Annotated in this window: 37 protein-coding genes and 5 pseudogenes; 29 read left to right on the forward strand and 13 right to left on the reverse strand. The window is 70.3% G+C overall.

The window, feature by feature from the left end:
• The 14 genes and pseudogenes from AOJ26_RS07220 to AOJ26_RS41595 all read left to right on the forward strand — a co-directional run.
• Positions 1 to 5,698 (forward strand): hypothetical protein (locus AOJ26_RS07220; protein ID WP_053847349.1); only part of this gene is annotated, 5,698 nt, incomplete at its 5' end.
• A pseudogene (locus AOJ26_RS44210) lies at positions 5,695 to 7,284 on the forward strand (right-handed parallel beta-helix repeat-containing protein); the annotation flags it as partial. The gene AOJ26_RS07220 and the pseudogene AOJ26_RS44210, both read left to right, overlap by 4 nt.
• A 307-nt stretch (positions 7,285 to 7,591) precedes the next feature.
• Entirely contained in the window at positions 7,592 to 8,305 is a 714-nt protein-coding gene (locus AOJ26_RS44215; RefSeq protein ID WP_234358483.1) for an AAA family ATPase, read from the forward strand.
• Positions 8,306 to 8,328: 23 nt separating this feature from the next.
• A complete protein-coding gene (locus AOJ26_RS07230; RefSeq protein WP_086724247.1) occupies positions 8,329 to 9,117 on the forward strand; it encodes a hypothetical protein in 789 nt (262 codons plus the stop codon).
• Positions 9,118 to 10,922: 1,805 nt separating this feature from the next.
• Positions 10,923 to 11,351, forward strand: coding sequence for an ATP-binding protein (locus AOJ26_RS07235; protein ID WP_078959783.1), 429 nt, complete (start codon positions 10,923 to 10,925; stop codon positions 11,349 to 11,351).
• 102 nt (positions 11,352 to 11,453) lie between these two features.
• Positions 11,454 to 11,735, forward strand: a complete 282-nt coding sequence (locus AOJ26_RS07240; RefSeq protein WP_053847352.1) for a hypothetical protein — start codon at positions 11,454 to 11,456, stop codon at positions 11,733 to 11,735.
• A 226-nt stretch (positions 11,736 to 11,961) separates the two neighbouring features.
• Positions 11,962 to 12,135 (forward strand): hypothetical protein, encoded by a 174-nt coding sequence (locus tag AOJ26_RS43360; RefSeq protein ID WP_159044225.1) that lies wholly within the window; start codon positions 11,962 to 11,964, stop codon positions 12,133 to 12,135.
• 978 nt (positions 12,136 to 13,113) lie between these two features.
• The gene (locus tag AOJ26_RS07245) at positions 13,114 to 14,082 is read left to right on the forward strand and encodes an SGNH/GDSL hydrolase family protein (RefSeq protein WP_234358484.1); all 969 of its coding nucleotides are present in this window, start codon (positions 13,114 to 13,116) and stop codon (positions 14,080 to 14,082) included.
• 154 nt (positions 14,083 to 14,236) lie between these two features.
• A complete protein-coding gene (locus AOJ26_RS07250; protein ID WP_234358485.1) occupies positions 14,237 to 15,352 on the forward strand; it encodes an acyltransferase family protein in 1,116 nt (371 codons plus the stop codon).
• 77 nt (positions 15,353 to 15,429) lie between these two features.
• On the forward strand, positions 15,430 to 16,128 hold the full coding sequence (locus tag AOJ26_RS07255) for a response regulator transcription factor (protein WP_053847354.1): 699 nt from the start codon (positions 15,430 to 15,432) through the stop codon (positions 16,126 to 16,128).
• Positions 16,125 to 17,576, forward strand: a complete 1,452-nt coding sequence (locus AOJ26_RS07260; protein ID WP_053847355.1) for a sensor histidine kinase — start codon at positions 16,125 to 16,127, stop codon at positions 17,574 to 17,576. The genes AOJ26_RS07255 and AOJ26_RS07260 overlap by 4 nt, the downstream gene beginning before the upstream one ends.
• Positions 17,573 to 18,109: a GerMN domain-containing protein gene (locus tag AOJ26_RS07265; protein ID WP_053847356.1), complete on the forward strand. Its 537-nt coding sequence runs from the start codon at positions 17,573 to 17,575 to the stop codon at positions 18,107 to 18,109. The genes AOJ26_RS07260 and AOJ26_RS07265 overlap by 4 nt, the downstream gene beginning before the upstream one ends.
• 60 nt (positions 18,110 to 18,169) lie before the next feature.
• Positions 18,170 to 18,536, forward strand: a pseudogene (locus AOJ26_RS42710) (transposase); the annotation flags it as partial.
• A gap of 43 nt (positions 18,537 to 18,579) precedes the next feature.
• Positions 18,580 to 19,805, forward strand: a pseudogene (locus tag AOJ26_RS41595) (DNA polymerase III subunit alpha); the annotation flags it as partial.
• 363 nt (positions 19,806 to 20,168) lie between these two features.
• On the opposite strand, the gene AOJ26_RS07280 reads toward AOJ26_RS41595, so the two are convergent.
• From AOJ26_RS07280 to AOJ26_RS07290, 3 genes are read right to left on the reverse strand one after another with little or no spacing between them, the layout of a single operon-like run.
• A complete protein-coding gene (locus AOJ26_RS07280) occupies positions 20,169 to 21,122 on the reverse strand; it encodes an MBL fold metallo-hydrolase (RefSeq protein WP_078959785.1) in 954 nt (317 codons plus the stop codon).
• Complete coding sequence (locus tag AOJ26_RS07285; protein ID WP_053847359.1) at positions 21,119 to 22,117, reverse strand: fumarylacetoacetate hydrolase family protein; 999 nt, start codon at positions 22,115 to 22,117, stop codon at positions 21,119 to 21,121. Before AOJ26_RS07285 ends, AOJ26_RS07280 begins: the two co-directional genes overlap by 4 nt.
• A gap of 2 nt (positions 22,118 to 22,119) precedes the next feature.
• The gene (locus AOJ26_RS07290; RefSeq protein ID WP_078959786.1) at positions 22,120 to 23,565 is read right to left on the reverse strand and encodes an amidohydrolase family protein; all 1,446 of its coding nucleotides are present in this window, start codon (positions 23,563 to 23,565) and stop codon (positions 22,120 to 22,122) included.
• 200 nt (positions 23,566 to 23,765) lie between these two features.
• On the opposite strand from AOJ26_RS07290, the gene AOJ26_RS07295 reads away from it, so the two are divergent.
• The gene (locus AOJ26_RS07295) at positions 23,766 to 24,629 is read left to right on the forward strand and encodes a LysR family transcriptional regulator (RefSeq protein ID WP_053847361.1); all 864 of its coding nucleotides are present in this window, start codon (positions 23,766 to 23,768) and stop codon (positions 24,627 to 24,629) included.
• Between the two features lie 271 nt (positions 24,630 to 24,900).
• Here AOJ26_RS07295 and AOJ26_RS43780 read toward each other — a convergent pair.
• The 4 genes and pseudogenes from AOJ26_RS43780 to AOJ26_RS07310 form a co-directional block, all read right to left on the reverse strand.
• Positions 24,901 to 25,376 (reverse strand): annotated as a pseudogene (locus tag AOJ26_RS43780) (transposase); the annotation flags it as partial.
• A 211-nt stretch (positions 25,377 to 25,587) separates the two neighbouring features.
• Positions 25,588 to 26,229, reverse strand: a complete 642-nt coding sequence (gene folE, locus AOJ26_RS07300; protein WP_053847362.1) for a GTP cyclohydrolase I FolE — start codon at positions 26,227 to 26,229, stop codon at positions 25,588 to 25,590.
• A gap of 1 nt (position 26,230) precedes the next feature.
• Complete coding sequence (locus AOJ26_RS07305; RefSeq protein ID WP_053847363.1) at positions 26,231 to 26,665, reverse strand: hypothetical protein; 435 nt, start codon at positions 26,663 to 26,665, stop codon at positions 26,231 to 26,233.
• Between the two features lie 78 nt (positions 26,666 to 26,743).
• A complete protein-coding gene (locus tag AOJ26_RS07310) occupies positions 26,744 to 27,283 on the reverse strand; it encodes a DUF2231 domain-containing protein (RefSeq protein WP_053847364.1) in 540 nt (179 codons plus the stop codon).
• Between the two features lie 133 nt (positions 27,284 to 27,416).
• Between AOJ26_RS07310 and AOJ26_RS07315 the strand changes: the two genes are divergently transcribed.
• Complete coding sequence (locus AOJ26_RS07315; RefSeq protein WP_053847381.1) at positions 27,417 to 28,124, forward strand: helix-turn-helix transcriptional regulator; 708 nt, start codon at positions 27,417 to 27,419, stop codon at positions 28,122 to 28,124.
• 184 nt (positions 28,125 to 28,308) lie between these two features.
• On the opposite strand, the gene AOJ26_RS07320 is transcribed toward AOJ26_RS07315, so the two are convergent.
• Together AOJ26_RS07320 and AOJ26_RS07325 are read right to left on the reverse strand one after the other, a co-directional pair.
• Positions 28,309 to 28,956, reverse strand: a complete 648-nt coding sequence (locus tag AOJ26_RS07320) for a maleylpyruvate isomerase family mycothiol-dependent enzyme (RefSeq protein ID WP_053847365.1) — start codon at positions 28,954 to 28,956, stop codon at positions 28,309 to 28,311.
• Between the two features lie 42 nt (positions 28,957 to 28,998).
• Positions 28,999 to 29,340 carry a VOC family protein gene (locus AOJ26_RS07325; RefSeq protein WP_053847366.1) on the reverse strand — a complete coding sequence of 114 codons (342 nt, stop codon included), beginning with the start codon at positions 29,338 to 29,340 and terminating at the stop codon, positions 28,999 to 29,001.
• A gap of 72 nt (positions 29,341 to 29,412) precedes the next feature.
• Here AOJ26_RS07325 and AOJ26_RS07330 point away from each other — a divergent pair, with 72 nt between their 5' ends.
• From AOJ26_RS07330 to AOJ26_RS07365, 9 genes and pseudogenes are all read left to right on the forward strand, one after another.
• Positions 29,413 to 30,444, forward strand: coding sequence for a sigma-70 family RNA polymerase sigma factor (locus tag AOJ26_RS07330; RefSeq protein ID WP_053847367.1), 1,032 nt, complete (start codon positions 29,413 to 29,415; stop codon positions 30,442 to 30,444).
• Positions 30,445 to 31,134: 690 nt separating this feature from the next.
• On the forward strand, positions 31,135 to 31,530 hold the full coding sequence (locus AOJ26_RS44225; protein ID WP_234358487.1) for a hypothetical protein: 396 nt from the start codon (positions 31,135 to 31,137) through the stop codon (positions 31,528 to 31,530).
• 102 nt (positions 31,531 to 31,632) lie between these two features.
• Positions 31,633 to 31,845: a hypothetical protein gene (locus tag AOJ26_RS07340; RefSeq protein WP_053847368.1), complete on the forward strand. Its 213-nt coding sequence runs from the start codon at positions 31,633 to 31,635 to the stop codon at positions 31,843 to 31,845.
• Between the two features lie 17 nt (positions 31,846 to 31,862).
• Positions 31,863 to 34,484 carry a LuxR C-terminal-related transcriptional regulator gene (locus tag AOJ26_RS45045; RefSeq protein ID WP_053847369.1) on the forward strand — a complete coding sequence of 874 codons (2,622 nt, stop codon included), beginning with the start codon at positions 31,863 to 31,865 and terminating at the stop codon, positions 34,482 to 34,484.
• 156 nt (positions 34,485 to 34,640) lie between these two features.
• Entirely contained in the window at positions 34,641 to 34,916 is a 276-nt protein-coding gene (locus tag AOJ26_RS07350; protein ID WP_053847370.1) for a hypothetical protein, read from the forward strand.
• A 465-nt stretch (positions 34,917 to 35,381) separates the two neighbouring features.
• A pseudogene (locus AOJ26_RS45185) lies at positions 35,382 to 35,585 on the forward strand (LGFP repeat-containing protein); the annotation flags it as partial.
• Between the two features lie 85 nt (positions 35,586 to 35,670).
• Positions 35,671 to 36,105 (forward strand): LGFP repeat-containing protein, encoded by a 435-nt coding sequence (locus tag AOJ26_RS07355; protein WP_053847371.1) that lies wholly within the window; start codon positions 35,671 to 35,673, stop codon positions 36,103 to 36,105.
• A gap of 17 nt (positions 36,106 to 36,122) precedes the next feature.
• Positions 36,123 to 36,485, forward strand: coding sequence for a hypothetical protein (locus AOJ26_RS07360; protein WP_053847372.1), 363 nt, complete (start codon positions 36,123 to 36,125; stop codon positions 36,483 to 36,485).
• 720 nt (positions 36,486 to 37,205) lie between these two features.
• Positions 37,206 to 37,847, forward strand: coding sequence for a carbonic anhydrase (locus tag AOJ26_RS07365; protein WP_053847373.1), 642 nt, complete (start codon positions 37,206 to 37,208; stop codon positions 37,845 to 37,847).
• A gap of 44 nt (positions 37,848 to 37,891) precedes the next feature.
• Here AOJ26_RS07365 and AOJ26_RS07370 read toward each other — a convergent pair whose 3' ends face one another.
• The 3 genes from AOJ26_RS07370 to AOJ26_RS07380 form a co-directional block, all read right to left on the reverse strand.
• On the reverse strand, positions 37,892 to 38,287 hold the full coding sequence (locus tag AOJ26_RS07370; protein WP_053847382.1) for a hypothetical protein: 396 nt from the start codon (positions 38,285 to 38,287) through the stop codon (positions 37,892 to 37,894).
• A gap of 69 nt (positions 38,288 to 38,356) precedes the next feature.
• On the reverse strand, positions 38,357 to 39,331 hold the full coding sequence (locus tag AOJ26_RS07375; RefSeq protein ID WP_053847374.1) for an L-threonylcarbamoyladenylate synthase: 975 nt from the start codon (positions 39,329 to 39,331) through the stop codon (positions 38,357 to 38,359).
• A gap of 288 nt (positions 39,332 to 39,619) precedes the next feature.
• Positions 39,620 to 40,567, reverse strand: a complete 948-nt coding sequence (locus tag AOJ26_RS07380; RefSeq protein ID WP_086724243.1) for a helix-turn-helix domain-containing protein — start codon at positions 40,565 to 40,567, stop codon at positions 39,620 to 39,622.
• A 65-nt stretch (positions 40,568 to 40,632) separates the two neighbouring features.
• Between AOJ26_RS07380 and AOJ26_RS43365 the strand changes: the two genes are divergently transcribed.
• From AOJ26_RS43365 to AOJ26_RS07390, 3 genes are all read left to right on the forward strand, one after another.
• Positions 40,633 to 40,869 (forward strand): hypothetical protein, encoded by a 237-nt coding sequence (locus AOJ26_RS43365; protein WP_159044227.1) that lies wholly within the window; start codon positions 40,633 to 40,635, stop codon positions 40,867 to 40,869.
• A 168-nt stretch (positions 40,870 to 41,037) separates the two neighbouring features.
• Positions 41,038 to 41,373, forward strand: coding sequence for an ArsR/SmtB family transcription factor (locus AOJ26_RS07385; protein WP_053847376.1), 336 nt, complete (start codon positions 41,038 to 41,040; stop codon positions 41,371 to 41,373).
• 2 nt (positions 41,374 to 41,375) lie between these two features.
• Positions 41,376 to 42,086, forward strand: coding sequence for a cation transporter (locus AOJ26_RS07390; RefSeq protein ID WP_053847377.1), 711 nt, complete (start codon positions 41,376 to 41,378; stop codon positions 42,084 to 42,086).
• 72 nt (positions 42,087 to 42,158) lie between these two features.
• Here AOJ26_RS07390 and AOJ26_RS07395 read toward each other — a convergent pair whose 3' ends face one another.
• The gene (locus AOJ26_RS07395; RefSeq protein ID WP_234358488.1) at positions 42,159 to 42,386 is read right to left on the reverse strand and encodes a hypothetical protein; all 228 of its coding nucleotides are present in this window, start codon (positions 42,384 to 42,386) and stop codon (positions 42,159 to 42,161) included.
• A 225-nt stretch (positions 42,387 to 42,611) separates the two neighbouring features.
• Between AOJ26_RS07395 and AOJ26_RS07400 the strand changes: the two genes are divergently transcribed.
• On the forward strand, positions 42,612 to 42,941 hold a 330-nt coding region (locus tag AOJ26_RS07400; RefSeq protein WP_159044234.1), incomplete at its 3' end, for an STAS domain-containing protein.

Here is a 42,941-nt window from a genome sequence, read left to right on the forward strand (position 1 = left end):
CACCCCCACCGCCGGCGTCACCCATGTCGCACCGACCCCGGCACCGACCCCCGCCAACACCGGCGGCCTCAGCGCGCCGACGCCCGGCTCCTACGCCGTGGACCTGCCGAAGCTCGGCCGGGTGGACCTGTCGGTGCTGGCCTCCCGGACCATCGAGATCCGGATGATGACCGGTCAGCAGTTCAACTTCCTGCACACGTTCACGAACATCGACTCCTCGCTGCCGGGCGTCAGCGTCCGTGTCACCCCGGGCACGGGCCCCCACGGCACGAACGTCCACGTCGACACGGGCGGTGTGCAGGGCGTCACCGCCTGGCACGCCGTCCAGAACAGCCAGGACGTCCTCGTCGTCCAGCGCGCCCTGCCGAACAACGGCGGTACCGACCAGTGGACGTACCACCTGAGCGCGGCGGACAACTGGGCGCCGGCCGGCGGCATGCAGCACTTCCCGCCGGGCACCCTGGCCAACTCCCACGTCCTCGGGGCGATGCCGCCCCCCGCCCAAGGTCAGGCCGGCCTGGTCGCCTCGCCGCCAGTCAACCAGCCGGTCCAGGGTCCGCTCAACGCCCCCACCACCGTGAACGTCCCCGGTGTCACCAACGCCCAGCTCCAGGTCCAGTTCGGCGCCGCCCCCGGTCGGATCACCGACGCCACCCCCGTCCATGCGGCGGGCGCGCCGCCGATCACCGTGCAGCACCTGCCCGGAGCGGGCCCGGACAACACCGACCTCGTCCGCGTCGACCACACCGTGAGCGCCGTCGAGATCCGCCAAATCGACCTCGCCCCGGGCGCCAGGGGCAACCTCACCCCGGTCCGCGACGAACGCCTCATCACCCTCGCGGGCGGCCCCCACCAGGGCACACGGATCGCCGTCGACCTGATCAACGCCAACGCCGTACGGCAGGTGTCCGGGCCCCCGCTTCCACCCGGCCAGGCGCTTTACTCGGGCGGCGAGCTCAACCTCCCGACCCCCGGCGGCTTCCAGCTGTACGACCCGGCGACCGGCCTCCCGGGTCGCACCGGCACCCAACTGACCGGCGGCGCCGCCGGCAACAACCTGTACGTGCTCACCGGTGGCGGCCGCCCGCAGCTCACCGACGCGCTCGCCGTCCCGCATCCCGGCGCCGCGGTCACCCCGGTGCAGGGCGTGTTCCACGTCCGCACACCGCAGACTCCGGCCGGAGTCGTTGCCGTCCACACCGCTGACGGCGCCTTCTCCCACGAGGCGATCAGGATCGAGGGCGGTGGCTACCTCCGCGGCCAACACCTGGTCGACGCCGCCGGACACCGGATCGCCGGCGCCACCGTCACCCCCCAGCACCCGGCGGTACCGCCCACCCCGCAGCCGCCGACCGCGTTCCGCATCGAGGACGGCAACCGGCACCTCGTGGTCGGCCTCGACGGCGTCCGGACGCATGACGTGCTCACTCTCCGGGGCACGAACGACTTCGTGCACATTCCGGCCGGTCACGGGCTCCCGGTGCGGGTGGACGCGGCCGGAGTGAACCAAGGTGCGATCACATCGGTCGGGGGAGAGTTCCACGTCCCCGCCCCCGGCAACCGCACCACCGTCTTCGACGCGGCCAACGGCAACCACACCCACGACCTGCTCACCGTCCAGGGCGGTCCACTCGCCGGCAGCCGCCTCCACGTCGACCTGGGCGGCACCCCCGGCCACGTCGTCGACGGCTCCGGAATCCGGACCCACACCGTGGTCCCGCTCCAGGGCACCGGCCACGTGGCCCTCGTACCGGTCACGCCGGGCGGCGCTTTGGCACGCACCGATCTGGCGGGTGTCGACCAGGGAGCGATCGCGCAGGTCGGCAACGACTTCCATGTACCGGCCCCGAACCACCGGACCACGGTGTACGGCCTCGACGGCACCCACACCCACGACCTGCTCACCCTCCAGGGCGGCCCCCTCGCCGGCAGCGAGATCCGGATCGGCCTCGGCGGCACCCCGCCCCGCCTGGACGGTGCCGTCGTCGCCCCGCAGCAGGGCGGCGGCTTCCGGATCCAGCACGGCGACACCCACATCGCCGTCGACGCCCAGGGCGTGCACACCGACGACATCGCCACCCTCACCCCGGCCCAGGGGAGCGGCCTCGTCCACACTCCGGCGACCGGCGCCAACCCGGTCCCGGTGCTGAAGGACATGAACGGCGCCCCCGTACCGCACGCCTCCGTCACCGCGGGACCCGGCGGCACGTTCACCGTCACCCGGAGCGTGGTCGACGGCGGCGGCGCCCCCATCGGCCGCTTCCTGGAGTTCCACCCGGCCGGCGCCGTCAACCTGCTCGACGCCAACCTGGCCCGGCTGGACGACGTACGGGTCGCCGCCCGGCCAGGCGGAGCGGGCTTCCGGATCACCCAGGACGGCGAGATCCTCCTCGTCGACGCGGGCGGCCGGGTCGACCTCGCGGCCGTGGACACGGCCGGGACCGGCGTGTTCCGCGTCCACGACGGCCAGGGCGCCCACCAGTTCGACACTCTTCAGCTCACCGACTCGGTCGGCACCCGCTTCATCCGCACCGACACCCACACGCTCCTCGACGGTGAGCTGCGCCCGGTCCCGCCCGGCGGACACACCGTCACCCCCCGGCCGGGCGGCGGCTACCGCGTCGACGGCTTCCCGGGCGTCCGGGCGGGCGAGTACAAGCTGTACGACAACCTCGGCAGGATCACCGAGCAGCGGATCGACGTCGTCACCAAGGGCGCTCTCAAGCCGAACGAGTACCTCAAGGTCACCCACCCCACCGACGGCGTCACCAAGCCGACCTGGGAGCGCGTGCGCCTGGACGCGGCCGGCACCCCGCGGCCGGTCACCGGCGCCCGGGGCTGGTACGACGGCGGCACGCTGGACACCAAGGGCCTGGGCCAGGGCCGGGTCCACCTCGTCAGCCACTCCGGTGGCACCGTCTTCGAGCGCAGGGCGCTGCCGGACGGCCACGTCCTCGACGCCTACCACTCGTCGGCCGGGGTGGGTGACTTCGGCCGGTTCAACCAGCGCGGCGGCTGGACCGAGTACGACGCGAACGGCGCCGTCGTCCGCCACGGCACCCGGCACTGGGGCGAGAGCGGCCGCAGCTGGTTCGACGTGACGACGACCATGGGGATCGACACCCGAGTCCGGCACTTCCAGGCCACCCCCGACGGCGGACACGTCCTGGCTCAACTGGACAACAAGCCGCTCACCCAGTCCTTCGCGAAGACGACCTGGACCCGCTACGACGGCGACCACCGGCCGATCGCCGCCGGCACCCGCGACTGGGGTCCCGGCCGGGGCTTCACCGACACCATGCTCCATCCCAGGACCGGCGAGGGCGTCGTCGTCCACGAGAAGTGGGGCCGCTTCACCTGGTCCCCGCACGACGTGCGCCGCTTCCACCAGACGAAGATCGGCGCGGACGGCGTGCCGAAGGCGGAGTACACGTCCTGGTCCGCGCACGGCAAGGAGAACGGCGCCGGCGTGACGCTGAAGAACGGTGACTTCCTGGAGACCCGGCGCTTCGCCGAACAGCGGCCCCCGGTCTCCTGGCAGTGGCTGACGAGCGGCGAGTACCGGGCCATGAACCTCGACCAGGTGCCCTGGCTGAAGCGGGACAACAACCTCCAGGTGCACCACTTCACGCAGACCCCGGCGGGCGGCGGCGCCCCCGTCCACGGGATGCGGTTCGTCAGCGCCGACACCACGACCGACGTCCTGCGCACCGGCGTCGTCGTCCGCGAGAGCCGCAAGCTGCTGAACGGCGACACCCTCTCCGTCGGCGACGTGAAGCTGCCCTCCGGCGTGATGCGCCATGACGGTTACCTGCCCTGGTCACAGGGCGCCGGCAAACCGCAAGGCCACCGGACCTACAACAGCGCGGACTTCACCTCGCCGACGATCGACGGCCGCCGGGTGATCTGGCAGGACCGGGTCGCCGTCGGCCCCGCCGGCGGCGACTGGTACACGCCGAACATCCCGGGGCGCCAGTGGAACGTCGTCCGGTCCGGCCTCGACGACGGCACGGTCGTCGAGTACCGCCCGGCCCCCGGCCAGGCACCTCCGGCCCACCTGAACAACGGCGACTGGACCCGCTACGACCACCACGGCCTCGTCGTCGCCCGCCAGGACACCTGGCCCGACCCCGCCGGCACCGGAAACCACATCCAGGTCACCTCGACCGGCATGCTCGACGGCGATGTGCGCTGGACGGACAGCCTGGGCAACAGCGGCGTCCGCAAGCTCAACCACAACCGCGGCGACGTCACACCCTGGGGCTGGGACCGGGAGACCTTCCAGGACTTCGACCGCAACGGACAACTCGTCCGCGACCACCGGCTCCTCGCCAAGGGCACCACGATCGACTCCTGGTCCGTTCCCGACCCGGCCGGCGGCCGGACCTGGCACTGGAACAAGGCCGGCGCCGACGGCACGGTCAAAACCTTCGGCACCGGCCCGGGCGACCGCGTCCGCCGGTGGTTCGACGCCGACGGCACCCAGCTCCCCGACTGGCGCCCCGGCGCCCGCTGGCAGGACCAGGTCCCCAGTACGAACCAGGTCGTCCAGGAGATCCCGGCCAAGCCCGCGGGCACCTCCTGGTTCACCGACGCCCCCCACCGGGTGCGCGAGTACACCGCGGACCCGGCGGGCCTCGGCACGATCGATCCGCACGTGTGGAAGGAGTACGAGAACGGCGTCGAGATCGGCCGCAAGGTCGAACTCCGGGACGGCACCTACCTGGAGAGCGAGGACTGGCACAAGCAGTGGCGCCGCTACGGCACCGACGGGGTCACCATGATCGACCAGCGGACCGTCGCGGGACTCGTCTGGCACACCGACACCTTCGGCCGGGTCTCCCTCGTCGGCCGGGAAACCAACTTCACCGGAGCCCTGGCCGAGTTCCGCGGCTTCAGCCGGACCTGGAAGGAAGCCAACATCTGGCAGTGGGGCGCGAGCATCGACGGCGCGTCCACCGTCACCCCGTTCGCCTACCGGGCCGGGCGGCAGCTCCTCGTCGAGTTCGTCCAGGAGTGGATCCTCGACTTCACCATGAACCTGGCGGTCTACGGCATCGTCGCGGCCGCCACCGGCACGCCGTTCGGTGTGACGGACGTGGCCAAGGCCGCATTCGGCGCGACCGTCAGCGCGGGCGTCAAGGGCACCTTCTCCGCCGGGCACCTCGCCGCCTGGCGCGGTGGCCCGTGGCGGACCGGGCTCGGCCAGGTCGACGAGGGCAATCCGTACAACCGCCGCCCCAACGACAAGAACTGGGGCGACGAGTGGGCCGGCAACGAGAAGGTGCTCCGCTGGCGGACGGGCAGCTACGACTTCGGTGTGGGCCTCGCCAGTGGCATGGTGGCCGGTTTCGTCGGCGGGGCGGCCACGGCGGCGGTCTTCGGCGTGAAGGACAAGGACGGCAACACCGTCAAACTCTCGGGCACGGACGCCCTGTTGGCGGGTGCGATCGGCATGGCGGGCGGTGCGATCGGCGGCATCAGCACCGGTCTCGGCCGGACGCTGCTCACCAACAACCTGGGCGGGCGCTGGTTCCACCGCGGCGGCTTCCTGGACACCATCGCGATCGGCGCCACCGGCAAGCTGATCGACAAGACCTTCTACCAGCTGTTCCTCATGAAGGAGCTCACCGTGTCGATCGGCCCCGGCTACTACACCCACCCGGCCGACGGCTCGAACGGAGGCACCACCGCATGACGGTGATACGGGTGGCCGCCAGGGGCAGGGGAGCCCACCGGACCATCGCGGCCGCACTGGCCGCCGCCCCCGCGGGCGCGGTCGTCGGTGTCGAGCCCGGCGAGTACCCGGAGACACTCCGGCTCACCCGACGGGTCGTCCTGGAACCCGAGGGCGGCGTCGGCTCCGTCGTCGTGTGCCCGCCCGCGGGACCCGCCGTCACCGTCACCGCCCCGGACTGCGTGCTCACCGGCCTGGTGCTGCGGGGCACCGACCCCGCGGAACCCCTCGTGCGGGTCGAGGACGCGGCCGCGCTGACCCTTCAGGAGTGCGAGCTCGGCGGCGGCCGCATCGAGGTGCTCGGCTCGCCCGCCGGCTCCTCCACCGCGGCCAACGCGGCACTCGGCCCCGCCGCCGACCTCGCGGCCGAGCTGGCCGACCCGGTCGACGGCGGCGGCGTCCTGCTGCTGCGCCGCACCGCACTGAGCGGCGCCCGCAACACCGCCCTGCACCTGACGGGCGACGCCCGCGCGCGAGCCGAGGACACACTGATCGAGGAGGTCGACGGCATCGGCGTGGTGCTCTCCGGCACCGCCGTGCTGCTCGCCGAGCGGCTGCGGGTGCGAGGCGTCTCCGGGTCCGCGCTGCGGGTGCGGGGCGAGGCCCGTCTGCTGGCGGGGGACTGCGTCCTGACCGGCGCCGGCCGCAACGGCGTGCTCGTGCAGGACGACGCCGCGGCCGTGCTGACCGGCTGCCGGATCGACGCGGCCGTACGGTCCGGGGTTCGGGTCTCCCACTCCGCCCGGGCGGAGCTCACCGACTGCCGGGTCACCGAGCCCGGCGGCAACGGGCTGGAGGCCGCCGACACGGCCCGGCTCACGGCCCGCGGCTGCCGGATCGCGACACCCGGCGGGCACGGGGTACTGGCGGTGGGCGGTACGACTGTGCTGCTGGAGGAGACGGTGGTCGACCACGCGGGCGGCACCGCACTGCACTTCGGCGAGCACGCGGTCGCCGTGATCAACGGCAGCCGGGTGCGGGGCGGCGGCGACCACGCGCTCGCCACGGTCGACGGCGCCCAGGTCGAGATGGCGCACAGCACCCTGGAGGGCTTCCGGACCTGCGGAGTGCACGTCGAGGACGAGGCGAGGGTCGTTCTGGACGCAGTGCGCGTCACCGGCGGTGAGACCGGCGTGCGCCTGCGGTCCACGGCCGACCGGCCCAGCGAACTGCGCGACTGCACGGCCCTAGGCCAGCACCGCAGCGGTGTCGAGATCGGCACCGGCTCCGCCGCCGTCCTCCAGGGCACCCGGATCGCCGCGGCGGGCGCCGCCGGGGTCGCCGTCGACGCGGGCGGTCGGCTCACGATGACCGGCGGCGCAATCGCGCAAGTCGCCGGCAGCAGCCTGGTACTGGGCCGGGGCGCCGCGGCGCAGGTGGACGGCGTACGCATCGACCGGAGCGGCAAGAACGGCATCCTGGTCGGCGACTCGGCCCACGGCACCTTCGACCACTGCGACCTGACCGGCTCCGCCTTCCCCGCCCTGCACATCGGCACCGGCGCCCAGGTGCGCTTCCGGGGCTGCCGTGTCTTCGACTGCGGCCAGGACGTGGGCCTCGCCGAGGGCGCGGAACCGGTCTTCGAGGACTGCGCGGCGATCCGCGTCCGCACGGCCGTACTCCCGACGCTGACGGACCGTCCGGGCACACCACCGCCACGGCCCGTCGCCCCCGTCGGACCCGCCGCCCCGACCCGGCCGTCCGAACTCCGCGCCCACCCCGGTCGGCGCGGAGCTGTACGAGCAGGGCGAACCGGAGCCGGAGCCGGAGACGCTGGAAGACCTTCTCGCCGAACTGGGCGAGCTGGTCGGGCTCGACGGCGTCAAGCGGGACGTCGGCGGCATGGTCAAGCTCATGCAGACCGTACGGCTGCGCGAACAGGCCGGCCTGCCCGCCCCGCCGCTCAGCCGCCACCTGGTATTCGCCGGCAACCCCGGCACCGGAAAGACGACCGTCGCCCGCCTCTACGGCCGCCTCCTCAAGGCCCTCGGCCTGCTCTCCCGGGGGCACCTGGTCGAGGTGGACCGCAGCGCCCTCGTCGGCGAGTACGTCGGTCACACCGGCCCCAAGACCACCGAGGCCTTCCTGCGCGCCCGCGGCGGTGTGCTCTTCATCGACGAGGCCTACGCACTCGTCCCCGCCGGAGCCGCCAACGACTTCGGTACCGAGGCCATCGCCACCCTCGTCAAGCTCATGGAGGACCACCGCGACGAAGTCGTCGTCATCGCCGCCGGATACCCCGACGACATGAACCGCTTCGTCGGCTCGAACCCGGGTCTGTCCTCCCGTTTCACCCGCAGTCTGACCTTCGCCGACTACAGCACGCCCGAACTCGTCAGCATCGTCGAGCACCACGCCCAGCGGCACCGCTACGAACTGACCACCGCGGCCCGCAAGGCGCTGGCCGAGTACGTCGAACGCATCCCCCGCAACGCCCAGTTCGGCAACGGCCGCACCGCCCGCCAGCTCTTCCAGCACATGACCGAACGGCAGGCCTTGCGGATGTCCGAGCTCATCGCGCCCGACCCGGCCCAGCTGATGCAGCTGGACGAACAGGATTTGCCGTGACCCACCTTCCGGAGCCCGATCCCATGTCTGAGCCCAGCCCGCACCTGTCCAAGTCCGCACGGTCCCCCTCCGAGCCCGAGCCGGGCAGGAGTTTCGCGGACACCTTCCGGCGCCGTCCGGCCCGCGCGCCCCGGGGGCTGACCCCCGGCCCCCGCGTCTGGGCCGCCACCGCGTGGACGGCCGCCGTGAGCGCCGCCGCAGTGACCGCGGTCATGACCGTCCCGCCGCTCCTGGCCGACCGGGACGAGGACGACAAGCAGGAAACGGGCCAGACCGTGGTGGCGGCGCCCGCGCCCGTGAAACCCTCCCCGTCGCCGAGCCCCAAGGCATCGAAGAAGACCGCCGAGCCGAGCCCCTCCAAGAAGGAGACCGAGCGCGAGGAACCCGCACCCGTGGTCATCACGAAGACCGCTCAGGCCGCCCCCACAACCAAGGAGCCGAAGCCGGTCACCCCGACCAAGAAGGCAACGAGGAAGCCCAGCGCACCGCAGTGGACGCAGACCGTCGTCTCGGCCACGAACGTGCTCTCCACCGGAGAGTCCTGGAAGACCAACCGCATCCGGATGACCATGCAGGCGGACGGCAACCTGGTCGTCTACAACGAGAACGGCAAGCCGACCTGGGCCGCCATGAGCTTCGGCGAGGGCTACACGGCCCGCTTCCAGACGGACGGCAACCTCTGTGTCTACAACGGCGACAATCAGCCCGTATGGGCCACGAACACCTTCGGGCACCCGGGCGCGCAACTCGTCCTGCGCAAGGACGGCAAGGTGGTCATCGTGCAGGGCGGCACCGTGCTGTGGAGCACGTGATCCGAGACGCGTGGCGAACCCTCGGCGCGGTGACCAACGGCGCATGACTTCCTGTGCCCCCGCCCGGCCGGCGGCCGGGTCGCGGTTGCCGCCCTGAGGCCGGCTGTCTGGTGCTCCAGCCGTGAGCCAGACGGGCGGTACGTCCACAGCGGCTGGTCGGGGGAGTGGCCGGGCATCTTCCCTGACTCCCTCAACCCGATGTGCCCAGCCCGGACCTGCCGTACGAGGTGCGGGCGGACCTATGACGTACCAGACGGGATCGTGGGGGATGACCACGTGCGCGGTGCACCGACCGGTGGACACGGTCCTCGTGCGGCAGCGTCGATAAGGCCGTCCTCCTGGCCGACGCCCGGGTCACCCACCGGCTCAGCGCCACGGAGCGTCAGGCGGGTGATGACCGTGGGATCCTGCGCGCGGAGGTCTGGAAGCCCGCTCATGGACAGTCACCCAGTTCCAGCCGCAACCTGTGAGGTGATCCAAGCCCTCCGCTGCCCGGCCCAGCCATGACGCCCGCATCGGGGTGCTGCTCCCCCGCTTGGCCCCTGTCGCCGACACCACTGCCCTCCTACTGCTGCGGCATCGGCTCAACCATGATCTGGAGGCTCCACAGCAGCCCGCATCCCAGACGAGGGCCTCCCCCGGAAGCTGATTCCTCACCGGGCGGCCGGAGAAGGAAGCATCATCGCGCTGGACCTGTCTGGTGTGTCGTGCTGCGAGTCGGCCGGACTGACTTGCTCTCAGTGTCCCCGAGGACGGCTCCGGCCGACTCTGCTGTCGGGGGCGGGGCGTCATGGGACTCAGGTGAGTTTCCGGCGGAGGTGGAACTGGTGACGGAGGAAACAAGAAGCTCTCGAGGGCGTCCAGGCCGAACAGCATGAGCAGGACCATCACCGGCAGGAGCAGAGCTATCACGACCATGACGCCTCCCGATGCAGTGGTGGTCCCGGGAAAGACACGTCGGCAGTAAGCCAAGCCTGGGCTGAATGGGGGAAGGCTGCGCGTTCGAGGCGAGAATGTGTAGACCGTTCGGGTGATGAGCGGCTGGTTGACGTCGCTTGCTGCGTGGGCGGCCGGCGACGACCAGGAGGCGGTGGCGCAACCCGCTGCGGCGGACCTGGTACGGAAAAGGGGCAAAGGGTCGCAACCCGCAACGGCGACCTGTGTACTCGACCACCGACCGGGAACGTGGATTCGGCCAAAATTCCGGGAAGGGGGCCGCACAGCCGCCTCCTCGTCCCTCTTCAGGCGGTTGTGCGGCCCGGCAGCCATGTAGCTTCGCGGGGCTGTTCGGGACAAGGTCTGTTGCGCAGAACTCGAGCGTGTCTGGGCGGCAGGCATGGGGCGCCGGGCACAGGCCGGGTGCCGAGGCGACATAAGCAGTTGCTGCACCAGCCGCTCACACGGAGTCCGCAAAAGCCGCCTATCGGCTCGATGATGATGAGGATGGCAATCTCTGACATCTATCATCGCGGCCCGGGGGGCACCGTATGAGACAGCAACGACCGCACCGGCGCCTGCCCGCGGCAGCGGTGTGGTTGCTGTTCTTTGTACTGGTCACTACGGCCGCTATCTGGCATCCACCGGCCTGGGTCCACGTCCCATTGTTGATCGTTTCTGGTGCTGCCCTGCTCACAGCACTGATGAGTGCCTGGCCGGCAGCGTACAGCGCCTTGCGTCGAGCCGTGCCGCACGGATCGGCCGTCCTGCGCCGGCGGAAGCGCGGGGCGTCGTCGGCGGTCAGGGCCAGGCGTCGGCCGCCTGGCGTTCTGCCTGCCCGCCGCTCGGCTATGGCATCAGGTGAGGCGATGCCCGGCGGTGAGGGGGATGCGACGGGAGGCATAGCTGTTCTGGAGACGGCTGCAGCCCTTGAGGGGGACTTCTCCTGCATCGCTCAGGCGCGTGACCTCGTGGCCGACTTTCTGAGCCGCGTGCGGGCCGACCACGGTCTGCAGGTCTCCGCGCGGGCCATGGACGTGACGCAGCTGGTGGTCAGCGAGCTGGTGACCAACGCCCGCAAATACGCCCCCGGGCCTGCCATGCTGGAACTTCGTGTTGCCGGTGCCACGGTGGAAGTGACCGTGTGGGACAGCGACCCGTCCCTGCCAGTGGCCAGGGCCGCGGAGCCCGGCCGGGTCGGCCAGCATGGCCTGGAGATCGTCATGGCCGTCGCCCACAGTTTCGAGGCGCACCGCGAACCGGTCGGCAAACGCATCACCGTCAGCATCGCCCTGTAGCCCCGTGCCGTGCGTTCCGGTGGAGTATCACCAGTCGCGGTCCTCAGTCCTGGTGCCTAGCGTTGTGGGAAAAACCGACCACAATGAAGGGAGGGCTGGTGCATGCCCGTCCTCGCGTATCACCACGGCCCTGACTGGACCCAGGAGCTCTACCAGGCGACCATCGACCGGGCCATGCCTGACCCCAACAACCTGCCAAGGGGGTTGATCGCCCACTATGCGGCGCCCCTCGAGGGAGGCGGCTGGCAGGTCGTAGATGTCTGGGAATCCGCAGAAGATCACGACCGTTTTCTTCGGGAACGGGTGATCCCCGTGGCTCAGGAACTCGGCGCGCCTGCCTTCCAGTCCCAAGTGACCGAGCTCTACAACTCGCTGGTCGCGTAGCAGCGCTCACCACCTTTGCCACACGCAGCAGTGAAGGGCCGCGCATCGGTCAGCTCATGGACCGACAAGGGACGGGGTCGGCCTCGCTCTGGGCGACTGCGGAATGGCTCAGCAGGCCTTGAGCGGGATAACTTGGCCGCTGCTGGCGGGTTCACGACAAGGTTGTGTCGGGTGGCGGGACCGGTTCATTGGGTTGATCCGCGTGGACATGCGGAGGAGAGCCGCGGTGCTGGCCGAGGAAGGTGAGATCGTCGAGCAGTGCAGGCGGGTGGGGACGGCGCCGTTCGTCAAGCAACTCGGCTCGTGCTGGAACAAGACCCATCACAAGGACATCGACCGCTTCCCCGCCGAGCTGCGGGTGCGGGAGTACCCCAAGGCCCGGGACCGCACCCCGGCCTGACAACCGGACATCAGGCGGCGGCAGGCAGGCTCACCTGGCTCTTGGTGGTCACCTTGCCCGACGACAGGACCACGATGGAGCCGTCCTGCCGCATCTGCCGCATCGCCTTCAACGCGTGCGTCGGCATCCAGCAGCCGCCTCGCCGGGCGTCGCCCTGCTGCGTTCAGCCGGACGGCGCCGAGAACCCGGTGAACACCCCGGGCCGCACCTGCACGGCCTATCCTCGTTCCACCAGGCGTTTCGCCTTCGACCTCAGCCCCCTCGACCTTCGCCCGCACCGCCGGAAGTCCCAGGGCCGCAGCCGTCTGCTGGCAGCGCATGCCCTCCCGGCCCTCTTCCGACTCCAGCACCGACACGATCCGCTGGTAGTCCGGCGCCAGGACTGACGCCGACATGCTTCGGTCCGGTGCGGCACCACCGAGCCTGCCACCGCACTCCGCAGCGGTTCCGCCACCGCCGCAGGCGGCTCGGCCAGTAGCTCGGCCACCGTGGCACGGCATCCACCAGACGTTGAAGCGCGCGTTCCGCCTCGCCGAGCGCGGCCTGCACCCGCTCGGCCTCCTCCTGCAACCGTGCGACCTCTTGCCGCGCCTTCTTCTCCCGGGCCTTCAGCGCGGAGCACCGACGGCACCAGCCACCTCCACGAGCGACGCGAGCGAACGAACCGTCGGCATCTCTCCCATCGTCAGCCGGAGTTCATGCCCACCCAGCCCGAACCAAACGATCACGTTCGGAAAGCGGACGGTGTTTGAGTATGCGGAACCATCTAGCAGGCTTCTGACCGGCGTAATACCCAGCCGCGTGGGTCACCACCCGGGGCCGTACGCGGTTGGTGTTGTCCCCAACTCCGCGACACCAAGCACTCCGTGAAACAGCGCCAGATGGCAGGCCGAACGGCGGCTCCTCGCCACGCTGAAGGAGGCTGGCAGGCAGGTTCGGCGTGGGCGTCGCCGCTTACCGACACGTTGGCGAAACCGTGTGGTCGTCGGCCAGACCGCGGTCGTCGTCGACGAACTGCGCACCGCATTTTGGGTGGCGGCCTTCATGAGCGCTCTTTGTCCGGACTATGAGCGAACGATGACGGCGGGCGATCGGGCGCTCGAGGGCTGCTGTGCTGGGAGCATGAACAACAGCCACAAGTCCCCTCCCCGTTCTCTCCGCCGTCCGGCCCGCTACGGCCCGAGCGCGGTCACCGCACTCGCCGTGCTCGGCCTGACCTTGGCCAGCTGCGGCGAGAAGGGCACCAGCACCAGGGACGAGGGGAACGGTAACGCAACGGCGAGCGCCGATACGAAGGTGCTTTGGCTGGGCGACTCCATCGCGGGCGCCGAGGCCCCCGCCCTGGGCGCCGCTCTCAAAGCCAGTGGGGCGGAGTTCAATGACTCCTCTTCGGATGGCGGGGGCACGATCGTGGACAGCGGCGAGAAGATCACGCAGATGATCTCTGACGACACGTGGAAGCAATTGGGCAAGGACATCAAGTCGTTCGGTCCTACCGTGATCGCCTACCAGGTCACCACGTACGACTGGGGAAGCCAGGACCAGCAGCGGGCCGCCTACGAGAAGGTCGTCGACACGGCCAAGGACGCCGGTGCCAAGATGGTGTTCGTTTCACCGCCGCCCATCAAGATTGACGGGTTCTACCGGCAACACGAGGCGCAGATGCGCACCGCTCCCAAGGCAGCCGCTGAAGTCGCCGGGAAGAGTGGTGGCACGGCGGCCTTCTTGGACGCCTCGCAGGTGTGGGGCACCGACGCCTCGGCGGCCAAGGCACAGCGCGCCGCGGACGGGATCCACAACTGCCAACAGGGAGCGGCCGCCTTCGCCAAGTGGTTCACCGACAAGCTCGGCAAGCAGGAGAACTTCACGCCGGCGTCCGTGGACTCATGGGCCCAGGAATCCTGGACGGGCGACGAGCGATACAGCAAGCTCGGCTGTGCCGCCTGACGGAACGGTTGATTTCATGCTTTCGCGCCTTCCGTCGCCCACAACCGCGCGTGGCCGCGCGGTGCCTACCCGGTGCCGTGCAGCACGCCGCAGAGGGGTGGGCCATGCGCACATAGCAGCTCTCGACGGGCTGCGCGGGTTCGCTGTGGCGGCCGTGCTGCTCTTTCACGCCGGGCATCTGCCCGGCGGGTTCCTCGGCGTAGACCTGTTCTTCGTGCTCTCCGGCTACCTGATCACTGGGCTGCTCGTCGGCGAGGCGACGGGGCGCGGCCGGATCGCCCTGGCCGTGTTCTGGGGCCGCCGTGCCCGTCGCTTGCTTCCCGCTCTCGTCTGCGTGGTGGTCATGACCGTAGTGGCCACGTGGGCGTGGGGAAGCACGGCACAGTTGCGCTTTGCGCTCGACGACCTGCCATGGGTCGGGGTCCAGGCGGTCAACTGGCACTACATCGCAGAGCAGGTGGGCTACTGGCACGCCTCCGACACCCGCGTCTTCGCCCACCTGTGGAGCATCGGCGTGGAGTGGCAGTTCTACCTAGCTTGGCCGCTGGTGGTGGCGGTGGCCGCCCGGGGGCGGTGCGGTGAGCGGCTCGTAGCCTCTCTCGCCGGCGTGGGCGCCCTGGTCTCCCTTGCCCTCACCGTCTCGCTGGGGGCCGCGGTCGACACCACCCGCGCCTACGAGGGTACCGATACCCGTGGCGCCGCCCTGCTGCTCGGGGCGCTTGCGGCCACCGCGTCGGTGCGCAACTTCGTGCGTCGCGTGACGCACCGTGCGGCCGACGTCGTGTGTCTGCTCCTGGGATGCGCGCTGGCGGTGGCGTGGGCTGTGACCGAGGGCGAGACGACGCCCCTGCTCTTCCAAGGCGGGCTCTTCCTCCACTCTCTCGCCTCGGCCGTACTGATCGTCCTGATGGCCCAGGTGCCAGGCACCTGGGCGGCACGGATCACGGGCAGTGGCCTGCCGCAGGGCCTGGGAAAGCTGTCGTACAGCCTGTATCTGTGGCACTGGCCGGTGTACCTGCTGCTGTTGCCACGACTGTCGGTGCTCGGGGACTGGGGCGCAACCGTGGTCGCGATCGGGGTTTCGCTGGTGGCCGCCGCGGTGACGAAGCGGTTCGTCGAGGATCCGGTGCGCTTCCGGCTGGGGTGGGCGCGCGGCAGGCGCGGGATGATCGCGATGGTGGCGGTGGCCCTGGCCGGAGCCATCCTGTGGGTGACGGTGCCCGAGCCGGTGTCGGGGGTGGGCACGGTCGACATCGACCAGTTGGAGTGACCCCCGGATCCCGATCCCTGCCCCGACCACCCACACAATGGTCGGCACAACACGCTCACTGTGGAAAGGACCCGTACATGAAGCGTGTCCTGTTGATCGAGGACGATCCGGCTGTGCGCCGCGGTATCGTCCTGGGCCTGTCCCGCAACGGGCACGAGACCGAGGCGGTCGCCACCGGCGAGGACGGTCTCGACGCCCTGGTTGCCATCAAGCCGGATCTGGTGCTGCTCGATCTGATGCTGCCCGGCATGAGTGGTCTGGAGGTATGCCGCCGCATCCGCGAGACCAGCCGGGTCCCCATCGTGATTCTCTCCGCGCGCGGCGACGACATCGACGTCGTGATCGGCCTCGAGACGGGCGCCGACGACTACGTCGTCAAGCCCGCCAGCGCCGCGGTTATCGAGGCCCGGATGCGCGCGGTGCTGCGCCGCGTCGCCCCTGCCCAGGCCGACATCGGCACAGGTGCCGGCTCGACCGCGGTGGGTGATCTCGAGATCGACCGTGACGCGCTGATCGTCCGCAAGCACGGAGAAGAACTCCCGCTCGCTCCCTCCGAGTTGAAGCTGCTGCTCTTCCTCAGCGCCGCCCCGGAGCGGACTTTCAGCCGCCAGCAGCTGCTGGAGGACATCTGGGAGCACAGCTACTACGCGGACGCCCGCTTGGTCGACGCCTGTGTGATGCGGCTGCGCTCCAAGATCGAAGAGGATCCGCGCCATCCGGTATACGTCCAGACGGTGCGTGGCTTCGGCTACCGCTTCGGCCCGCTGCCCGTATGAAACCCACCCTGCCCCGCGGACTGCGTCCACGCCTGGTCGTCGCCTTCGTCCTGGTCGCCGCGCTCAGCGCGCTGATCACCGCCCTGCTCACCTTCCGGCAGGCCCGCAGCGCGATTCTGGACCGCACCCAGAACAGCGCCGTCCGCGAACTGCGCCTCCAGGTCGACTCGCTCGCCCCCAACCTTCCCGTCGATCCCACCGACGCGGATCTGCGCATCTTCACACGCCAGCTGGACAGTGCCTCGGGCGCGCACGGTTGGCACACGGCCGTCGCCCGCGATGGCGGGTCACTCATCGGCACCGCGGGCCACGTCAGCAGCGCCCTGCGCGATGCGGCAGAGAACGGTGATGCCACCTTCTACGAGCGTGAGGAGCACGCCGACGGGCCCCGGCTGCTCATCGGCATGCCGATCAGCTACACCGGTGGACGCGATGGAGCGCAGAAACCATCGGGGCTGGTCGCCTACGCCGTTCTGTCACTGGACGGCGAACAGGCCGACGTCTCCGCCATGATCACCGCGGCCTGGGCGGGCGCCGTCCCGACGCTCGCCTTCGCCGCCGTGCCCGCCTTGTTCGCGGCGCACCGGGTGCTGCGTCCCGTCCGGCAGCTGCGTACGGCCGCCGAGAAGATCACCTCGGGCGCCCTGGACACGCGCCTGGACATCGTCGGCAAGGACGAACTCGCCGCGCTGACCGGCACGTTCAACACCATGGCGGCCGCACTGGAGCGGGACGGCGCCGAGCTGCGGCGGATGGAGACCAATGCCCGTCGATTCGCCGCGGACGTCTCGCACGAGCTGCGGACGCCGCTCGCTGCCATGGCCGCTGTCACCGATGCCCTCGACGAGGACGCCCGTTCCGGCATCCTGCCTCCGGACACCGCCGACGCGGTCCTCCTCATCAGCGACGAGACCCGCAAGCTGGCCGGCATGGTCGAGGACCTCATGGAAATCTCCCGCTTCGACGCGGGTGCGGCGGTATTGCACCTGGACGACGTGAGTCTGCGCACCGTCGTCCACAAGACGCTTCACCTGCGCGGCTGGCGCGAGCCGGACGAGGTGATCACCGAGCTTCCCGAGGACGACCCGCGCATCCGGGTCGACGCGCGGCGCATCGACGTAGTCCTCGCCAACCTGATCGGCAACGCACTGCGCCACGGCGCCGCTCCCGTCACGGTCCGGGCGACTGCCACGCGGGAGTCCCTTGTGATCGAGGTCGCCGACGACGGCCCCGGCATCCCCGACGAGGTCCTGTCGCATGTCTTCGACCGCTTCTACAAGGCGGACGCCGCCAGGGGCCGGTCCGAGGGCAGCGGCCTTGGACTCGCCATCGCGTTGGAGAACATACGACTGCACCGCGGCACCGTCACCGCCGCGAACCTCCCCGACGGCGGCGCGGTGTTCACCATCACGCTTCCGCGCACGCCCCGACAGGAGGACCAGCCATGAAACGCCGACTCACCTGTCTCGTAGCCCTGGTGGGCGTGCTGTCGGCAGCCTGCGGCATCGGTTCCACCGGCCCTGTCCGAGCCGGCGCCCCGGCGTCCGGCCTTCGCGAACCGGGGTCCGCGCGCCACTATGCCCAGCTCTACTTCGTCAGCCCCTACGGCCTTCAGGCCGTCACCCGCGGTGTCGATGTCCCGCCGACCCCGCAACAGGCACTTGACTTGCTCCTCAAGGGCCCCGACGCCGCCGAACGCGCCCGCGGCCTGACCACCGAGGTACCCCCACTCGACGGGGGATTGGCCGCGCAGGGCGCCGACGGCGCCGTGGACCTGCGCCTCCCAGTGCCCGTGGCGAACATGACCCGCGGTGGCGGCCTCGGGCTCAGCCAGGTCATCTGCACCGCGGCCAACGCCCAGGCGTCCGACGGCAAACAATCCCCCGACATTGACGTACGGGTCTACGAGGAGGGCTACGACACACCCTGGAACGTCCGCTGCAACGCGGCGGGCAACATCGTTCCCGTGCCCGACCCGTAGCCCCTATTCCCACAACCACGGCACCGAGAAAGCTCCCAGCGTGCCGCGGCGGTGTCCGGCCGCAGGCGTGGTGCAACGGCTCCGCACGACGGTGGAGCCATCGTGATCGACGACTCAGGGGACCGCAAGGACGGCACGGCGACCGCGCATGTGCGCTGGCAGTGGCTGGGCCGGCTGAGCAAGACGGACAGCGGCATCGTCACGGTGACCACGGTGTGGACCGACGGCCGTGTGTACCACCCGCTGCACGCACACCCCTACACGCCAGCCCACCACTTCGCCCGCGGTCGGCCCGATCCGGTTTTCCACACGAAACCGCAGCTCGCTGCTGCCCTCGCGGCTCGGGCGGGCTTTGCCTGCAGGGTGGTGGCTGTGCCTACTCGGCAGCGACGACTGGTACCTCGCACTGCGAGAGGCAGGCCTGCCCTAGGTGGTCGTCCCCAAGCCGCACCGCGGCACCTGGGCCCGGGCTGACAAGCCACGCACCGCCGATCTTCGGCATCAACCTCGCCGTCGCCCCGCTCGTCCTCGACCCCACCCAGCGCCTGCGCACCTCGGTCCGCGGCGGCGCACACGTGTACGAGCCGCCCACCGGGTCGTCCTCCTCGCCCAGTTTGCCACCGGCTGGGCACGGCTGTGCCGCCTGACCTCCGCCGCCCACACCCACGGCGACGGCCCACCCATACTGGCCTGGGACGACCTGCACCAGCACGCAGGGGAGTGGCTGACCGTGCTCCTCGGCCCCGCCTCCGAACCCATCCACGTCCTGGCCGCTGGCCGACCCGACCTCACCGAACACCTCCTCGCCCCCTGGCAGCAGCTGCCCGGCATCCAACTGCGCCTGGCAACCCGCTGGCTCGGCCTCGCCGGCACCGGCCCCGGCTCACTGCGCCTGGCCGCTCGCACCCTCACCCTCGCCGACCAAGTGGGCATCCCCGCCGTGCTGACCAAGGCTGTCCGCTACGCCGACGCCGACCAGCACCGCCCCGCCGACGACCTGGACGCCGCCCGCCTGCGGCGCCTCATCGACCGACGCCACCTCGACTCCGGCGAGCGCTGGCTGAAGCCCCCGGCCGCCATGGGCGAGATCGCCCGGCGGATCGTCGCGGCCGCCAGCCACGGCGACGACCGGGCGGCCCCCCTACTGGCCGAAACCACCGCCACGCCGACGCCTGCACCGTCGACCCCGTCGAGGATCTCGGCCTGGGCCGTCCTCGCTTCCCCGAACCCGCCGTCGTCGGCGCCCCCGGAGGCCCCGCACACGCCGCCCGCCTGCTGCGCGAGCGCACCGAGGCCGGCTTCATCCGCCGCGGCCTCGACCGCGACCCCCGCGCCCGCCAACGCCTCGAAGAAGAGCTCGCAGTCATTCGCACGCTGTAGTACGACACGTACTTCCTCACCGTCGCCCTGGTCGTCGCCGACGTCCGCGAGCTCGGGATCCGGGTTGCTGCCCGAGTCTCCGGTGCCGGCAGCATGGTCAACCACACGCTCGTTATCGCCACGGCCAATCCGCTGGACTTCCACCTGCTCTTCGAGCGGTTCCTGTCAGTGCGCCGCGCGAGCCTGCCGGACATCGACATCGACGTTGAGCCCCCGCCGACTCGAGGTCTACGACCGGATCATCGAACGGTTCGGCACCGAACGCGTCGCCGTCACCGGCATGCCGGAGACCTACCGTGCCCGCCACGCCCTGCGTTTCCCTGTCAAGTTCTGCGTGTTGAACGTTTCTCCCAGCGGGCATTCCCCACCGGCGCGGTGAAAAGTGCCCATGCGCTTAGTTTTGTTGGCGGTCGGCTTTGGGGCAGGTCTGCCTCGGTCGGTGCGCCGTCAGACTGCTGGCCGCGTGCCGGTACAGCGGCAGGACACGCTCGGCTCAAGCTCCTCCGTGGTGAAGGGGTCGACGTCGTTCAACAGGATGGTCGGTGATCCAGTCATATTCGACTGCCTATCGGACGCCTCGACCCAGTCCACCGGCACTTCTCGCCCAGCGAGGGCGCTATTACATGGCCTTGCCCTTTCAGGTGGTGCTGGGGCGCTTCGTGAGGTGGGCCGACGCCGGTCAGACCTGGGTGTGCAGGGGACCCGAGTTGTAGGTGATCGCGTCGGTGAATGCCCGGGGCAGGTCGAAGGGGTGGCCGGTGGTGTCGGCGTAGGCGCGGTGCAGGTTGAGGACGATGCGTTCCGCGTCGGGTAGGTCGGCGAAGGGGCCTAGGCGGCAGGTGCGCGCCGTTTGCAGGGGTGTGAGGCCGTCGCGCAGGCCGGCCTGGGCGGTGGTGTGTACGAGTCGGTAGTACGCGCGGTGCTGGTCGAGCACCGTCGGCAGGGCATGTGCGTCGATGACGGGGCCGTGGCCCGGCACCACGTGTTCGGGTGCGAAGGAGGCGATCCAGTCCAGGGAGCGCAGGGCGCCGTCGAGGGAGCCCATGAACACCAGCGGGGTGACGCGGTGGAAGAGCAGGTCTCCGGCGAACAGCACGCGTTGTTCGGGGAGCCAGGCGATCAGGTCGCCGCTGGTGTGCGCGGGGTGGCCGGGGTGGAGCAGTTCGATCTGATGGCTGTCGCTGTGCAGGGTGAGTGCTGTGCGGATGGTGAGGTCCGGGGCGCGCCGGGTGACCGCGCCCCAGTCGGGCACGGGCTGCCAGATCGGTGGGCAGCCGTCGATGACGGTGTCGGTCAGGATGCCTTCGCGGGTGGCTTCGTGCGCGATGACCACCGTGGTGCGGGGCAGCAGGCTGTTGCCGTGGGTGTGGTCGCCGTGCAGGTGGGTGTTGACCAGGTAGCGGATCGGTGTGCCCGGTGCCGCCCGGCCGACGGCGTCCAGCAGGTCCCGGGTGCGGTTCTCGGTGGCGCAGGTGTCGATGAGGACGGCGTGGTCATCGGTGATGACGAACCCGGCATTGTTGATCCACCAGGAGCCGTTGTGCTGTATCCAGGCGTACACGCCGGGGGCCACGGCGTGGGCGGCACCTGCGGTGCCTGCCGCGTCCGGTGCCGGGTTCTGGGCGGGGGTCATCGGCGGCCTCGGTGGGGTGCGAGGGCGTGCGGGTGCGAGGTGGCCCGCAGATCGCCGACGGGGCGCTCGGCACGCTCCGTCACGCGGCAGGTCTGGGTGCCCAGGTGCTCGACGCTCAGGGTGACGGTGTCTCCCGGGGCCAGGGGAGGGTGGGCGTCGAGCCCATAGCGTCCCCACAGTTCGGCCAGGCAGCCGCCGCCGCAGGTCCCGGAACCGAGGATGTCACCGGTGCGGACCTCGGTGCCCCGCGAGGCGTAAGCGATCATCTGAGCGTAGCTGAAGGCCATGTTGCTCCACACGTCCTCGCCGACGACGGTGCCGTTGACGGCCGCCGTCATCCGCAGGCCGTAGGCGTTGCCCGCCCGGTGGGGTTCCAGTTCGTCGGGGGTGACGAACAGCGGGCCGAGCGTGGTGGCGCTGTCTTTGCCCTTCGCGGGGCCGAGGCGGACCTTCATCTCGGTGAACTGCAGGTCGCGCGCGGACCAGTCGTTCATCAGCACGTATCCGGCGATGTGGGACTCGGCCTCGTCGACGCTCAGGTCCCTGCCGCCCCGGCCGATCACGGCGGCGACCTCCAGTTCGAAGTCGAAGTGCGTGCAGCCCGGCGGGATGCGCACATCGTCCTGCGGGCCCTGGATGGCGTAGGGGTTGGTGAAGTAGAAGGCTGGAGCGTCGTACCACTGCTCGGGCGGGCCTTCCTCTGGTCCGCCCAGTTTGGCCACGCCCTCGACATGGCTCTCGAAGGTCATGAAGTCCCGCACGGTCGGCGGCTGGGGAATCGGCGCCCGCATCCTGAGCGAGGCGTAGGGGCGCACGGCGCGAGGGTCGCGCAGCGCGTCGTCCGCGGCGTCGTGCAACCGCTGGGGGGCGTCGAGCAGGTCGATGAGACGGATACCGGGCGGCAGCGCGTGGACGAGGTCGTCGGCGTCGAGTACGCCGACGCGCTCGCCGCCGGCGCTGTCGCCGTCGGTTTCGGTGTAGGTGATGAAGCGCATGACTACTTTCCGGGGGGCTGGTGTTCCGGGGTCGCCTGGAGTTCCGACGACATGCGGGCGATGAGGCCCCAGCCCTCCGGCGGGGTGCCGGGCAGGGGGCGCCCGGCGTCGGCGAGTCGGCGGAGGACTGTTTCGGCTGAGGCGTCCGCCCGTGCGAGCAGGGCCGGCAGGTCGGTTCCGGTGAGGTGGCCATCGCGCTTGGCGAAGCGGCCGGCGACCAGGACGTGGCGGACGTTGTCGGGTGTGGTCTGGAAGACGAGGGTGCCGGCCGGGTCGAGGTGCGGGTGCTGGGACATGCCGGGCCCGCCGGTCACGATGATGTCGGCCTGTTTGCCGGGGGTGAGGCTGCCGACGCGGTGCTCGAGTCCGATCGCCTCGGCGGCGTTGACGGTGGTCCAGGCCAGCGCCTCCTGCGCGGTGATGGTCACCGTGGTGGGGTCTTCGCCGGTGAGGTTGAGGTCCTCGGTGTCGGCCCAGCGTTGGAAGGCCAGGCCCATGCGGGTCTGGGTGAACAGGTCGCCGGTGTTGAGGGAGACGATGTCGCAGGACAGGGTCGGTTTGATGCCGTGCCGGCGGGCCGCGGCGAAGGCGGGGCGGCCCATGCCCATGTTGAGTTCGGTCTCCACCGAGATCGACAGCTTGGCGCCGTGATCGGCCAGCAGGCGCCACTCCTCGTCGGTGAGGGTGTTGCAGTGCACGTGGACCTGGTCCGGTCCGAGCAGGCCCGCCGCGGCGAATTCCCGCACGCCGCTCGGCAGTGACCACACGCATCCGGTGTGCGTGACGATCAGCGCATCGCATTCGCGGGCGGCGGCGATCTCCGCGCGGGTGGTGTCGAACGGCCGCGTGCCGTACTCGGTGAGCGCCACCCCGAGGGTCAGGAGTGCGTCCCGACTCGGGAAGTGGGTGTCGGCGACGCGCCGGAAGTCCGCCAGCCGCGAGGCGTGGTCGGTGAAGTGCGGCGGCTGGAGCGGGTTCGAATCGAAGAAGCCGTAACCGAACACCGCGCGGATTCCCGCGTCCCGCAGCCCGGTGATCGCGGCGTCGGCGTGCTCGGGCGTGTTGTTGCAGTGCGAGAAGTCCAGGATCGTGGTGACTCCGGAGTTCAGGGCGTCCAGGGCGCCGAGGTGATTGCCCAGGTGGACGTCTTCGGCGAGGTAGGCCGGTGAGACGCCCAGCCGGATGCCGAACAGGTAGTCCGCCAGGGTCCAGTCGGCGCACAGGGCGCGCAGCTGTGTCTGCCAGGTGTGCCGGTGGGTGTCGATCATGCCGGGTGCCACGATGTGTCCCGTGACGTCCACCGTCTCCGCCTCCTGGACGGAGAGGTCCGGTGCCACCGCGGCGATCGCACCGTCCTCGATCAGCACGTCACCTTGGGGCAGGTTCCCCAGCTGCGGATCCATCGTGAGGACAGTGCCGCCGCGCAGCACAACGCGATGCCGAGCCATGATGATGACTCCTTCGTCATCCGAGCCACAGAGGCAGTGCCTCCCGTGGCCTCACCTCACCAGAGGAGGAAGCCGGGGATCATCAGCCGAAACGGTTGCGAACCGGCCGTGACCGAGGTGTTGACGGCTCGGTCTTCTCTGACGTAGACGGAAGCACCGGCAGGGCGGCCGTACGGAGCGGGAGGCACGGAGGCACAGGCATGGACATCCGGGCGCTCCGCTACGCGGTGACACTGGCTGAGGAACTGCACTTCGGCAGGGCCGCGCAGCGGCACTACATCAGCCCCCAGCCCTTCGGCCGCCACATCCAGCGGCTGGAACGGGAACTGGGCACCAAGCTCTTCGAACGCACCAGCCGCCGGGTGACTCTCACCCCTGAGGGCGAGCGGCTGATCGCCGAAGCCCGGGCCCTGCTCGACACCGTGGACTCTCTCACCGAACACCGCCGCCGCACCACCGATGAAAAGCTCCTCACGCTGGGAGTACTGGGATTCGGACTCGCCGAACGCTGGACGGACCTGACTGCGGCGGTGCACGGCCACGATCCCGAAATCGCCTTCTCCTACGCGGAACTGGACCTGGCCGATCAGTACGAAGCGATCCGCAGCCACCGCGTTGACGTGGGCATCATCCAGTACGTCGGTCCCGTCGACGGGCTCGTCTTCGAGCACGCCATGACCGTGCCCCGTGTCGTGGTCGTCCCCGCCCGCTCCCCTCTCGCCGACGCCGACCGTCTGACCGAGGCCGACCTCAGCGACAGCCCGTGGCTGCCCATCGCCCTCGCCCATCCCGCGCTCGAAGCATGGTCCGGCCCCGCCGCCGACGGGTCCCACAGCCATGGAGCCCTGCGCCACCCCGCCGCCATACCGGCAGCCGTGGCGACAACCGGCCACATTGCCCTGCACGCCGAGGCCGCCAGCCGCTTCTACCCCCACCCGGACGTCCGGTTCGTCCCGCTCGACGGACCGCCCGTGAAAATCGCCGTCGCCACCCGCGCAACCGACGACCGCTACGCCATCACCGCCGTCCGCTACGCCACCCGCCTTCTCGGCAGAGCCCGGTAAGGCGACCAGAAGATCCGCGGAGCGCCGGGATCCAACGTTCTGGTGTCCACGATGATCACCCCGCCGCACGCCGGGCAGGTCAGGCCGGTTCCGTGCTGGTGCTGGCCGCGTGCAGCAGAAGGTGCAGCGGACGCTCGAGATGACCGGCGCGGACACCGTCCTGCGGGTGTATCGCACCGTCGGCGAGGCGGTGAACGCTCTGATGGCAGAAGGGGCCTGATCCGGCTTTCGACGGCCAGGTCCAGGCAGCGGCGGGGTGCTCGGTTTGCGGGCGGGGCAGTCGGCGGGTCATCAGGGTGATCGCCGCCGAGGTGATTAGGGTTTCGGAGTGCTGGATCAGCCGATTCGTAATCGCGGGCACGCCGACGGGCGTTCATCATCCAGGCCAGTGACCGTTCGTTCGACGACCCGGCGGCGGCGCAGCATGACGATCCGAAGACTCCTTCGGCCGGCGATGGTCTTGATCGTGAGGTACAGATGGCGTTTGACCTAGGTCACAAGCCTGCCCGCGTATACCCGGTCGGCCCAGACGATGGTCATCTCCGGATGCATCAGACGGAGCCGGAACAGAACTTCCTACGCCGCCTGGGAGTCGCGGAGGCCGACTGGGCTGACCATCACCATCCAAGGCAGAACCTTGATGTCGACCACGAGATGCCGTTTGCGGCCGTTGACCTTTTCGCCTGGGTCGTAACCGCGGGTGTCCTTCCCGACGGTCGATGCCGCTTTGACTGACTGCAAGTCGATTTCGGGTTCGCTGATGCGGGATGTCCCAGGGCTCCAGTTGGATGCGCAGCAGTACCTCCTCGAGTTCTGGGCGGTCGGCGGTTCTTCCAGGTAGTGCCGCACGGTGTAGGAGGCGCCCCCGTCGTCCAGCAGCGACAGGGCGGAGGCGCACTTGCTGCAGGCCGGGTTGATCAGATTTCCAGTGGTCTTTCGGGCGCGGGGCAGTGGGATGTCAGCCGGGCAGGCCGGTCAGGGTGAGGAATTCGCTGCGTGAGCGGGCGTCGGTGCGCAGCAGGCCCAGGAGGGTGGAGGTCATGGTGGTGGTGCCGGTGGCCTGCACGCCGCGCAGGGTCATGCAGGTGTGTTCGGCCTGGATGACCACCCCGACGCCCTTGGGCTCCAGATGGTTCTGCAGCCAGTCCGCGACCTGTTTGGTCAGGCGCTCCTGGACCTGGGGACGGCAGGCGAAGTGCTCCAGGATGCGGGCGAGTTTGGACAGTCCCAGGATCTGCCGACCGGGGAGGTAGCCGATGTGGGCGGTGCCGACGAAGGGCAGCAGATGGTGCTCACACACCGACCGCAGCGGGATGCTGCGGGCCAGGACCAGTTCGTCATATCCCTCGTCGTTGGGGAAGGTCGTCAGGTCGAAAGGGCGGGGTGAGAACAGTTCGGCGTAGGCCCGGGCCATGCGGCCGGGGGTGCCGCGCAGGCTTTCAGAGTCGGTGCTGATGCCGAGAGACCGCAGGAACTGCGCGGCGGCCTGTTCGGCGGCTGCCAGATCGGTCTCCTGCCCGATGGGGGAGACCACGCGCAGGGCAGCCGCCTGGGGTATCGGATCTGATGTCTGCGGCAGGGCCGCGGAGTGCTGGGACATGTCAGCTCCCGCCGACGCCGAGAGCGGACAGCAGGACCAGCACTACAGTCACCACGGCCAACACCCCGTGGGCAAGGACCACGGCGAGGGGGAAGTGCCGCTCAGCAGGGACGTCCTGCCCGGCGGCTACGGCTGCTGCCGGGGCGGCGGCGCGGGCGCGGTACACGGGGATCCAGCGGGCCAGCATGACGAAGCCGAGCAGCGCGACGGGCACCAACAGGATGAACGCGGTCCAGGCCAGTGCGTCCTTCTCGGCGACGACGTAGACGATCCAGACGACCAGGCCGATCGCGGCGAGCGCGAAGTGGCCGAAGATGACCGGGACCGGCAGGTGGCTGTTGCCGCCGCGGGCACCGCCGCGTGAGAGCCAGGTGCCGAGCATGTAGAAGCCGCCCAGAGCGGTGATCACCCAGGTGATCAGTGCGGCGATGTCCATGAGAACTCCAGATGCAGGAAAGAACGTCGGGAAAAGCAGCTGCCGCGGGCGGCGCCGGACAGGAAGAAGAGAGGCTGGTCAGCCGGTGCGCTCGTGTGAGCTGGGGTGGACAGGGGTGAACCCCTCGGCCTGGGTCGCCTCGTCGGCGACCCGGACGCCATAGCGGTAGGAGAGTTTGCCGCCCAGCCATCCTGAGACGCCGAGGATGGCGAAGGCAGCGGCGTTCAGCGCCAGCGGCCCTGCCGCAACGGTCCCGGAGGGCCCGGCTCCTGCATGCCGCCACAGGAAATTACCGAGGTAGGCGCAGGTCACTACCAGGTTCAGCGTCATGTGGACCAATCCCACCCGAAACGCGCGGGTACCGGTCGGGATGGCGAAAAGGTCCAGGAAGCCCACCATCGCCGCGCCCAGGGCGCCGATCACTCCGAGGGCGATCAGCCACATCGCCCCGCGGGACAAGAAATCCGGGTCCCCCGCGAGGTGGGAGGCGATGTCGAAGACCAGGCTGCCCGCCCAGGCCCCGATCGGCACGGTGACCAGGATCGGGTGGAACGGGTGCCCGTACGGGCCGGCGAGCGCGGCACTGACCGGCTGCTTGGCCTGATGCGGCTGGACCATCGCGGCCACCTCCTTATTTCACCAACAAATCTTGGTCTTATTCAAGAAGGCGGTCAAGTGCACCAGTCCAAGCGCACACGATCCAGCACCCGGCCACACATGCTGGCGTTACCGTGAAGGGGTGACCTCCGACATGACCCTGCCGATCTCCCCCGACGACGCCGCGATCGACTCCGTCAGCGCGCTCGGCGAGGGCACCCGACGGCGAATGTTCACGTTCATCCGCCGCGCCCACCGACCCGTCACCCGCGACGAGGCGGCCGCCAGCGTGGGAATATCGCGCAAACTCGCCGCCTTCCACCTCGACAAGCTCGTCGACGCCGGCCTGCTGCGCGCCCGCTACGCCTCTCCCACCGGCATCCGCAAAGTCGGCCGGCAGCCCAAGGTGTACGAACTCACCGACACCCCGATCCGCGTCAGCATCCCCGACCGCCGCCACGAACTCCTGGCCGGCCTGCTCGTCCAGGCCGTCCTGACCGAAGGCGACAACGAGACCGCCACGCAAGCGGCGATGCGCACCGCCGGACAACGGGGCGAAGAACTCGGCGAGGAAGAACGTAGCCAACTGCGCCCCGGCCGGCTCGGCGCCGAGCGCGGCCTGACCCTGTGTGAGCGCATGCTCGACCGGCACGGCTTCGAGCCCACACGCGAGGCCCCCGACCGGCTACGACTGCGCAACTGCCCCTTCCACCCCCTCGCCGCACAAGCCCCCGACCTGGTCTGCGGCATGAACCACGCTTTCCTCACCGGCTACCTGCACGGACTTCGTGCCCCGGCGGTCCAGGCCGTCCTGGCCCCCCGCCCCGGCGAATGCTGCGTCGAACTACGCCACACCGAGTGATCGCGGGCCCTGCCCGACACTGACACCGTCACGCCGCCATCGACACCCGCCGCCCGCGTACGTCGGCCCACCGTTCGCCCTGCGCGGCCAGGACGACGGCAACGGCTGGTCGTGATTTCGTGCGCGGCCGCAGGGGGTATTGCGCGGCTGGGGTGGCGGCATTGAGCCGCACTGATACAGGGCGTCATGCCCGCGGTTGTGCCTGGCGCTCGCGAAGGATGGCAACGCCGTCTCCATCGAGCGCATCGAGGTAGGACGCGCGACCAGCCATCGCCATGATCAGGGCCAGGGTCGTGCCGGATACCTGTGGCCCCTGGCCGGTGGTGAAGGGGCTGTCGGTGGCGGTCAGGCGCAGTTCGCGGATGCGGGTCCTGGTGAAGACGGGCAGATCGGTGCGCTGATAGTAGTCGGCCAGGGTGGTCAACGTACGGACGGGGTAGTCGCGTTCGATGCCGAGCGGCCTGCGGATGTCCTCGCCATGCACGATGGTCTCGCCGAGCATGGCCACGGTCGAGAAGATCGGCTTCGTCGTGCGAGTGGCCACCCGGCGGAAGCGGTCGAGCGTCTCGGCCGGGGTAGCGCCCAGCTGTTCGGCCAACCGCATGGCGACCTGCTTGTCGAAGTCGAAGCGGCAGCGGATCACGCCCGCCATCCACCGCACCGGGTTGAGACCGGCCGCCGATGTCAGATGTGCGAGCACCTCACGAACGGTGAGCCCCTCGCACAGCGACTGGGTGGCCCACTGATGGTCGGTCAGCTGCGCGAGGTCGTCGGCCAGGGCGGTCCGCTCGTGGTGGATCAGTGGCCAGATTCCGGTGGCGGGTGTCGTCATGAGGTGATGCTCCTGTGCGGTGTCGGGCGGGCAGGGGACCGCTCAGCGGCGGATCAGGCCGACGTGGTTGCCGTCGAGATCGATGAAGACGGCGATACGGCTGGCGGGCGTGTCGGTCGGGGCGAGGACTCGGGTGGCGCCGAGTCGCTCGGCACGGGCCAGCGCGGCATCGACGTCGTCGACCGGGAAGTACACGACAAGCCCGGTGTACGGGCTGTCCGGGCGCGCCTGCCCGACGCCGCCGGTCGGCCGGCCGTCCTCGTCGCCGACCAGGGCGTAGGTGTCGTCCAGCACTTGGATGGGCCAGCCGAACAACTCCTGGTAGAAGCGGCGGGCGCGCGGCGCGTCGGGAGTGGAGATGTCGAACCATGCAGCACTGCTCATCGGGGTCTCCTCGGGGTGTCGAATCGATCTCTCGAACAGAGGTGACTTCCGCAGTGCGCCAAAATCGTCCTCGTGAGCGAGAAAATTTCGGCGGGATCCGCGACGGACGACCTGGCCAGGGCGCGCGAGGGTGACAACGAGGCATTCACCCGCCTGGTAGAGCCGCTGCGCCGGGAACTGCACGCGCACTGCTACCGGATGCTCGGATCCACCCACGACGCGGACGATGCACTACAGGAGGCGCTGCTGCGGGCCTGGCGCGGCCTGGACCGCTTCGAGGGACGCAGTTCACTGCGCGCCTGGCTGTACACCGTGGCCACCCGCACCTGCCTGGACGCCGTCAACCGGCGTAGCAGGCGGGCGATGCCCATCGACCTCGGGCTGGCCAGCGACCACGCGGTACTCGACGCCACCCCGCGGACCGAGATCGCCTGGCTGGGCCCCTACCCCGACGCGGGCCTGCCCGCCGGCCCGGCCGGACCGGCTGCGCGCTACGAGCAGCGCGAGGCAGTCGAACTCGCCTTCGTCGCGGCCATGCAGCACCTGTCAGGCAACCAGCGGGCCGCGCTGATGCTGTTCGACGTGCTCGGCTACTCCGCCGCCGAGATCGCCACCATGATGAACACGTCCACCACCTCGGTGAACTCCGCCCTGGCCCGCGCCCGTCGACTGCTCGCCGAGCGGGTCCCGGCCTGCTCGCAGCAGCAGACGCTGCGCAAGCTCGGCGACGCCCAGGTCCGCAAGACCGTCACCGCCTTCGCCACCGCCCTGGAACGCGGTGACGCCGACGCCTTGGTCGCCCTGCTCACCGAGGACGTCGCCTGGTCGATGCCCCCGCTGGCCCAGTGGTACCAAGGCCGGGATGCCGTCATGGACTTCGCCGTTGCGGTCCCGCTCACCCGCTGCCCGAGCTGGCGCTACCACCTCACTTCAGCGAACGGCCAACCGGCAGTGGCCTTCTACGTGGGCGCGAGCCCGTCAGCCCCGCACCTCGCGTGGTCGATCACGGTGCTGACCCTGCGCGGCGAACTCATCCAAGGCCTCACCTCGTTCCTGGGCGCGGAGCACGTGCAGCGGTTCGGGATGCAGACGCAGTGGGCTTGAGCTAGCGGGCCGGCCCTCGGGTGGGTGCTGCAGAAACTGTGCGAGGAGCGCGGCCCGGCCCGCTCCCTCCTGCACATAGGGGTTCGACCAGCGGACCGACGACTCCTGACGGGTTGCTCCCTTGGTGGCCCCCACCGTTGCCTGGACGGGTGCCCTCACCGGCGCACCGAGGGTTGCACCGCCCGTACTTCGGCGGCGCGGATTCCACCAGTTCATCCAGCGTGGGCAAGCCGTTCTCGGGTGCCGACACCTCTTCCCACGCGAAAGTCACGGGAAGAGGCCCCTCCCCGCGGGCCGGAAGGACCAGATACCGCCGTTACGCTTTGATTCCGCTGAATCGATCCGCTGAACACTCGCAAGGAACGCCCCCGACCGCAAGCACCAAAACGCCGTGGTCGGGGCCGTGAACCGGTCGCGGTGGTCGAGTGGGTAGACGGCGAGGGCGGACCACAGCCTGCGGTCGGTGGCGCCTGTTGGTTTGGAGGTTCGGTAGCTCCGCATGTCCCCCTTGGATGTGGGAACGGCGACGGTGCTTCCGTCGCTACTGGATGCGACGATGTTCCCGGGCGGCTGTTGGCCGCGTAGAAGGCGCCGCTTCCCAGGCCATCGGTCTTGTCGTCGAGCGATGCGAGCTCCTCGACGCTGATCTCCTTTACGCCGTTAGCGAGGGCTACCAGCACGGAGTCCTTCTTGGGCCGGTACACCGCTCCGGGGTCGAGCCTCAGCTGTACGGGTTGCCTGAGCGCTGAGAGTGGGGGAGAGGAGATACAGCTTGCTTCGGTCGACGGCGGCGACTCGGCCCTTGCTGACGCGTATGACGGACGAACCGGCCGACAAGCGGGGCCAGTACGAGATCAGCGGCGTCGTCAAAAAACCGGCGACGACGAACGCACCCGCGGCACCGTCGACGCCGCGCCCCTGCGGATCGACGGCAGCCGGGGCAACTGGGACGCGATCGAGGCCCTCTGGCACGCCGGCGAACTCACCGACGACGAGTTCGAGGACCACTTCATCGACGACGTCATCGTCGAGGACATCGGCGAAGACACCGACGGCTGGCAGTTCCCAGCGGCTCGTACTCCGTAGAACTCCGGTGCGCGCACGCATCGACGGCCGGATGGGCCACAGCAGTGGGACGAGTGGCTAGCTACTCGTGACAGGACGCGAGGACGCCTTAACGGTGGGGGCATGTCTGATTCGGATGCTTCTCGGGAGCAGGCGCTGCGTGGACTGCCGCGGGTGTACTCACTCGCGTTGCGGTTGCGGGACGTCGGCGTGCCTGAGGCGTTGATCGCCCAGTGCGTGGGTGTGGAGCCCGAGGCGGTCGACGCGATGCTGGCCGTGGGCGAGGCGAAGGCGGCAGCGGCGGAGGGGAGCGAAAGGTGTGAACGTGTAACTTGACCGCGATACTTACAGATATGGGACTTGAGTGGCCGCTGGTCGGGCGGTCGGAGGAGCTGAAGTTCGTGGCCGCGGCTCTGCGGTCCGATAGTGACGCGCGCGGGGTGGTGCTCGCCGGCGCACCGGGGGTGGGTAAGACCCGACTCGCCCGAGAGATGCTGGCGCGGGTCGAGCGGCGTGGGACAACCGTTCGCGGGGCGGTCGCCACCGCCTCGTCGCGAATGCTTCCGCTGGGCGCGTTCGCCGGCCTGCTCGGGGATTTGGGGCAGGGGCAGGGGCAGGCGCAGATTCTCCCGCGGGCCGCCGAGGTGCTGCTGGCCGGTGCCGGACAGGACCGGGTGATCGTCGCGGTCGATGACGCGCACCTGCTTGACGAGCTGTCCGCGGCACTGGTGCACCTGCTGGTGCTGCGCCGGGGCGCGACGGTGCTGCTCACTGTGCGGAGCGGGGAACCGGCACCGGATGCGATCACCGCGCTGTGGAAGGACCGACAGCTGGACCGGCTGGAGGTGCAGCCACTGTCCGAGGCGGAAACCGTCGCGCTGCTGGAGGCCGCGCTGGGCGGGCAAGTCGACAGCGCGGCAGCCGGTCAGTTATGGACGATGAGCCGGGGCAACGTCCTGTTCCTGCGGCAGCTGGTCGACGGCGCCGTTGATCGTGGCGCGTTCCGTCTTGACCGTGGGATCTGGCGACTGGCCGAGCCCGTGCCGGTGACCGCCGGGTTGGCCGAGCTCCTCGCGGCCCGCATGGGGGCGCTGTCCGACCCGGTGCGGGACGTCGTGGACACGCTGGCGCTCGGCGAGCCGCTCGGAGTGCGGCTGCTGGCCGAGTTGACCGATGCCGCCGCCGTTGAGCAGGCCGAGGACAGCGGCCTCATCCAGGTCGAGGCGGATGGGCGACGCCTTCAGGCCCGCCTAGCACATCCGCTGTACGGCGAGGCACGGCGTGGCCAGATGGGACGGCTGCGGGCGCGTCGGCTACGCAGTCGGATCACCACGGCTTTGGCGGACACTGGCGCCCGGCGAGCCGACGACACCCTGCGCCGGGCCGTGCTCATGCTCGACTCAGATCTGCAACCCGACCCGGATCTGCTGACCGCTGCCGCCGAGAGTTCCTCGTACCTGGGCGATTTGCCGCTCGCTCGGCGGCTGGCCGTCGCCGCGGTCCGGGCCGGTGGCGGCTTCGGTGCCCAGGCCATCGTCGCGAACGCGACCTTGTTCGTGGGCAGGCCGGACGAGGCAGATGGCGAGTTGGCCGCTCTCGCCCGGCTCGCCGGGACCGACGGCGAGCTGGTCCGGGCGACCGTGAACCGGGCGACGTTCTTGTCGTGGATCCTCACTCGCCCGGCGGAGGCGCAAGCCCTCCTCGACGAGGTGGCGGCGCGGGTCGCCGCCGCCGAGGACCGGCTACCGCTCGTCGCGCTGCGGGCGATGATCAAAGGTCAGCTGGGGCAACTGGTGGAAGCCGAGCAGGCTGCCCGGACGGTGCTCGACGCCGCTGAACCGGGGCCCGACGCCGTGCTGATGGCGTGTTGTGGGCTGGTCGCCACGCTGGCAACCGCTGGCCGGGCCGATGAGATGAACCCGTACATGGCCCGCGGGGCCGAAGCTGCCAACCACGCCACGGAGAGGGCCGCCTTCCGGATTCCCCTCGTGGTGACGCAAATGACCGGCCTGCGACTGGCCGGCTACCTTGATGACGCCGGCCAGGTCGCGGCCGAGTGCCGGGAGCAGATCAAGGACCTCCCACTCGGTGCGCAGATCGGCTGCTACCTGATGGGCGAGACCGACTTCGCCCGCGGTCGGGTGGCGAGCTCGGTGCGCTGGCTTCGCGAAGGCCGGGCCGGCATCGAACCGTTCGGCGACGTCGGCGGCTGGCGTTACGTCACGCTCATCGCCCTCACCCGCGCTCTTGCCGTTGCCGGCGACATCGAGGCGGCCAAGCTGGCGTTGGCCGACCTGGAGCAGCACCGGCATCCCGCCGTAACCCTCAACGACCCGGAGCGGATCCTGGCCAGGGCCTGGGTTGCCGCGGCCGAAGGCGCGACCAGCCAGGCAATCACCCTCACCCACGACGCCGCAGCCTTCGCGGCCGGCCTTGGTCAGCTCGCACACGAGGTGCTCGCGCTGCACACGGCCGTGCGCTTCGGCGACCCCACCGTCGCCGATCGGCTCGCCGCCCTTGTGCCCCAAGTAGACGGTCCACGCGCGCCGGCCGCCGCCGCACACGCCGCGGCGCTGGCCGCAGCCGACGGCGACGCACTGCTCGAGGCCGCCGTCGCGCTGGAGCGATTCGGCGACCTGCTGGCCGCAGCCGACGCCGCTGCCCAGGCCGCCGAGGTTCTTACCCGCGCCGGTCAGCGCGGTGCCGGGTATGCCGCGGCTGAGCGGGCCCGTAGGCTGAGCGAAGCGTGCGACGGGGCACGCACGCCGACCCTGGCCGCGGCCGCGCGCCCGCTGCCGCTCACCGAGCGGGAACGCGAGATCGTCACTCTGGCCGCCCGCGGCCTGTCCAACCGTGAGATCGCCGAGCGCCTGATGGTCTCGGTGCGCACGGTCGAGGGCCACCTCTACCGCGCATCGACCAAGCTCGGCACCACCAACCGCGCCGAGTACGCCGGTCTGATCGGCCTCGACTGATCGAGCCCCTGCAGCACCGCGCGAACGAACACAGGTAGCCGACTACTCGCGACACCGTTGCGCCCGCACTCGAAGCTGGACTGCGAACGACCGGGCAGACATCAGCCCAGCCGCCCTGGTCATCAGCAAGATCGCAGCACTGTAGAGGGAGTCGCCATGACCACGCCAGGCTCACGCCAGGCGCAGCAGAACTACCAGCAGCAGGTGCGGCACAACAGCGCGACCTTCGCGCGCAACGCCGCCCACCACAACCAGCTTCGGTACCGCGGAACGCACCCGCGCGGTCCGGTCGGCGTGATTCGACGGCTGCTCGGCCTGGTGTTCTCAGTGGTGTTCCTCGTCATCGCGCTGGGGATCTTCCTGATGATCCTCAGCGCCGTGGCGCCCGACTGGTTCGACCACGTCAAGACGTGGTTCGAGGGCACCTTCTGAGCACGCCAGGAAGGAGGCCGGCATGAGAGGGACCACCGGGACCCATCGCACGGCTGCCGTGGAGGGTCAGGGGCTGCAGCCGGTGGTGCTCTCGTCAGACGCCTGGTCGGCCCAGCTCGCCCCCCGGTCGTTCGCACCGCCTGCCTGGTGAGGACGGCCAGCGGCGGCGCCGGCTCCCGTACAGCCGACGGCCGTTGCGCCGTCCCGGCCGCAAGAGCCGCTTCGGCCGGAGGGGGGTCAGTCGGGTGCTGTGGCGGTTGGCGCTCACCGGCCCCACTGGACTTCACCTTCGCACCCATCGAGTTCTCCTCGGGCGGCAACGCGCACCTCGCACAACGCCAGGACGGCACGTACACCTTTCGCGCCCCACACCACCCCGAGAACACGACAAGGCCTCTCGTCGAGGCCCGTGACACCGCACACGAATATGCGGACCTTCGAATCGATTCCCCTCAGGAGGAAGGCATGACCGAAGTAATCGGCGCCATCCGGGACAAGTGGCTCGCGTTGGGCGGGTCGGGCTCCGTGGTCGGCGACGCACTCGACATCGAACGGCCCACGTTCGACGGGATCGGTCGCGCGCAGGAATTCGCGGGCGGCGTGATCTCGTGGCACCCGGAGCTCGGCGCTTTCGCCACCTGGGGCGCCATCTGCGCACAGTGGAAGGCCATCGGCCGCGAACACTGGGGCTACCTGCTCACCGACGAACTCGGATGCCCGGACGGCCGCGGCCGCTTCAACCCACTACCGCGCGATGCAGTTGCCCGGACGCCCCGAGTCCTCCATCTACTGGACCCCGCAGACCGCCGCGCACGAGGTGTACGGCGCAATCCGCGGCAGGTGGAGCCAACTCGGCTGGGAGAAAGGGTGGCTGGGCTACCCCACCAGCGGTGAGGCGGACCTTCCCGAAGGCGGCCGGCTGGCCACCTTTGAGCACGGCGGCATGTACTGGTGGCCGGACACCGGCGCAATCGACATCGGCGACGTGGCGGTCCGCTACCGCGGCATGAACTGCTTCGGCGAGACCGACGAAGCGTCTGGCTCCGACGAGCCCTACTTCATCGTCGGCGGTGTGGGATCCAGCACGCAGATACCGACCTTCCGTACCCAGGTGTACGACGACGTCGACGCAGGCGGGTCCTTCCCTCACCCCGGCGCCGACATCTACCGGGGCCGTCCTTGGGCCTAGCCCTCTCCGTCACCGGGATGGAGCACGACGAGGGCAACCCCGACGAGTACAAGGACCTCGTCACCAAAGGGGTCGCGGGCGTGGTGACTGCGGCTGGAGGCGCCCTTGCCGCCACCGGGATCGGCGCTCCCGTGGTGGCGGTGCTGGAGCCCGCGCTCGCCGCGCTCGTCCCCGTGCTCGCCAACGCGATCAACAAGCTGCTGGGGACCGGCGACGACGTCCTCGGCACGGTAGCCCTGCAGATGAGTGCCAAGCAGATGTGCACTCTGGCGGGCGCCCCCCTTAAGGGAGAACGGGACATCCGCTACCACATCGCCACACCGCTGATCAGCGACGGTGAGGCCTCGTACAAGGCATACTTCGACATCGTCCGGGCCTGAAAAACCCGGTGCTTGTCAACGGCAGAGCGCACTGTCGGTGTTCTAGGGGGGCCAGCCGCCGACATCAAGGTCTGGCCGCAGGAGACAACAGTCCCCGTCGACCAGGCAGGGCAGCCTGCCACTTTCGCCCCGGCGACGGTCGAGATGAAGGTCGGGGTCGTAGTGGCCGGACACCACGCAGGCCGTTCCGAGGTCGCGTCCGGCCACGCGTTCTAGACCTTCCGCGGCGAGTTCGCCCGGCTTGTCGATGCGCTTCCAGCGGCCGAATTCGCTGAGATGGAAGATCAGGCGCGTGGGGGTGGTCGAGCTGCACACAGGTCTGGCGGAGAGTGACCACGAACCTGTCGATGGGACAGACGTAGCGGCCGTGGCCACGGTCGCAGGCCACGGGACTGTTTGTGCCGCCAACCCACTCTCTGCGCCCGGTTGTCAGGGGACCGGGTAGCGGCTCGGCCCCTCGTTCGGCCGAATAGCGCGCCGTGCCTTGCTCGTTGTGCAGGTATGGAAGACGAGCGGAAGGCTCCGGACGATCATGGCCGGGCGACGTGTGCGTCGGCCGGCCGCAGGCGGCGGAGCACCTGCGTCGTGCGCTGAGGAACCGCATCGAGGCCGCCCTTGCCCGGCGCCTGGGTATGTCCAAGCTGTCAGCATCGGCCGACCCGGCGATGACCAAGGAGACCAGGCGGTGCGACGGCGGGTGCCGACTCGTAGGCTGCCGACATGAGCGAGATTCAGACCCCGACGCCCCGCGCCGCCTTCGAACTGCTGCTGGCCGGTAACCAGCGCTTCGTCGCCGGCACCCCCGAGCACCCGAACCAGGACGCCGCCCGCCGCTCCGAGACCGCACCGTCCCAGCAGCCCTTCGCCGTGCTGTTCGGGTGTTCCGATTCCCGGCTGGCCGCTGAGATCATCTTCGACCGGGGTCTGGGAGATCTGTTCGTGGTGCGCACCGCGGGCCATGTCATGGGCCCGGAGGTGCTGGGCAGCATCGAGTTCGGCGTGGAGGTGCTGGGCTGCCCGCTGGTCGTGATCCTCGGGCACGACTCGTGCGGCGCGGTCGGCGCAGCCTGTGCTGCGCTGGAGGACGGCATGTCGCCGGCCGGGTACGTCCGGGACGTCATCGAGCGGGTGACCCCCAGCGTGCTGACCGCTCGGGCCGCCGGACGGGTAGGGCCGGAGGAGATCCTCGCCGAGCACATACGGCACACCGCCGACCTGCTGCTGGACCGCTCCCGGGTCCTCGCCGACAAGGTCGCCGCCGGCCAGACCGCCGTGGTGGGCCTGCGCTACCGCCTGGCCGACGGCAGTGCCCAACTCGTCGCCACTCGCGGCCTCGACGAGGCTGTGCCCACGGTGTCCTGACTGCCGCGGTGCGACTCCTCAGCGTGACCTGCTGCGGTCGGCGGTCAGGACGCGGGAGGCACCGCGCGGGTCAGGGGTCCCAGGTCGCCGTACAGGGCGGCGTGGAGTGCAGCCGCGAGTTCGCGGGCCCGGTCTTCCCTCCGCACGCCGTGCATCATGAAGTAGATCGGTCCCGTGTAGGCGTCCAGGTCGACCTCACGTTTTTGGACCAGGCGGGTGATCGCGGCCCGGACCGCATCGTTCACGGCATCGTCGACAGCGTGGCCGGAGCCGGCAGTGAGCGTGTCCACCTTCACGGTCCACCGCTGACGTTGTTCGGATTCGATAGCGACAAACACAGCCTGCTGCGCCATGGCCGTCCGGTACACATCGTGGAAGGCGTCGGTGCCGGTGGCGTCCGGAATGACGTGGGCGGGGCAAGGAATGGGCAATAGCTGCACGAGGGCATTGTGCACAGAGGAGCAGATCAATCGCGTCCGGTGCCGCGAGGGCCCCAGCGTCGGTGCTGGTCATGCGGTGGGCCGGGGCCCCGCGGCGCGGCGCAGCCGGTTGGCGATCGCCAGTCCCAGTCCCTCCTCCACCGGCAAGGAGGCGACGATGAGGTCGCACCCCTGCTGGTCGAGTTCGCGCAGGAACCCGTACAGCTCGCGCGCGTAGCCGGCCAGGGACGTGGGGACCTCCATCACGGCGTGCGCCTTCACCGGGGTGTCGGCGAGGGACGAGGGAAGGAGGACGCCGACCTGGTGCCCCTGCTCCTGTGCGAGCCGCGCCTCGTCGACGACCTGCTCCGGCTCGACCAGGACGACCCGTGCAGACGGCGCGTAGTGCGACGGGTGCTGACCCGGCACCCGGACATGGCTCGTGGACGGGACCTCGATCGGACGCCCCAGCACCGCTTCGAGGTCCTCGCGGGTCACTCCGCCGGGCCGGAGGATGGCCGGGGTCTCACCTGTGACGTCGACGATGGTCGACTCGACGCCGACACCGCAGGGACCGCCGTCCAGGACGAAGTCGACGGCATCCCCGAGCTCCGCCCGGACGTGGTGGGCCGTGGTGGGGCTCACCGAGCCGAATCGGTTGGCGGACGGGGCCGTGACACCGCCGCCGAAGGCCGACAGCAGTGCGAGGGCAACGGGGTGGTCGGGCACACGCACGGCCACCGTCTCCAGGCCGCCCGTGGCTTCCAGGGGCACCCGCCGGCCACGCCGCAGGACCAGCGTGAGCGGCCCCGGCCAGAAGTGCTCGGCCAGCAGGCGCGCCGTCGCGGGCACGTCCTGGACCCAGTCGTCCAGATGCTGCGCGCCGCCGATGTGGACGATCAGCGGATGGGAGGGTGGACGTCCCTTGACCTGGAAGATGCGCGAGACGGCAGCGGGGTCTTCGGCGTCGGCGCCCAGTCCGTAGACGGTTTCGGTTGGGAGGGCCACCAGGCCGCCGGCGCGCAGCACACCAGCCGCCTTCTCGATGTCACTGGTTCTTGCCATCACCCTCGCAATCATAGGAGCGCGATGACGTCCGCCTCCCGCACCACGCGTGCCACGACCGGGAACTGGAACCGTGCTCCGCCGCCTTCCTCCCCGTGCGGCCGCGGCTCGGAAATGCTCACCTTGGCTGCGCGTTCCGCGTGGGATTGCCTCGCCCGGCGGTGGGCACGGGTCGATCTCCCGCCGGGCGACTCCACGGACGTACGCGGTGAGAGCCGGTGACCAGCACCGGGACGACCACGGCACGGACATCGAGGGGCCTGGCCCGCACGCCGCGGCATCCTCCTCTCAAGACGACGAGATCAGCGGCAGCGTGTGCTGCAGGAGATCGCGCAGCCGACGCCGGTTCGCGATGTCGTACTTGGTGAAGACGTTGCTCAGGTGATACTCGACCGTCTTCACGCTGAGATACACTTCCGCGGCGATCTCGCGGTTCGTCCAGCCCAGGGCGACCAGCCGGGCCACGACCCGCTCGCGCTCCGACAGGGCGGACCAGATGTCCGGGACGTCGACCGGCCCCTGCGCGACGACGACACCTCCCAGCCGGGGTGACCGGGCGTTCTCGCAGCGCGCGGCGGCCTGCTCCTGGGCCCTGGCGGCTTTGCGCGCATGACCTGCCCGACGCCACGCGGCAGCGGCCGCCGCGGTGGATTCCGTGGCCGGCAGCGAGCATCCCGACGCCTCCAGCGCGACACCCGCTGCCACCAGCTCCTCGGAGTTCTGAGCCGCGAGGGCCGCGGCGAGGCGGGCCCGCGCAGGTGCCAGATCCCCGTCGCACTGTCCGGCGATGTCGCTCAGCCGGCCAGCCACCGCCTTCGCGCCGCCCAATCGGGCGATGTCGGTGAGCAGCAGCCCCTTGTAAGTGAGATGCCCAGCGTCGCGGGCCGCCTCCGCGAGCGCGGTCCGCGCCAGGTCCACCCGGCCGCCGGCCACGTGCAGCCGCGCTTCCCCGAGCCGCTGCTCGCCGTCCGGCCGCGCGAGTTCCCGGCTCTCGGCCATGGCGGCCCGCGCTCCTGCTAGGTCGCCGAGCAGGGCCGCGCAGGCGGTCAGGCCGTCCAGGGCCACCGGCAGCACGAGACTCGGGGCCGCGGCACGGGCCAGGGACGCGGCCTCGGCCCACCAGCCCCGGGCCGTCGCCGGACGGCCGGCGATCCTCAGAGCACGGGCCAGGAACGCGGCGCACCAAAACTTTACGTACTGGTCCGTCGTCGTCAGCTCGCTGTTAGGTGCGCTCACCGAGCGCGACGGCCTCGCCGAGACGGTCAGCCTCCGTCAGCGCGAGCACCATAGGACACCGCTGCATGAGGGGGGAAGGACCGGGCGCCCGCGTCGACCTGGACATGGAACGCGTACGCCTGCTCGAACGGGGCGAGGGCCTCGGTGCAGCGTCCTCGCGGGGCCAGCGGCACGGGCTTGAGGAGGACTCCACGGGCCCAGGCCCGCGGATCGCAGTCCGCGCCGGGTCGGGCGGGCAGGTCCTCAAGGAGTCGCCGCACGTGCGTCAGCTCGCCCGCCCGGCGGCACATCCGCGACCATGAACGCCTCGGCCAGCACTGCGAAACTCTCATCACCTGGGCGGCGGTCACCTTGATGCCCCGGCGTCTCACCCCGGAACAACAAGAGCGGGGACGTTCCCCCGCCCCCAGCTCACCCAAGCAGCATGGATCCACGCTCTCCTGAATTCAGGGAATCGTGTCTGTCTGGGGGTGCTGACTGTTGCCTCTGATGTCGAGGTGCTGGCCCGGTTCGGCCGCGCGCTCGCCGACCCGATCCGCTGCCAGCTCCTGCTCGCCCTGCGCGAAGCCCCCGCCTACCCTTCCGACCTCGCCGACGCGCTCGGCATCTCGCGCACCCGGTTGTCGAACCACCTGGCCTGCCTGCGGGACTGCGGTCTGGTCATCACTGTCCCGGACGGCCGGCGCACCCGCTACGAGCTGGCCGACGAACGCCTCGGCCACGCGCTCGACGACCTGCGCACCGCTGTGGTCGCCGTCGAGACCGACCGCACCTGCCCGGACAGCACAGAGAAGGGCTGCTGCTGACCATGACCGCGAAGAAATCTCTGTCCCTCGGCCCCGGCCCGGCCTGGCGGGACGCACTCACGAACCGGATACGGCTGCTGGTCGCGGCGACCATCACCTACAACGTCATCGAGGCGATCGTCGCCATCACCGCCGGCACCCTCGCATCCTCCACCGCACTGATCGGCTTCGGCCTGGACTCCGTCATCGAGGTCTCCTCCGCCACCGCGGTCGCCTGGCAGTTTTCCGCTCGCGACCATGCAGTCCGCGAAGCCCGCGAGAAGACCACCTTGCGCATCATCGCGATCTCGTTCTTCGCGCTCGCCGCCTACGTCACCATCGACGCCGTCCGCGCGCTGGCCAGCTCCGGCGAGGCCGAACGCTCCATCCCCGGCATCGTGCTCGCCGCCCTGTCCCTCGCTGTGATGCCATTCCTGTCCGCTGCCCAACGCAAGGCCGGACGCGAGCTCGGCTCCGCCTCCGCAGTTGCCGACTCCAAGCAAACTGTGCTCTGCACCTACCTCTCCGCCGTCCTCCTGGCCGGCCTGCTCCTCAACGCCACGCTCGGCTGGTCCTGGGCCGACCCGATAGCTGCCTTCGCCATCGCCGCCATCGCTCTCAAGGAAGGTCGCGACGCCTGGCAAGGCAAGGGCTGCTGCCCGATCCCCGCCGCCGTGATGCCGTCCACGTCTGCCGCAGCAGACGTGTGCGGCTGCCGCCCCGGCTGCGACTGACCCCACGACGACACAGGGCGCCGGCTAACGCCGGAGCCCTGTGTCGTGGAGTTGGGGCTCAGACACAGGTTCTCAATGCTCGGCGAGGAGTTCCAGCAATTCCCGGACGGACAGGCGGGCCTCTGCCGGATGGCGCAGTGCGTGGTCGAGGTGGAGCTTGTAGCGGGTGCGGCATCCGTCGCGTTCGCGGCTGAGATAGCCGGCCTGTTCGAGGTCGGTGACGGTGCTCTGGACGGTGCGCTCGGTGATGGCGCAGGCCACCCCGATGTCGCGCAGGCGGAGGTCAGGTTTGCGGGCCAATGGCCAGCAGCACACGCGCGTGGTTAGTGAAGGCCCATCTGTGGGGCTGCTGCTCCATGGGTCCTCCGGTCTTCCGCATCTGGAGCCGCCGCAGGAAATTACCGGAAATGGTTTCCTCCGTGAACTGTTCTCGGGTGTGTGGACAGCGTGAAGGCGCCGTGTGGGGGAGCCGGTAGGCTCATTGTCACAAGTGGCGTCTCCCGACGAGGCGGTGGGGAGAGCGTGATGACCGCGGAGCCCTCAGTTCAGGCGAACGCATCTGGAACGTCGCTGACTGTGCAGGTCGGCGGGGAGATGGACTGGCAGACCGCTGCGTTCCTCCGTGAGCGTCTTCTCGGCGAGATCACCGCAGGACAGCGATGTGTGGTGCTGGATCTGTCCGCGGTGTCGTTCTGTGATTCGGCCGGGCTGAATGTGCTGCTGTGGGCTTGGCGCCGGGCAGGTCAGGCCGGTTCCGTGCTGGTGCTGGCCGGCGTGCAGCAGAAGGTGCAGCGGACGCTCGAGATGGCCGGCGCGGACACCGTCCTGCGGGTGTATCGCACCGTCGGCGAGGCG

It is taken from the genome of Streptomyces sp. NRRL B-24085, assembly GCF_001282115.1.
Classification (GTDB): Bacteria; Actinomycetota; Actinomycetes; order Streptomycetales; family Streptomycetaceae; genus Streptomyces.

What these genes read in the sequence shown, in the direction of transcription:
- AOJ26_RS44215 (WP_234358483.1), top strand. Translation starts at nt 7,592, where the DNA reads ATGCAGACCGTACGGCTGCGCGAACAGGCCGGCCTGCCCGCCCCGCCG.
- AOJ26_RS07230 (WP_086724247.1), top strand. Translation starts at nt 8,329, where the DNA reads ATGTCTGAGCCCAGCCCGCACCTGTCCAAGTCCGCACGGTCCCCCTCC.
- AOJ26_RS07235 (WP_078959783.1), top strand. Translation starts at nt 10,923, where the DNA reads ATGCCCGGCGGTGAGGGGGATGCGACGGGAGGCATAGCTGTTCTGGAG.
- AOJ26_RS07240 (WP_053847352.1), top strand. Translation starts at nt 11,454, where the DNA reads ATGCCCGTCCTCGCGTATCACCACGGCCCTGACTGGACCCAGGAGCTC.
- AOJ26_RS07255 (WP_053847354.1), top strand. Translation starts at nt 15,430, where the DNA reads ATGAAGCGTGTCCTGTTGATCGAGGACGATCCGGCTGTGCGCCGCGGT.
- AOJ26_RS07260 (WP_053847355.1), top strand. Translation starts at nt 16,125, where the DNA reads ATGAAACCCACCCTGCCCCGCGGACTGCGTCCACGCCTGGTCGTCGCC.
- AOJ26_RS07265 (WP_053847356.1), top strand. Translation starts at nt 17,573, where the DNA reads ATGAAACGCCGACTCACCTGTCTCGTAGCCCTGGTGGGCGTGCTGTCG.
- AOJ26_RS07280 (WP_078959785.1), bottom strand. Translation starts at nt 21,122, where the DNA reads ATGACCCCCGCCCAGAACCCGGCACCGGACGCGGCAGGCACCGCAGGT.
- AOJ26_RS07285 (WP_053847359.1), bottom strand. Translation starts at nt 22,117, where the DNA reads ATGCGCTTCATCACCTACACCGAAACCGACGGCGACAGCGCCGGCGGC.
- AOJ26_RS07290 (WP_078959786.1), bottom strand. Translation starts at nt 23,565, where the DNA reads ATGGCTCGGCATCGCGTTGTGCTGCGCGGCGGCACTGTCCTCACGATG.
- AOJ26_RS07295 (WP_053847361.1), top strand. Translation starts at nt 23,766, where the DNA reads ATGGACATCCGGGCGCTCCGCTACGCGGTGACACTGGCTGAGGAACTG.
- folE (WP_053847362.1), bottom strand. Translation starts at nt 26,229, where the DNA reads ATGTCCCAGCACTCCGCGGCCCTGCCGCAGACATCAGATCCGATACCC.
- AOJ26_RS07305 (WP_053847363.1), bottom strand. Translation starts at nt 26,665, where the DNA reads ATGGACATCGCCGCACTGATCACCTGGGTGATCACCGCTCTGGGCGGC.
- AOJ26_RS07310 (WP_053847364.1), bottom strand. Translation starts at nt 27,283, where the DNA reads ATGGTCCAGCCGCATCAGGCCAAGCAGCCGGTCAGTGCCGCGCTCGCC.
- AOJ26_RS07315 (WP_053847381.1), top strand. Translation starts at nt 27,417, where the DNA reads ATGACCCTGCCGATCTCCCCCGACGACGCCGCGATCGACTCCGTCAGC.
- AOJ26_RS07320 (WP_053847365.1), bottom strand. Translation starts at nt 28,956, where the DNA reads ATGACGACACCCGCCACCGGAATCTGGCCACTGATCCACCACGAGCGG.
- AOJ26_RS07325 (WP_053847366.1), bottom strand. Translation starts at nt 29,340, where the DNA reads ATGAGCAGTGCTGCATGGTTCGACATCTCCACTCCCGACGCGCCGCGC.
- AOJ26_RS07340 (WP_053847368.1), top strand. Translation starts at nt 31,633, where the DNA reads ATGTCTGATTCGGATGCTTCTCGGGAGCAGGCGCTGCGTGGACTGCCG.
- AOJ26_RS45045 (WP_053847369.1), top strand. Translation starts at nt 31,863, where the DNA reads ATGGGACTTGAGTGGCCGCTGGTCGGGCGGTCGGAGGAGCTGAAGTTC.
- AOJ26_RS07350 (WP_053847370.1), top strand. Translation starts at nt 34,641, where the DNA reads ATGACCACGCCAGGCTCACGCCAGGCGCAGCAGAACTACCAGCAGCAG.
- AOJ26_RS07355 (WP_053847371.1), top strand. Translation starts at nt 35,671, where the DNA reads ATGCAGTTGCCCGGACGCCCCGAGTCCTCCATCTACTGGACCCCGCAG.
- AOJ26_RS07360 (WP_053847372.1), top strand. Translation starts at nt 36,123, where the DNA reads ATGGAGCACGACGAGGGCAACCCCGACGAGTACAAGGACCTCGTCACC.
- AOJ26_RS07365 (WP_053847373.1), top strand. Translation starts at nt 37,206, where the DNA reads ATGAGCGAGATTCAGACCCCGACGCCCCGCGCCGCCTTCGAACTGCTG.
- AOJ26_RS07375 (WP_053847374.1), bottom strand. Translation starts at nt 39,331, where the DNA reads ATGGCAAGAACCAGTGACATCGAGAAGGCGGCTGGTGTGCTGCGCGCC.
- AOJ26_RS43365 (WP_159044227.1), top strand. Translation starts at nt 40,633, where the DNA reads ATGAGGGGGGAAGGACCGGGCGCCCGCGTCGACCTGGACATGGAACGC.
- AOJ26_RS07390 (WP_053847377.1), top strand. Translation starts at nt 41,376, where the DNA reads ATGACCGCGAAGAAATCTCTGTCCCTCGGCCCCGGCCCGGCCTGGCGG.